Annotated in this window: 58 protein-coding genes and 1 pseudogene (2 of these 59 running past the window's edge); 16 read left to right on the plus strand and 43 right to left on the minus strand. The window is 25.9% G+C overall.

The features are described 5' to 3' along the window. The 8 genes from ACYUET_RS05000 to ACYUET_RS05035 all read right to left on the minus strand — a co-directional run. Positions 1-145: the beginning of a YdcF family protein gene (locus ACYUET_RS05000; protein WP_460278144.1), read on the minus strand. It extends 614 nt beyond the left edge of the window; the window shows 145 of its 759 coding nt (coding positions 1-145); the start codon lies at positions 143-145; the stop codon falls past the left edge of the window. Positions 146-281: 136 nt separating this feature from the next. After that, positions 282-1223 carry an endo alpha-1,4 polygalactosaminidase gene (locus ACYUET_RS05005; protein ID WP_460278145.1) on the minus strand — a complete coding sequence of 314 codons (942 nt, stop codon included), beginning with the start codon at positions 1221-1223 and terminating at the stop codon, positions 282-284. A gap of 208 nt (positions 1224-1431) precedes the next feature. Next, on the minus strand, positions 1432-1968 hold the full coding sequence (locus tag ACYUET_RS05010) for a DUF3267 domain-containing protein (RefSeq protein WP_460278146.1): 537 nt from the start codon (positions 1966-1968) through the stop codon (positions 1432-1434). 12 nt (positions 1969-1980) lie between these two features. Further along, positions 1981-3060, minus strand: coding sequence for a tetratricopeptide repeat protein (locus ACYUET_RS05015; protein WP_460278147.1), 1080 nt, complete (start codon positions 3058-3060; stop codon positions 1981-1983). Between the two features lie 522 nt (positions 3061-3582). Continuing rightward, on the minus strand, positions 3583-4806 hold the full coding sequence (gene fliB, locus ACYUET_RS05020) for a flagellin lysine-N-methylase (protein ID WP_460278148.1): 1224 nt from the start codon (positions 4804-4806) through the stop codon (positions 3583-3585). Positions 4807-4827: 21 nt separating this feature from the next. Continuing rightward, entirely contained in the window at positions 4828-5310 is a 483-nt protein-coding gene (locus ACYUET_RS05025) for a hypothetical protein (protein WP_460278149.1), read from the minus strand. Between the two features lie 183 nt (positions 5311-5493). Beyond that, positions 5494-5619 (minus strand): hypothetical protein, encoded by a 126-nt coding sequence (locus tag ACYUET_RS05030; protein WP_460278243.1) that lies wholly within the window; start codon positions 5617-5619, stop codon positions 5494-5496. Between the two features lie 195 nt (positions 5620-5814). Then, entirely contained in the window at positions 5815-6600 is a 786-nt protein-coding gene (locus tag ACYUET_RS05035; protein WP_460278150.1) for a polysaccharide deacetylase family protein, read from the minus strand. A 302-nt stretch (positions 6601-6902) separates the two neighbouring features. On the opposite strand from ACYUET_RS05035, the gene ACYUET_RS05040 reads away from it, so the two are divergent. After that, positions 6903-7220: a hypothetical protein gene (locus ACYUET_RS05040; protein ID WP_460278151.1), complete on the plus strand. Its 318-nt coding sequence runs from the start codon at positions 6903-6905 to the stop codon at positions 7218-7220. Between the two features lie 148 nt (positions 7221-7368). Here the strand turns inward: ACYUET_RS05040 and ACYUET_RS05045 are convergent, their stop codons facing one another. From ACYUET_RS05045 to ACYUET_RS05065, 5 genes and pseudogenes are all read right to left on the minus strand, one after another. Continuing rightward, on the minus strand, positions 7369-7728 hold the full coding sequence (locus ACYUET_RS05045; RefSeq protein WP_460278152.1) for a hypothetical protein: 360 nt from the start codon (positions 7726-7728) through the stop codon (positions 7369-7371). 87 nt (positions 7729-7815) lie between these two features. Further along, positions 7816-8631 carry an alpha/beta fold hydrolase gene (locus ACYUET_RS05050; RefSeq protein WP_460278153.1) on the minus strand — a complete coding sequence of 272 codons (816 nt, stop codon included), beginning with the start codon at positions 8629-8631 and terminating at the stop codon, positions 7816-7818. Positions 8632-8716: 85 nt separating this feature from the next. Beyond that, entirely contained in the window at positions 8717-9172 is a 456-nt protein-coding gene (locus ACYUET_RS05055; RefSeq protein WP_460278154.1) for a DUF441 domain-containing protein, read from the minus strand. Positions 9173-9517: 345 nt separating this feature from the next. Further along, entirely contained in the window at positions 9518-9916 is a 399-nt protein-coding gene (locus ACYUET_RS05060; protein ID WP_460278155.1) for a hypothetical protein, read from the minus strand. 133 nt (positions 9917-10049) lie between these two features. Further along, positions 10050-10742, minus strand: a pseudogene (locus ACYUET_RS05065) (L,D-transpeptidase family protein). A 333-nt stretch (positions 10743-11075) separates the two neighbouring features. Here ACYUET_RS05065 and ACYUET_RS05070 point away from each other — a divergent pair. Further along, a complete protein-coding gene (locus ACYUET_RS05070; RefSeq protein WP_460278156.1) occupies positions 11076-11402 on the plus strand; it encodes a hypothetical protein in 327 nt (108 codons plus the stop codon). Between the two features lie 90 nt (positions 11403-11492). Then, positions 11493-11897, plus strand: a complete 405-nt coding sequence (locus ACYUET_RS05075; protein ID WP_460278157.1) for a hypothetical protein — start codon at positions 11493-11495, stop codon at positions 11895-11897. A 38-nt stretch (positions 11898-11935) separates the two neighbouring features. Here the strand turns inward: ACYUET_RS05075 and ACYUET_RS05080 are convergent, their stop codons facing one another. The 10 genes from ACYUET_RS05080 to ACYUET_RS05125 form a co-directional block, all read right to left on the minus strand. Continuing rightward, the gene (locus tag ACYUET_RS05080) at positions 11936-12424 is read right to left on the minus strand and encodes a GNAT family N-acetyltransferase (RefSeq protein ID WP_460278158.1); all 489 of its coding nucleotides are present in this window, start codon (positions 12422-12424) and stop codon (positions 11936-11938) included. 225 nt (positions 12425-12649) lie between these two features. Then, a complete protein-coding gene (locus tag ACYUET_RS05085; protein WP_460278159.1) occupies positions 12650-13315 on the minus strand; it encodes a 3-oxoacid CoA-transferase subunit B in 666 nt (221 codons plus the stop codon). Continuing rightward, on the minus strand, positions 13316-13969 hold the full coding sequence (gene ctfA / locus ACYUET_RS05090) for a butyrate--acetoacetate CoA-transferase subunit A (protein ID WP_460278160.1): 654 nt from the start codon (positions 13967-13969) through the stop codon (positions 13316-13318). A gap of 84 nt (positions 13970-14053) precedes the next feature. Further along, on the minus strand, positions 14054-15457 hold the full coding sequence (locus tag ACYUET_RS05095) for an aldehyde dehydrogenase family protein (protein ID WP_460278161.1): 1404 nt from the start codon (positions 15455-15457) through the stop codon (positions 14054-14056). 757 nt (positions 15458-16214) lie between these two features. Continuing rightward, a complete protein-coding gene (gene adc / locus ACYUET_RS05100) occupies positions 16215-16955 on the minus strand; it encodes an acetoacetate decarboxylase (protein ID WP_460278162.1) in 741 nt (246 codons plus the stop codon). A gap of 502 nt (positions 16956-17457) precedes the next feature. After that, positions 17458-18624: an MFS transporter gene (locus ACYUET_RS05105; protein ID WP_460278163.1), complete on the minus strand. Its 1167-nt coding sequence runs from the start codon at positions 18622-18624 to the stop codon at positions 17458-17460. A 310-nt stretch (positions 18625-18934) separates the two neighbouring features. Beyond that, positions 18935-19357 (minus strand): MarR family winged helix-turn-helix transcriptional regulator, encoded by a 423-nt coding sequence (locus ACYUET_RS05110; protein WP_460278164.1) that lies wholly within the window; start codon positions 19355-19357, stop codon positions 18935-18937. 215 nt (positions 19358-19572) lie between these two features. After that, positions 19573-20163 carry a DUF4878 domain-containing protein gene (locus ACYUET_RS05115; protein ID WP_460278165.1) on the minus strand — a complete coding sequence of 197 codons (591 nt, stop codon included), beginning with the start codon at positions 20161-20163 and terminating at the stop codon, positions 19573-19575. 197 nt (positions 20164-20360) lie between these two features. Continuing rightward, entirely contained in the window at positions 20361-21662 is a 1302-nt protein-coding gene (locus tag ACYUET_RS05120) for a hypothetical protein (protein ID WP_460278166.1), read from the minus strand. Positions 21663-21891: 229 nt separating this feature from the next. Next, a complete protein-coding gene (locus ACYUET_RS05125; RefSeq protein WP_460278167.1) occupies positions 21892-22182 on the minus strand; it encodes a hypothetical protein in 291 nt (96 codons plus the stop codon). A gap of 711 nt (positions 22183-22893) precedes the next feature. Here ACYUET_RS05125 and ACYUET_RS05130 point away from each other — a divergent pair. Together ACYUET_RS05130 and ACYUET_RS05135 are read left to right on the plus strand one after the other, a co-directional pair. Further along, complete coding sequence (locus ACYUET_RS05130; RefSeq protein ID WP_460278168.1) at positions 22894-24894, plus strand: leucine-rich repeat protein; 2001 nt, start codon at positions 22894-22896, stop codon at positions 24892-24894. 306 nt (positions 24895-25200) lie between these two features. Then, the gene (locus ACYUET_RS05135; protein ID WP_460278169.1) at positions 25201-26706 is read left to right on the plus strand and encodes a leucine-rich repeat domain-containing protein; all 1506 of its coding nucleotides are present in this window, start codon (positions 25201-25203) and stop codon (positions 26704-26706) included. A 183-nt stretch (positions 26707-26889) separates the two neighbouring features. Here ACYUET_RS05135 and ACYUET_RS05140 read toward each other — a convergent pair whose 3' ends face one another. Together ACYUET_RS05140 and ACYUET_RS05145 are read right to left on the minus strand one after the other, a co-directional pair. After that, a complete protein-coding gene (locus tag ACYUET_RS05140) occupies positions 26890-27918 on the minus strand; it encodes a hypothetical protein (protein WP_460278170.1) in 1029 nt (342 codons plus the stop codon). 99 nt (positions 27919-28017) lie between these two features. After that, positions 28018-28572 carry a GNAT family N-acetyltransferase gene (locus ACYUET_RS05145; protein ID WP_460278171.1) on the minus strand — a complete coding sequence of 185 codons (555 nt, stop codon included), beginning with the start codon at positions 28570-28572 and terminating at the stop codon, positions 28018-28020. Positions 28573-28765: 193 nt separating this feature from the next. Between ACYUET_RS05145 and ACYUET_RS05150 the strand changes: the two genes are divergently transcribed. Together ACYUET_RS05150 and ACYUET_RS05155 are read left to right on the plus strand one after the other, a co-directional pair. Beyond that, positions 28766-29332 (plus strand): sigma-70 family RNA polymerase sigma factor, encoded by a 567-nt coding sequence (locus ACYUET_RS05150; RefSeq protein WP_460278172.1) that lies wholly within the window; start codon positions 28766-28768, stop codon positions 29330-29332. Next, on the plus strand, positions 29316-30371 hold the full coding sequence (locus tag ACYUET_RS05155) for a DUF4179 domain-containing protein (RefSeq protein ID WP_460278173.1): 1056 nt from the start codon (positions 29316-29318) through the stop codon (positions 30369-30371). Before ACYUET_RS05150 ends, ACYUET_RS05155 begins: the two co-directional genes overlap by 17 nt. A gap of 268 nt (positions 30372-30639) precedes the next feature. Here the strand turns inward: ACYUET_RS05155 and ACYUET_RS05160 are convergent, their stop codons facing one another. The 3 genes from ACYUET_RS05160 to ACYUET_RS05170 all read right to left on the minus strand — a co-directional run bounded on the left by ACYUET_RS05160 (position 30640) and on the right by ACYUET_RS05170 (position 32726). Beyond that, on the minus strand, positions 30640-31152 hold the full coding sequence (locus ACYUET_RS05160) for a GrpB family protein (RefSeq protein WP_460278174.1): 513 nt from the start codon (positions 31150-31152) through the stop codon (positions 30640-30642). Positions 31153-31203: 51 nt separating this feature from the next. Continuing rightward, entirely contained in the window at positions 31204-31812 is a 609-nt protein-coding gene (locus ACYUET_RS05165) for a hypothetical protein (protein ID WP_460278175.1), read from the minus strand. A 353-nt stretch (positions 31813-32165) separates the two neighbouring features. Then, a complete protein-coding gene (locus ACYUET_RS05170) occupies positions 32166-32726 on the minus strand; it encodes a helix-turn-helix domain-containing protein (protein ID WP_460278176.1) in 561 nt (186 codons plus the stop codon). Between the two features lie 160 nt (positions 32727-32886). Here ACYUET_RS05170 and ACYUET_RS05175 point away from each other — a divergent pair, with 160 nt between their 5' ends. Then, positions 32887-33765, plus strand: coding sequence for a DMT family transporter (locus tag ACYUET_RS05175; RefSeq protein WP_460278177.1), 879 nt, complete (start codon positions 32887-32889; stop codon positions 33763-33765). Positions 33766-33948: 183 nt separating this feature from the next. Here ACYUET_RS05175 and ACYUET_RS05180 read toward each other — a convergent pair whose 3' ends face one another. Further along, positions 33949-34503 carry a helix-turn-helix domain-containing protein gene (locus ACYUET_RS05180; RefSeq protein WP_460278178.1) on the minus strand — a complete coding sequence of 185 codons (555 nt, stop codon included), beginning with the start codon at positions 34501-34503 and terminating at the stop codon, positions 33949-33951. A 134-nt stretch (positions 34504-34637) separates the two neighbouring features. Here ACYUET_RS05180 and ACYUET_RS05185 point away from each other — a divergent pair, with 134 nt between their 5' ends. Beyond that, positions 34638-35570, plus strand: a complete 933-nt coding sequence (locus ACYUET_RS05185; protein WP_460278179.1) for a DMT family transporter — start codon at positions 34638-34640, stop codon at positions 35568-35570. 182 nt (positions 35571-35752) lie between these two features. On the opposite strand, the gene ACYUET_RS05190 is transcribed toward ACYUET_RS05185, so the two are convergent. Further along, positions 35753-36295, minus strand: coding sequence for a nitroreductase family protein (locus ACYUET_RS05190; protein ID WP_460278180.1), 543 nt, complete (start codon positions 36293-36295; stop codon positions 35753-35755). 231 nt (positions 36296-36526) lie between these two features. Between ACYUET_RS05190 and ACYUET_RS05195 the strand changes: the two genes are divergently transcribed. Next, positions 36527-36748 carry a hypothetical protein gene (locus ACYUET_RS05195; protein WP_460278181.1) on the plus strand — a complete coding sequence of 74 codons (222 nt, stop codon included), beginning with the start codon at positions 36527-36529 and terminating at the stop codon, positions 36746-36748. Further along, the gene (locus ACYUET_RS05200) at positions 36745-36936 is read left to right on the plus strand and encodes a helix-turn-helix transcriptional regulator (RefSeq protein ID WP_460278182.1); all 192 of its coding nucleotides are present in this window, start codon (positions 36745-36747) and stop codon (positions 36934-36936) included. The genes ACYUET_RS05195 and ACYUET_RS05200 overlap by 4 nt, the downstream gene beginning before the upstream one ends. 196 nt (positions 36937-37132) lie before the next feature. On the opposite strand, the gene ACYUET_RS05205 is transcribed toward ACYUET_RS05200, so the two are convergent. Then, positions 37133-39226: a serine hydrolase domain-containing protein gene (locus ACYUET_RS05205; protein ID WP_460278183.1), complete on the minus strand. Its 2094-nt coding sequence runs from the start codon at positions 39224-39226 to the stop codon at positions 37133-37135. A gap of 200 nt (positions 39227-39426) precedes the next feature. Between ACYUET_RS05205 and ACYUET_RS05210 the strand changes: the two genes are divergently transcribed. After that, complete coding sequence (locus ACYUET_RS05210) at positions 39427-39759, plus strand: hypothetical protein (RefSeq protein WP_460278184.1); 333 nt, start codon at positions 39427-39429, stop codon at positions 39757-39759. A 41-nt stretch (positions 39760-39800) separates the two neighbouring features. Here ACYUET_RS05210 and ACYUET_RS05215 read toward each other — a convergent pair whose 3' ends face one another. Beyond that, entirely contained in the window at positions 39801-40427 is a 627-nt protein-coding gene (locus tag ACYUET_RS05215) for a class I SAM-dependent methyltransferase (RefSeq protein WP_460278185.1), read from the minus strand. 318 nt (positions 40428-40745) lie between these two features. On the opposite strand from ACYUET_RS05215, the gene ACYUET_RS05220 reads away from it, so the two are divergent. After that, on the plus strand, positions 40746-41420 hold the full coding sequence (locus tag ACYUET_RS05220) for a YetF domain-containing protein (RefSeq protein WP_460278186.1): 675 nt from the start codon (positions 40746-40748) through the stop codon (positions 41418-41420). Positions 41421-41444: 24 nt separating this feature from the next. Here ACYUET_RS05220 and ACYUET_RS05225 read toward each other — a convergent pair whose 3' ends face one another. The 3 genes from ACYUET_RS05225 to ACYUET_RS05235 all read right to left on the minus strand — a co-directional run bounded on the left by ACYUET_RS05225 (position 41445) and on the right by ACYUET_RS05235 (position 43218). Further along, the gene (locus ACYUET_RS05225; RefSeq protein WP_460278187.1) at positions 41445-41867 is read right to left on the minus strand and encodes a GNAT family N-acetyltransferase; all 423 of its coding nucleotides are present in this window, start codon (positions 41865-41867) and stop codon (positions 41445-41447) included. A 71-nt stretch (positions 41868-41938) separates the two neighbouring features. Beyond that, entirely contained in the window at positions 41939-42337 is a 399-nt protein-coding gene (locus ACYUET_RS05230; RefSeq protein WP_460278188.1) for a bleomycin resistance protein, read from the minus strand. Positions 42338-42369: 32 nt separating this feature from the next. Continuing rightward, positions 42370-43218, minus strand: coding sequence for a GNAT family N-acetyltransferase (locus ACYUET_RS05235; RefSeq protein WP_460278189.1), 849 nt, complete (start codon positions 43216-43218; stop codon positions 42370-42372). Positions 43219-43596: 378 nt separating this feature from the next. Here ACYUET_RS05235 and ACYUET_RS05240 point away from each other — a divergent pair, with 378 nt between their 5' ends. The 3 genes from ACYUET_RS05240 (at position 43597) to ACYUET_RS05250 (ending at position 45972) form a co-directional block, all read left to right on the plus strand. Then, positions 43597-43893, plus strand: coding sequence for an autorepressor SdpR family transcription factor (locus tag ACYUET_RS05240; protein WP_460278190.1), 297 nt, complete (start codon positions 43597-43599; stop codon positions 43891-43893). Further along, positions 43883-44524 carry an SdpI family protein gene (locus ACYUET_RS05245; RefSeq protein ID WP_460278191.1) on the plus strand — a complete coding sequence of 214 codons (642 nt, stop codon included), beginning with the start codon at positions 43883-43885 and terminating at the stop codon, positions 44522-44524. The genes ACYUET_RS05240 and ACYUET_RS05245 overlap by 11 nt, the downstream gene beginning before the upstream one ends. A gap of 233 nt (positions 44525-44757) precedes the next feature. Further along, positions 44758-45972, plus strand: a complete 1215-nt coding sequence (locus tag ACYUET_RS05250) for a cation:proton antiporter (protein ID WP_460278192.1) — start codon at positions 44758-44760, stop codon at positions 45970-45972. Positions 45973-46163: 191 nt separating this feature from the next. Here the strand turns inward: ACYUET_RS05250 and ACYUET_RS05255 are convergent, their stop codons facing one another. The 8 genes from ACYUET_RS05255 to purF all read right to left on the minus strand — a co-directional run. After that, positions 46164-46820 carry a pentapeptide repeat-containing protein gene (locus ACYUET_RS05255; RefSeq protein ID WP_460278193.1) on the minus strand — a complete coding sequence of 219 codons (657 nt, stop codon included), beginning with the start codon at positions 46818-46820 and terminating at the stop codon, positions 46164-46166. Positions 46821-47113: 293 nt separating this feature from the next. Next, positions 47114-47854, minus strand: a complete 741-nt coding sequence (locus ACYUET_RS05260) for a tetratricopeptide repeat protein (protein ID WP_460278194.1) — start codon at positions 47852-47854, stop codon at positions 47114-47116. Between the two features lie 516 nt (positions 47855-48370). After that, on the minus strand, positions 48371-49858 hold the full coding sequence (locus tag ACYUET_RS05265; RefSeq protein WP_460278195.1) for a sensor histidine kinase: 1488 nt from the start codon (positions 49856-49858) through the stop codon (positions 48371-48373). Then, complete coding sequence (locus ACYUET_RS05270) at positions 49855-50565, minus strand: response regulator (RefSeq protein ID WP_460278196.1); 711 nt, start codon at positions 50563-50565, stop codon at positions 49855-49857. The genes ACYUET_RS05265 and ACYUET_RS05270 overlap by 4 nt, the downstream gene beginning before the upstream one ends. Before the next feature lie 337 nt (positions 50566-50902). Next, positions 50903-53164, minus strand: coding sequence for a glycosyltransferase family 39 protein (locus ACYUET_RS05275; RefSeq protein ID WP_460278197.1), 2262 nt, complete (start codon positions 53162-53164; stop codon positions 50903-50905). A gap of 114 nt (positions 53165-53278) precedes the next feature. Further along, a complete protein-coding gene (locus tag ACYUET_RS05280; protein ID WP_460278198.1) occupies positions 53279-54235 on the minus strand; it encodes a glycosyltransferase family 2 protein in 957 nt (318 codons plus the stop codon). A 288-nt stretch (positions 54236-54523) separates the two neighbouring features. After that, entirely contained in the window at positions 54524-57154 is a 2631-nt protein-coding gene (gene adhE, locus ACYUET_RS05285; protein WP_460278199.1) for a bifunctional acetaldehyde-CoA/alcohol dehydrogenase, read from the minus strand. A 360-nt stretch (positions 57155-57514) separates the two neighbouring features. Further along, positions 57515-57671: the final stretch of an amidophosphoribosyltransferase gene (purF, locus tag ACYUET_RS05290; RefSeq protein WP_460278200.1), read on the minus strand. Its footprint extends 1265 nt past the window's final position; the window shows 157 of its 1422 coding nt (coding positions 1266-1422); its start codon lies off the right edge, out of view; the stop codon is at positions 57515-57517.

A 57671-nucleotide genomic window follows, 5' to 3' on the forward strand; every position in this document is an offset into this window, starting at 1 on the left:
CTTTTATAAAATGAAATACTATAAATGCTACTCCAACAAATGCAATCGGAATGCTAAAAGCTATTTTAGTAGAACTTAATTTATTTATAAGCACTATATATATAACTAATATTATTCCTAAAATTAAATCACTGTTTTTCTTCAAGACTTTTTCCTCCTTATTTTATATATATAATTAAACTTCTTTTATCTCTACTATAATTTTACAATAAATTTCTAGATTATAATACAAAACAATAAATGCCTAGAGAAAGTCCTTAGGCATTTATTGTTTTATATAATTATTTATAATTTAAACCATCAATTATTAATGTATCTTCATAATTATTTGTTTGATAATATAACCATTTATTATCTTTTGCTATTTTCTTACTTTCTTCATAATACTTATTTTGATTAGGTAGCGCCATAACAATACCATTATTGTTTAAAGTATATCTATCAAGAATAGCTTTTGTATTAATATAAAAAGTTTCATCAGCACTTTTACAAATATCTTCATATAATACTGCATCAACAAATTTATTAGTTCCTTTATCTAACAATTGAAAACCTCTATTTTGGATAATGCTTAACTTAGGATTTGCATTCTTTAATTCTTTTATGAAATCAGCACCTGCTTGTTCCATTTCTTTCATATAGGTTTCTACATCAAATACTTTAACATTATTTTCTTCTAATATATAATCCATATTTTCTAAATCATCTAATGTATCTACAAATACTCCATCATAGCCTTTATTGTAAATGCGTTCAATAACTTTATTAATTATCTTAGTTCTATATGATTTTTGTTTTAAATCTCCAAGTTCATTTTTCTCCCAATGAGTAAGTATATTATTATTTACTTTTAATTTTTCATTATAATTAATTGAATTTATTAATTCTTTATCAGCTGATGGAATTTCAATCGAACTTGTATAAGCATACACCTTTACACCAGACATTTGTAATTTTTTACATGCGTCATTTGCTCCTTCTTCTAATGGATTTATTACTACTAAATCATAAGTTTTTAACTTTTCTATAGTTTTTTCATCAAAATTATATCCATAATAAATAATATAATTTTTACAATCTTTTATTGGATTCTTTAATTTTATATTCTCACTATTAATAATATTATTTGTTATAGATTCTGCTTTAACTTTAGTAAAGTTTAAGCTTCCTACTACAACTAATGCTAATGAAAATAGTATAACTTTTTTAATATGTTTATTCATACAAATCCCCCACATAATCAATATGGTTTTATCCTATTATGACATATTTTTCATAAATATATTGTTATTATATCATATTTTTAATAATATTATTAATTTTTATATTTGGATTATTAATAACAAAAACCGTATATTTATATGTATATTTCTTATACTTTTTAAACTTTCTTAATATCATATATTACATTTATCATTTTAATAACTTTATTTAAAATATATGAACTAATATCTTTGGTAATAGCGTTGCAATAGCAATAGCATAAAATAAATCAAGCCATACTACTGATCCCCAAGAACCAATATATATAATCCCAATTATAGGTAAAATTAAAATTTTTATTATAACAGAGACTTCAGAGTTTTTTAAAATTGAATTTATCATAACTTTAGCATCACCTGTGCTTGGAAATGCATGCATTAAAATAGAAATTCCAATCCATCCAAGAAATAAATCAACAAAACTTGTGCAATGATTAAATTCAAACAATTCAATTGATACTGGTAAAGTAATTATTCCCCCTAAAATGCTATTTACCAAAAAAGGTCCTATTGAAATTAAAAATACTTTCAAAGGTTTGTCACTAGGTTCATGTAATACATAACCACATGGATTATCTAATTGAAAATATTTAACCTTGTAAACAGGTACCCTCATTAGTCTACAAAATAGTTGATGTGAAATTTCATGTACAATTACTCCTGGAAAAGTTAAAACTGAAATTAAAAAGCCAGGTATTATCATCATTTTATATTCCCCCTATTCCCCTACATAATAATCATTTAAAGTTATTTTTCCATTTAAATACTCTAGTGTATCAGTATCAAGTTCATTTCCACTAGAAATATATTCTTCTTTAAATTTATTTGCCTCTTCAACTTGTCCATTTTCTGTAAGGGCTATTATTAGTGTTTCTGTAACATAAAGTTCATCTTTATTGATATCATATGCACTTTTAGCAAGATGTACAGCTTCTTTTTTATTTCCTTCTAACATCTCTACTATTGCTAATCCACGAATTGCACCAACACAATCTTTTTCTTTATACAGTACTTTATTATAAATATCTTTTGCACCCTCAAAATCTTTTTCATGACGTAAAATATTTGCTAATTTAATATATGCTTCTAAGAATTTGTCATCTTGTTCAATAGACTTTTTTATATATTCTTTTGCTTCTGTAGTATTAGATGAAACTCCACTTAAATAATAATTTATTAAAGCTTTATCTTGGTTTGGTGAATTTAATAATGATTTTAATTTATTTTTAACATACTCTGTTGCTTCATAGCTATTCATATTTTTATCTAAATTATTAATTATCTCTCCATAACTATCGCAGGTATTATAATATAATTCAATATACTTTGTGTAACCATTTATCTTGTCACAAGTAGATTTATCACTTTCCTTATTTGCTAAATAATTATTTATTATGTAACCAGCATAATCGTATCTACCACTTTCCATTGCAATATCTGATATAGTTACTGCTATTGATTTATTATCTGGATATTGTTTTAGTAAATCTTCTAATCCAAATAATGTATCAGTTACATAGCCTTTCTTTACATTTTCCTTTGCTGTTGCATAAACTTTATATGATTTAAATATTTTTGGAAATTTAAAAAGTGAACTTCCGACTAGTAGTAGAAGTATTATTGCAATTCCTATAAATATTTTTGGAATTGGATATCGTATTTGTTGTTCTCTACATTTAGTACATAAAACAGACTGTTTACTTTCAGATGTATCTATATATGCCTGTCCACAGTTTTTACATATATTATTTTCATAATATTGATTGTAATCCTGGTTTATATTTTTATTTTCTTGCATTAAAATCCCCCCATATATTAACTTGTGTTTTTTTGTTTGACAATTATAACTATATTTTTTGTTTTATATACATATTTTTACCAGATACATTGTTATATTCTATACTATTTATAAATAAATTGTCAATTAAATTAAAAAATAACTTTTAATCATAATGGTTTATTGGAATATTTAAATATTATATTGGGGAAAATTAATAGATTGAAGATACGAGGCATATTCAATCTATTTCTAAATTTTAGCTACAAAATTAGAAAGTACATTAACTGTATTGGTAATCTAACTACTATATTTCGGAATAAATTCCAATTCCAATTCCAATTTACTTTACCCTAGAATATCAACTTTATTTTAAAACCTATTCTAAAAGTTATGACAATCTAGTTAGCAGGTGGCTTTCTAAAAAGTAAAATATAATAAAATGAACCCTATATGATAGACATTTAAACTATCTATCATATAGGGTTCACTTTAATTACTACTAATTTAGTCTTTATTTAAAATTTAAATACAACACTATTATTATAAAATCTTCTTGCTAAATTTCATATTATCTAAATTATTTTCTTTTATGTATTCCAATACATCAACCAAATATGTTTTATGATGTTCTATTGTCTTAGAAAAAACTTGTATAAATCTAACAACACGTTCTGGAGAATAAGCCTCCTTATTAAATAAAAATATTCCTATTAAATAAAATCTAATAAATGAATATCTAATTAAAAGCATAATATACCCATCAAATACTGATTCTGTTTCTGAAAAAGGAAATAGATTTTTGTAGATAAAATTAACTAAATAATTCTCAAAAATATAACTATTATTCTCTATAAACTCTTTATAATAAAGATTAAAACCCTTTTTATATCTTTCTGAATATGTACTTATAGTATTTTCTTCACTAATATTAAATCCCTCTATAATCTCTTTAGTATATTCTTTAAAAGAATTACTATCAACCTCTTTAAATACGTTTAAATCATCAACCATTTTCTTGAAAAAAGATACTTCAAAGACATAATTTTTTTCATCTTTTTTATACGAATTGTTAATTAAACTGATTTTATATCCATTAATAAATTTAATTACTTCTTTATAATTACAACTAAGTTTTTCTTCTAATTTTTCTAAAAAATCACCTAATATAAAAAGTCGCTCACTTAAATCAAACTCTCTGCTTTTTATTATCTTAATACTTAAATCCCTAATTTCTTTTAAATATCTTACTGATGAATCTCTAAATTCTTTAGAATTAGTATCAATACAACTTGATAAAATATGTTTACCTAAAGTTTCTTCGCTTTCTTTAAATCCAATTCCCTCTTCCCTTAATAAAAGAATCCTAGCAGCTTCTGGACAAGCTACATCAAGAGACATTTCATAACATCCATTAATTTTGTTTGTTATTCTAGGAAAAGATGTACAAACATTTGAAAGATACTCTTCTCCTAACTTAGAATAAATTATACAATACTTATTTTCATCTAGAAAAGGACATACCTTTCCCTTCTTTAATTTCATTTTTCCATAGTCTACATCCTGACTATAATAATACTCATTATTATAAGCATTTTTTTGGAATAGCTTTTTCATTTCTTTATCTTGAACTTTATAATATTGTTTGAATGTGATTTTATCAATATCTACATCCCAACCAACACAGCATGTATCCTCACATTCTCCCCCTATGCACTTAAATTCTTTAAGATATATAGGATATCTCATCTTTATCTTTTTTCCCATTGTTTCATTCCTTATCTAAATTTATTGTTTAACTTTAATATTATATAATTTTATTAACATAGTTAATGTTTTATTAAGTTCCCTTATTTCCTCTAAAACTGGCTCTAAAGAATCATAAACATTATCTACAAATAAATCAATATGAAATCTTAATGTATTTCCAAGTTGTTTTCCATTAGGTATTTGTGGAGGTAAAGCAAATGGTGTTAATTGTATTTTTACTTTATCTCTTGAACAATCTCTAATAAACCACGATATAAATTCTAATGCTTCTAACCCTTCTTTTGATCGTTCAATTGTAAATCTAAATTGAGCAAGAAGTTCATTTTCCTTTCCACCATTTGTTCTCAAAAGAGTTGTAATTGGTAAATGTGCATAATCTACAGTTAATAATAATTCAGAATCTACATCTTGCAAATCACAAACTCCACTTTCAACTGAAGTAATACCCGCAATATTGTAGATAGTATCTTGAAATTTTTTCACATCTATTGGATATTTCATAAAACCCAAGCACTCCTAACATAAATTATATTTATAAGTTAAGTATAGCATAAATATGCAAAAATCATTTTAAATACTTAAAAATATCATTAAATTTATCCTATTTAAATTTTGCACAAATATATTAGGTTATATAAATATAAAAATAACATTAATATTTATAATTAATGCTATTTTTATAATCTACGAATTCTTATTAATATAAATTTTTAATGCTTTAATTAATAAAATAAGTGCATAAATTCCTAATCCACTTAAAATCAACGGAATCAATAAAAAAACTTGTCCTAAATACATCATTCCTCCCATAAAAACATTTCCTCCTATTTTTTATAAACTATATATTTTTTAATATGTTTATAATTTATATATATTAAGTTAGTTTAAATTTAATATATATTTTGTCTTTTAAAAATATATATTACAAAAAATACCGAATATTTATAAAAATGTATTTTTATAAATATTCGGTATTTTAATTAAATCTATATTATAACTTTTATATTAAAAAAAATTAAAAGTTCGTTTAGTTATTCTAAAATACATTTCTGGTGTATCCTCGGTAATAGTTTTAAATTCATATCCTTGTGATTTATAGTAATTTATTACTTCTGGCAAAGCTATGCAAGTATTTTTTTGCATATCAGTACAATGCATAAGTAATATTATATTAGGTAAATCATCACTTCCCTTTATGGCTCTTCTATATAATTTGTATGTAGATAATTTAGGATTTAACCCATCTGTATTATCCATATTCCAATCATACACTTTAAAATTATTATCATGCAACTTTTCTAAAAAGTTTTCATTTAAATGCTTATAACTACCTCCTGGAAACCTAATTATATTTGGAGAAATTCCAATTACTTTACTTATCTCATTACGACAATCATCCATTTCTTTTATGAATCTATCTTCACTAGAATAAATTTTTTTAAACTTATGCGTATAAGTATGAAGACCTATACTATGTCCTTCATTATAAATCCTTTTTACTACATCCTCATTGCCTTCGATTTGACTTCCAATCAAAAAAAAAGTTGCTTTTACTTCATTTTCCTTTAGTATATCTAGAACTTTATCTGTTACTTTACAACTAGGACCATCATCAAAAGTTAAATAAACTACTTTTTCGCTACAGTTATTATTTTTTTCATTTGAATCGAGTTCATTAATAGTTAATATCTTAGATCCTACTGAAGCATTACTAACACGTCCTCCAAATATAGAAATAATAAGAAGTAAATTTACAACAAGCATTAAAAAATATTTTAATCTATTTTTCAATTTCTTTCCCTCCTATTGTAAATTATTTTTGTTAATTATATAATTCATTACCCATTATCATTTACTTTTTTTTAATTTTTATTTGTGGTAATTTTTTGAGGTATATAGATAATTAACTTTATATAATTCTTTTACTTATACATAAACAATAGAAACTCTTATATACTTAAATAATTTATATAGGTTAATTTAAGTATATAAATTTCAAAAATACTATTATTAATTATTGCTTATTCTACGTAATAAATATATGTATATTATTATATTTATTACGTAGAATAAAATTGAAAGGTGGGTATATAATGAAAAAATTCACTGTTTTATTATTTTTTTTAATATTTTTATCATTTAATATAATAACAATAACACCAGCGTCTACAACTAATGTCTTTAAAGAAGGTGTTTATAAAGTAAGTGACTTCAATTTTTCTCCAGATAACCTCTATACTGTTCAAAATATCTCCTCTGAAAAAGGTGTCTACTTGCTTATATTTGATGAGAATCAAGTTGGTTTGCAATATATACGTTTAAAACCTAAATCAATAAAATATAATTTAGTACCTCTTAAACCTGATTACAGACTAGTAATTCTTGGTGATGGTGAAGCATTCATTTCTTAAAAACATTTAATATTAAACTATCAAAATAAAAGAACCCTATATAGGGTTCTGATTAATTTTAACACTCTATTTTACTAATTAATTTTATTTAATAATGTACTAAATACTATAATTTATTACTATTCCTATTGCTTATATATAAATATAACTAATAAGGATAATATGGATAATATGGATATGGTGGTTGAACAATGTATGGATAAGGTAGTAATGACAATGCTGCTAAATTAGCAATCGGGAATGATCGTCGTCTAAAGCGTCTAAATCTTCTTGGACGATTATAGCCATGGTATTGCCTTTGCTCATTATTTTCGTCTTCTCTTTCTATTACATCTTCGCCAACTAACATATCAACATTATTAGGATCTACATTTTCAATGATCCCATCAAATGTGTTTCCATCTGTCATTGTTAAAGTAACATGATAATATAAGTACTTTTTACATTTATCTTCCATCACTCGGAATGCTTGAAAGTCTCTGTAACAATCTTCCACTTCTAAGTTCATTTTTAAACATCTCCTTTCAGATACTATCATATTCATATATAAGAAAAATTGTGTCATTTTAATATTAGAACATTTATAAAGAAAACTTTATTCCTCAATGAATTTTGTTAACTCTTTATTAAATCTATCACGTTCATCATAGAACAATCCATGTCCACTTTCTTCAAATGCTACAAGCTTAGAATTTTTAATTCCTCTTCTTTGTGATTCAGCTAATTCAAATAAACAAACTTTATCATGAATACCATGAAGAATTAAAGTTGGAACGCTTATTTTTTTTAAATCAGAAAATAAACTTTCTTCATCTAACCAGGTATTCGCAATTGATGCAGTAGCCCATCCTGCTGCCTCTAATCCTAATTGAAAAAACCAATCTGAAAAAGGCTTAGTTATATACTTGAAGAAAAACATATCTCCAAATCCTTGTAACATTTTAGGACGATCATTATAAGTTTCTTTAATAATTTCATTTACAACTTCTTTTTCTAAACCATATGGAAAATATGGACGTTTTATAAGACTAGGTGCCGCTGCTGCAAAAAGCGCAAGTTTAGATACTTCATATTCATTATGCCTAGACATATATCGAATAGCTATTGCGCCTCCTGTAGAATGTCCTGATAGCACAAATTTTTCTAGTTTAAGTACATCAACTACACATTTAACATCATCTGCTAATCTATCATAATCATATCCTGTAAAAGGTTTATCTGATTTACCAAATCCTCTCTGATCTATTCCAATGCATCGATATCCCATTTTAGGTAATTGATTAAATTGATATTCAAATAGTTTATGACTTCCAGGCCACCCGTGTAAAAATACAATTGTCTTTTTTCCCTGAGGATTAAGATCCTCTACATAAAGTTTTACATCTGATTCTACTCTAATATAATATCCCATATAAGTAAATTACCTCTAACAATAAAATTATTTATTATTAACTTATTCTTATGATAATAAATAAGTGAATGTCATGTTAAAATTATTATTTATGAAATAACTTAATACCAAATGCAAGCATTCCAGAAGTAATTAAAGGTCCTACTGGAACTCCACCTAAAAATGCAGCAGCTATTACTGCACCTAATATTAACGCTGGCATTATATCACCATGCCCTTGAATCGTAAGATATTGTAAGCCTAGTCCACTTAAATAAGTAGTAAAAATAGAGACTAAAAATGCGGCTATTCCAATCCATGAAGTAAATATATTTTTAATATTTGTAAACGTAACTTTTCCGTCTGCAATTGGAATTAAAATAGCAGCAATAAGTAGTGTTAGCCCTAAAAACATTCCATGCTTTTCTATGGACGGAAAAATATATTGATCCATATTTAAAAGCTTAATAATTAAAATTACACAAGTTGCAATTGATACAGAATTAGCCTTTCCTAATATTGAAGCAGCTAATATTACTAGCAATATAATGTTAGTTTCCAACTTAAATCACCTCATTTTAAGAATTATTCTAAACAAAATCTACTCTATTATATATTTAATGAATTAAATATATAGTACTTAAGTTTTTCAATGTAAAATAAAAATATGTTCTTAAATCATTAATTAAAAACGAGTGGCTTTTAATTACACTTACTTTTTATTTAATCTATAATTCAAATTATTATCATATTGTAAATTTTTTTTAACAATATTCAAACTATTTATACTATATTCTGCAAAATACTAAAAACGTATTATATTAAACTAAATTACAAACTTTCACTATGAATATATAAAAAAATACCGTAAATTCACTTTGAATAATACGGTATTCTAATTAGTTATTTAATTTTTTATATTCTCTGATATTAACTTAGACATCTCTAAAGCCAGATTATTATTATTTTCATTGTTTCTAATAAAAGTTAGTTTTTTATTCTTTATTGTCGTTATTGTAATAAACTCCTCAGCTCCATCACTTTTTACTTCAAAAGACTTTATATCTTTTCTATTAATTTTGTCTGTATATCTTTCTTCAGGTAATCCACCCCAAGTAGCATATCCTTTAGCTTCTATATATAAATTTTCTGAAGTAAGAATTAAATTAAAATTGTTTGTTACCATACCTGCAAGTCCCATTGTAACTAAATTTGCAAAAAAGTTTGCTATTATAGTAGAAGTTTTAATATCTTTATGAGATTTAATAGCACATAAAACTTTTTCCCCATTTAAAACCTTTGACATAATTTTATCTCCCCTAATAATAAATTTAAATCCTATCTTTTTCTTTCAGCTTAATAAATTAAATTCTGCCATTATTATACCATAGTTTCCCAATATGATATTATTTAAATTTCTAATAATTATTAACAATTCTTTAATCCACCAAAATTATTTCAAGTTTTTTATAAAATTTATAATCTACATTGTGACTAATTGTAAGATTGTTATCTTTTCTAAATTTTATTACATACTGTTTCATGCCCTCTCCATATATGCCATCTAAATTTCCTGGATAATATCCTTTTTCTTTCATTTTCCTTTGTGTTTCTAAAACAGCTGATCCTCTGCCACCAGGCTTTAATGTTTTAAATCCGTTTTCAAAAGGTCCATTTGGTCCTGCATATATAGTTACTATCATTCCATATTCTACATACTCATATAATGCTTCAATATCTTTATTAAACATTCTAATACAACCATGAGAAGCTTCAGAACCAATTGTTCCTGGTTTATTCGTACCATGAATTCCAAATTTTCCCCAAGGTACATTTAATCCAATCCATCTTGTACCAAATCCTCCACTCCATTTACCCATATTAATAACTTTCCATGTGCCTATCGGAGAGGGAGTTTCTGATTTACCACTAGCTATACTGTATTTTTTTTAAATTATATTTTTCTTTTCATCTACTAAATAAATCCTTTTTTCGTTAATATCTACTAATATAACAAGATTGTTATTAAAATCACCTTGTGAAATTGATTTTACAGTATTTTCACTTACATTAAATATAAAAATAATTATAAATCCTAAGATAATACTTCTTAGAAATCTTTTTCTTTTCAATTCTTCCCCCCTCTTCATACCATACTATTTCCAATATGTTATTTATTTATTTTTATATTTAAAAAAGTTTTTATACATTTTGTATTCATATAATAATATTTCAATACTATTTCTATGACCTACTCTAACTTCTTTTAAATCCAAGATTATATATATTTCTGTCTTAACAGTAAATCAAATGCAATGTCCAAAATATTATTTCTTTAACTTGTTCTTTTTATATAACTGTTATACAGTTTCATAATCCTTATTAATTTTCATTCCAAATAATTCCTTAATAATATATATTTTTTTTAACAAACTATTAGTATAACTAAGAGAGGGGTATATATTATGAGATTAAAAAAAATTGCAATATTAACTATGTTATTTATGTTTATATTTTTCAATAATGTTAAAGCTATTGATATTGGACCAACATCCGCTTCTTATAAAGAAGGTGTTTATAAAATCACTAACGCTAATAAATTTACTCTTATTGCTAAACTAATAACTCCTGATACTAATACAAGTTTCGCAATAGTTGATTCTAAAGGAAATCAAAAAATTTTTAGAAGATTCAATAAACCCTATGTTCCTACCTCGGAAATAATACTTGAGGAAAATGATTTTATAGTTATTATAGGTAGTGGAGAAATATCACTTGTTTTTTCTAAATAAAATGTATATTTTTCCATTATAGGTTAAGTTTCTCATATTATCTACGAATATTAAATTATATGATAAAAATTATGGTATTGAGGTGAGAAAATGAGTTTTTCTATAAATAACGTTTGTAGTAAAAAATCCTATATTAATAATATAACATCAGAAGATAGAGATAAAAATGCACAAGAATTGCAAAAAAAGAAACAAATTATATCAGAACAAGATGGAAAATATTGTTCTACATATGTAGTAGATGAAGAAGGACATAAAGTTTTATTAAGTAAAATTCCTATTGCTGAAATGAAAAAACAAAACAGTTTACAAAACTCAAATAAATATGATAACACAAATTCTTGTAATTATAATATGTCAAAAAATTTCAAGTGCAAACAACAGTTAAACATGGAAGCTACTCACAGAAAAAATTTACAAGAAATTATGGATATTTTAAAAGGTAACATAGATATTAAAAATAATTTAAATAAATGTTTGGACTTAACGAAATAAAAATGGATTGCATTTTGCAATCCATTTTTATTTATTATTTAAAATTCTAAAATCATATCATACCATTCAGCACCACCATGTACTGAATTAGATATACCTTTGTTTTTATATCCAAATTTTTTATAATAATTAATAAGTTTTTCTTTGCAAGTTAAAATAACACCCTTTTTTCCTGCTAATCTTGATACCTCTATCATATGTTTCATCAATTTAGCTGCAATTCCTTGATTACGATATTCTGGTATAACATCAAGTCCAAAAACTGTCTGATAGTCTCCCTCTGCAATATGTAGACTAGAATCTTCAAAGAGTTCATCATATATAACAGTTCCATTTATAACACACCCGTTAATAAAACCAATTATTCTTCTATCTATTTCTGCTACAAAAAAACTTTCAGGAAATATTTTTATACGCTCTTTAAAAGATTCTTTATTAGCCGCTTCCGCATCTGGAAAACATATTGCTTCTACTTGTGTTACTGCATCTAAATCATTTATAGATACTTGTCTAATTTCAATATCCATTAATGTTCTTCCTCTCATTTATATATGTTTTATAAAAAGCGAAGGCAGGCCTTTTATTGACCTACCTTCTTGTGTGTAATTTAGTTCATAATATTAGTTTTAAATATTATACCATAAAAATCTAAAATAGTTTTATTAAATATAAATTTAAACTAAACAGTAGACAATTTTGTTTCTACACAAAATTATCTAAATTCTTACTAAAAAGTTATCATACTATAAATTTTATACAGCCATACGTCTTATATTATCTGGTATAATTAAATCTGCTTCTGTTAAAGATTTGATTTCATCAATTGTTGTATAATCATTAATTTCCTTTAAAAGTAACCCATTATCTATTACTTCAATTACACATAGTTCTGTAATTATTAAGTCTACTTGTGATTTTGCAGTTAGTGGTAATCTACATTTTTTAAGAATCTTAGGTTTTCCTTTTCCAGTATGCTGCATTGCTACAATTACTTTCTTAGCACCTGTTACTAAGTCCATAGCACCACCCATGCCCGGAACCATTTTACCTGGAATAATCCAATTAGCTAAACTGCCTTCCTCATCTACCTCTAAAGCTCCAAGCACAGTAACATCAACATGTCCACCTCTAATTAATGCAAAAGACATAGAGCTATCAAAAAATGATGCCTCTGGTAATGCTGTTACACATTGTCCACCTGCATTTATTATATGTGCATCTTCATGTCCTAATGTTGGAATTTTACCCATACCAACCATTCCATTTTCAGATTGAAAAACTATATGCTTTTCTTTTGATACATAATTTGCTACTAAAGTAGGAAGTCCTATACCAAGATTTACAAGTTGTCCTTCCTTCAATTCTTTTGCAACTCTTTTTGCAATTATTTGTCTTGCTAATTTACTATCTGTGATCACTTAGATCTCCTCCTTTACTATATAATCTACTAATACACCGGGAGTCATTATATCTTCCCTATTTAAATCTTCACATTTAACTAAATTTTCTGCTTCCATTATTACAGTGTCTGCTGCCATTGCAATATAAGGATTAAAGTTTTTTGTAGTACCTTTATAACAAGTGTTTCCGAATTCATCTACTATACTACCCTTTACTAGTGAAATATCTGCTTTTAATGGAAGTTCTAATAAATATTCTTTATCATCAATTGAAATCTTACGTTTTCCCTTTTCTACAATTGTCCCTATCCCTGTTGGTGTTAGTACACCACCTAAACCAGAACCTGCCGCACGTATTCTTTCAATTAATGTTCCTTGTGGAGAAAGTTCTACTTCCATTTCTCCATTATTCATTTTTCTTCCAGTTTCAGGATTTGTACCAATATGAGAAGCTATTACTTTTTTTGCCTGACCATTTACAACTAACTTACCTATGCCTTTATCTGGATATCCGGTATCGTTCCCGATAATAGTTAGATCTTTTACATTTAAATTTACTAGCATATCAATTATAGCTTCAGGGGTACCACAATCTAAAAAACCACCAATCATAATTGTCATTCCATCTTTAAAAATAGATTTTAGATCATCTAGCTTAACTATTTTATTCATTTTAATATCTCCTTCTTTTTTAGAATATATATTGCTTCATATAAAAACTGCTAAACAAATTAAAAAATTGTATTGATCTATCATCTAACCAGCAAGTACACATCTTCTTTGTCTTGTAAAATTCCTTGCAGAAGTTATACCTTCACCTGTAGGTCCCGCAATGGTAAAAGTCGTAAATCCTTCTGCTTCAAACCCTACTCCAGCAAAAGACTTAGCATTCTTTACAAAAATAGTTGTATCTATTTCTTTTTCAAATCTATTTAAATTATCTATATTTTTTGAATACATATATGCACTGTGTCTTTTTCTTTGTTCTGCCATTTTAGCACATTCTATTGCTCTATCTATATCTTTAACTCTTACAATAGGAAGTATTGGCATCATAAGCTCTGTCATTACAAAAGGATGATTTGCATCTACCTCACATATGATACATCTAATATCATCAGATACTTGTTTACCTATTTTATCCAAAAATAACTTAGCATCTTTTCCTACCCATTTTTTGTTTATAGCATATCCTAAAGTTTCATCTTTTTTCTCTATCAATACTAAATCTAATAACTTTGATATCTCATTCTCATTTATTAGTACAGCATTATTCTTAAGCATATTTTGTATTAAATTATCTGCTACATTTTCCAAAACAAATACTTCTTTTTCTGCAATACATGGTAAATTATTATCAAAAGAACAACCTTCTATAATATTTTTAGCAGCATTTTCTATATCTGCACTATCATCTACAATTACAGGTGGATTTCCTGCTCCTGCACCAATGGCCTTTTTACCTGAATTTAAAAGTGTTTTTATTAATCCAGGTCCTCCAGTTCCACATAAAAGTTTTATATATGGATGATTCATAATTACACTTAATGAGTCCATAGTTGGATTTTCCACTGTAGTTACTAGATTTTCTGGCCCTCCTGATTTTACAATTGCCCTATTTATCATATCTACAGCAAAAGCAACACATTTTTTTGCTCCTGGATGACCATTAAATACTATAGAATTTCCTGCTGCTATCATACCTATACTGTTACATATAACAGTTTCAGTTGGATTAGTTGAAGGTGTTATTGCTCCTATAACACCATATGGAGACATCTCTACTAATGTAAGTCCTTGATCTCCAGACCAGGCTGTAGTAATTAAATCTTCTGTTCCTGGGGTATATTTAGCTACTAATTCATGCTTTAATATTTTATCTTCATATCTTCCCATGTGTGTTTCATCTACAATCATTTTAGCTAATATCTCTTTATTGTCTAATGTAGCTTTTCTTATTCCTTTTATAATTCTTTCCCTATCCTCTTTAGTATAATAAAGACTTAATTTCTTTTGTGCATAAATTGCCTTTGTGATAGCATTTTCAACTTTTTCAAATACTCCTAAATATGATTCGTTATTATTAGATTTTTCATCTCCAATCTTTTTTGTAGTTTTTAAACTGTTTTCTTGTAATAATACTGATAAGTTCCTTTCCATATTGCTCCTCCTTATAGTTATAAAATTTTCATACAAAAACCCCTAAAAGTTTTTGCTTTATATCTTTTATTAATTAAAATATCTTTTAAGCAGTGTGATATTGTATTATAATAGCGACTTGAGATTTAAATTTATTAAAATGTATCATTAATTAAAGCTTTTACTTATTTTTACTATATTATAGGTTGCTTTAATAATGTTTATATAAGATTAATAAAATTTAAGTTGTTTTGATATAATGCTAGTTGCAAATGATGAGATATTTAGAAAAAGTTTTTAAACTTTAAAAATAAGACAGTAATTTTGTTTAACTATCAATTTGTAAATTTATTGAATTACTTGTATAAATAGTATATTATCACTAAATTATCCAAAATCAACATTTAATCTTCATAAATTTATTTATAGCTAGATAAAACGTTAACAAAATAAGAGCTAGTTGTATATTTTCTTATAATAACTTCTAAAGAATAGTTATACAGGAATTAAAAATAATATCGAATTTTTCTTTTTTTCTGAAAACCTTTTAATAAAAATCAATATTTTTTTAGAATTTATAGTATAAATTGTAGTTCTACAATCATTTTTTAATAACTATAAGAGTGACTATATTTTTAATAAACATTAATACCATAAACTTAAAAACTTATTTAATTTTCTAAAAACTAAAAAAAGAATATGATCCCTATATAAAAATAAAGATCATATCCTTTTTAATTAATTTGTAATAATTGGTTATTTATTTATTAATATTGAGCTATTCTTTAAAATAATCATATATAACCTTAGGAGATGGAAGAGTTAAGTCTGTAAGAATATGAGAACTAGAAACTATTTCTTTTACAGGCAAATCATTAAATGGTGCCATCGCATGATCAAATAATTGTAATCTTGCAGAACCAGTCCATGCCTCATGTACAGTAATATCTTTAATTTCTGCAGATATTAACTCACATATTCTTGGAGTCCCATCATAATTAGGTATAATTTTTAACATAAAATTAGGACGACAAATTTGCTTCTTTGCCTCATTTAGATCTAAAGGCTTATGCTTATATCCCATAGTAGCTATTGCTACCCTTAATTTTCCATAGTCTAATGTACCAACTAGTGTATCTGAATCAACAAATAGTTTTGGATAACCTAGTTTTTTAGGATATGCACTAAGTTCTCTTCCGACAGCAATAGCTGGATGATTATCTAAATACATCATATGCAAATAGTCACCCTCTATACCATTAAAGCTTACTGGTATAGCCTGTCCGCATTCTGTATAAGATCCTAATCCACTTGTATCAGGCATTGCCATCATTTCAAATCTTACTAAAGGATCATCCCCTAATTCTAAAGGTTCTGGTACAACCTTACGTAAAGCATCAGCATCAGTACGATATATAATATTAAAATATTCACGATTATGGAACCTATAAGGTCCTCTTGGAAATGCTGGAGCTGATAATGGTGTTGTAATTTGTTTAGATACTTCACTTTTTAACATAACTATTCATCTTCTTACCTTAAATATATTTGACATTCTCATTCTAACTTAGCTGTGTTTTAAAATTATATTATTATAGTATAACTGTTATAAACAAAGACAAAACCTTAATACTACAATTTTATATTAATTTAAAACACAGCTTATAATTAAAATTGAGATTTAAGATTTATTAAATGCAAATTAATCTTTGGATATGTCATTATCCTTTTATAAGATTAATACTTAATATAAAATTAATTAGATTGTACAGTTTTTAATAAACTTAATAATTTTATATCATAAATAATCTCTTTTTAAAATATACCATATTACCCATTTAAAGTAAAATAAATAATAAATTTACAATGAATAAGTTGCACACTATTAATCGCTAATTATAATCATAATATGTAATTATTACAGTTTAAATATAACGTATTTCTTTTAATATCATAAATATAAAATAAAAAAACTTACTATAATAAAATAAATAATTTGTTATTTAAAATATTATATATTATTACACAACTTCTTCTAACTCTATTTCATCACTTGTTTTAATTATTATTAAAACAACTCCAAATAAAGTAACAAAAGCGGCTACTTCAAAAGGAAATTGTGGTGAAATTGCATGTGATAAAGCTCCAGATAAAACAGGCGCTATAGCTGCTCCAAGCCAACGAACAAAATTATATGCTCCAGAAGTAACACCCCTTTCATATGGAGATACTTCCATAACATAACTAGTAAACAATGTATTATTTAATCCTGAAACTAAACCCGATAAAATTATTAAAATAATTCTTATCCATATTATATTAAAAAAGAATAAACACCCTAAAATAATAACGAATAAAAATAAACTCCATGGCAATACAGCTTTAGGTGAAAAGTTTTTTTCTAATCTATGAGCAAGAACAGCTGAACCAATAGCTAGCATCAAGCCCCATCCAAAGAATACACCACCTAATTGGATAGGCGTTAACTTTATAACAAGTGGTGAGTAAGCTAATATTACAAAGAAGCTATAATAGTAGAACATAGCTGATATCGCTACACTAAGAAATGGTCTAAACTTAATTAGTTTTATTAATTCTTTTAGTCCTACAGGCTTACGTTCAGTTTTCTTTTCGGGTTCATAAACAAAAACAGAAACCAAGATAACAGCTATTAAAACAAGAAAACCAGTTGCTAAAAATGGATAACGCCAAGAATAATCTCCTAAAAAGCCACCAACTAAAGGACCTACTGACATTCCAAGTCCCATTGCACCCTCATATAGCCCTATTCCACTATTAGCATCAGCAGAAAATGAAATTAATAGAATAAGTCCTGTAGCTAGAAACAGTGAATTTCCAAACCCCCATCCTGCACGAAAAATAGAAAGTTGGAAAATACCATTTGAAACTCCACATAATAAAGAAAATATTGTAACTATTATTAAACCTAATACCATCATCTTCTTATTTCCTAATCGATTAGATATAATTCCCGATGGAATCATCATAATTGCCATTGTTAAAATATAAGCTGTAAATAACATTTCAATTTGCCAAGAACTTGCACCTATACGTGCTGCAATTATAGGTAACAATGGATCAACAACACCAATACCCATAAATGCTAAAAATGTAGCAAATACAGTAATATATCTAGCACGAATCTGTTTATTTGACTTAGTATTCATCTAAAGACCTCCAATAATATAATATTTTTTATAATCTACGTTTTTAATTAAATTTATCTTTTGATTGTTCCCTCCTCTATTAAAATAGATGTCATTTTATAAGTAATCTAAAATTATAAAAATAAAACATACCAAAAACCAATTTTTTAACCATCAATATTAAATGTTGAGTAAATAATATTAATTAGAATTATCTGGTACTATAATTAAATACTTGGTGAAAAAATTTAGTGCAAATTTTAAAGTTCAACAATACATCAATATTTGATTTATCAATAATTGATATATCAATTATTAGCTAAAAAAATTATTATAAATTTGAAACTAATTTTTTTAATAATTTTTTTAGTTGTTCTAACTCATCTTCGCTAAATATAGCGTTAATCTCTTGTGAATTTTTATCTACTACTTTTAATGCTTCATTATATAAAGCCCGACCATTATCTGTGATATATACTAGAAATTCTCTTCTATCATTAGGTGAATGTTTCCTTTTAACAATATCCTTCTTTTCAAGTATATCTAAACTTCGTGTAAGAGCTGCTCTATCTTTAAGTAAACTTTCAGCTAATTCTTTTTGATTGCATCCTTCCTTTAAGTATATCATGCTTAGTATACTCCACTGTTCTGTTGAAATATCATAATCCTTTAGTTTTCTTTGAAGTCTATTCTTTGTTAAATATCTTGCTTTATAAACTAACCATCCAATAGTTTCATTAAAAATATATTTCATATTCTTCACCTTTACATAACATCTAATTTTAAAAATTACTTTAACAAGTATATCAATTAATAATTGATATGTCAAAGATTTATAAATGCCTATAATTTCATAATCATATGAACAAATCATAGCTAAAAAGTTAGAAGTTATAAAAAAATATCTAGAATTACTGTTGGATCAGTTAACTCTAGATATTTTTTATATAATTTTAATTTATTTATATACTACTTTTGAGCATTAAACATCTTAGGATCTATATTAACTAATAATTTTGCTAATTCATCATTATCTTTTATCTTCCATTCACCATCTACTTTTTCTAAATGTATATCTTGGGTTCTTTCTGTTAATTTAACATTATCTAAACATTCACTTAACATACTGTCATACATTTTTTCATTTTCTTCATCTGATGCATTGTTTCCTGAAAATGCACTTGAAAATGCAACAGAAATTGCTTTTTGGAAGAACTCACCTATAACTGCTGCTAAATCTGGAGCTGTTGCAGTTACATTTACTACTGCTGAATCTCCATCTAAATTTTCAGAATTTATTTTATAAGTTAATTTTTTCATAGAATCAAGCATTTTCTTTTCTGATTCATCAAATTTAGCTTTATCTTGTCCTGTTTTTTCATCCTTCTTTTCTATATTTTCATTTAATAATTTAGAAAAATCAGCATTCTCACCTTTTTTTACTTGTTCTAAATAATTTTTTACAGTATTAGTTGGTGTCTTTTTTCCTGCACAACCGCAAACTCCAACTAATAATATAAATACTAGAGCAAGAGAAAGTACCTTTTTTAAATTCCTCACTATTATTTCCCCCTTAAATAAGTTATATAAATATTTTAGTAAAATAATTACATAATATGATATTATTTTACTTTATTCCCTAATAATTATATCATATTAAATAAAAATAGATAGTTAAAATTATATTTTATTGTATAGTTTTACTATAAAATAATTTTTATATAATTATTAAAACTAACACAATTTTAATAATTACTCTAATCATTCTCTATGTATACAATATCCAATATTCTTTCAGCATTAGGTAAATATTTAGCTATTACCTTATCGTCTATATAATATTTATCTACTTGGCTATTCTTATCATTAACAGGTATATAATATTTATCTTCAAATCCATCTAATTCAATTTTATAAAAGCCATCTTCTTTTTCTATATTATTGATCAAAGTAACCTCTTCAGCATAGTTATTTGATATTACATATGAAAAATCATAGATATTGTTGATCAAATTATATCCTTCAAACCCTCCCTGTCCAATTAGCATCAGAATTATAAATAATATAAACTTAATATTTTTACATTTATTCCTTAATATATATCTTAAACATAATATTGCAGCACACAAAATCACATATAACATAAATATTTCACAACATAACTCTGTCCAATATGAATTATATAAACTTTTTTTAGATAATATTCCTACAACTTTACATCCAAAAAAACATATTCCAAATGGTGCTGCAAAATATATAAACCATTTTTCCTTTATACTATTCTTAAAATTAGTTATAGTATTAAGTATTAAAACAAAAACTAAATGAATAATAGGAATACAACTTAATTTTTTTAATATATTTATAATTGGTTTATCATTTTTTTCTTCATTTGATTTATTATAATAATCTTCAATAAAAACTCCATTCTCAATACATTTTTCTGATAAGCATTTTATAGTTTCAATTATAATTGGTGAAGTTATTTCATCATACTTTATTATTTGATTTATAATATTTGCTGCTTCATAATAATTTTTAATATAAACATAATATTCTGCCTGTAATAAATTATAATATACCCTTTCCCCTTCTGATAATTTTTCTCTATCTATTTCTAGTAATAACTTTTTACTTTCTTCATATAATCCTTTATAGTTATAATAATTTATATAAAATATATTGTACGTACTATTAGCTTTTTCTTTTATACTATCAATATCTTTTTTTCCTTCTGTAATAACATAATTTATAGTCTCTTCATCTTTAATCTTAGTACTGTAAAGTAATAAATTATAATAATAACTTATTTTTTCTCTTTTATTTAAGTCATCTATATCTAAACTTTTTAAAGTATCTAAAGCTTTATGTATTTCATTATTAAAATAGTAAGCAATTGATAAATTAATTGTAGCTAATTTTCTAACGCTCTTATTTTTAGTAGTATTTTTTACTTTAGTTTCAACTTCTATATATTTATCATAATCATTGCACAAATAATTAATGTTCGATCTTGCTTGATCAATAAAAATACTATATAGATTTTCTCTAATACTCATTTTCTTATTAACTCCTTACTTCATTTGTTTATATTTAAACTCATTATTAAATTTTAAATATAAGTTCCTCACTATTAAGATTTATATTAATAGTGAGGAACTTATATATACTAAAATTAATAGTGCTTTTTTAATTTCCTTATACTTTAAAACAATGTTCAATCCTAATTAAAAAATAAGTTTCACTTTAGACTAATAATTTTATTTATATTATTATATTAACCTTAACTTAAAAGATTTTAATTATATGAGTTAAAGATCTAAATATAAAAAATATAATAACAATAAATATTGACCAAACAAATATAAGATCAGCACTCCTTGGTTTTTTTTCTTTCCATATTCCCCACATTATAATACCAAAAAAAGGTATTATAGTTGCCATAAGAAAAGTACCAAATCCCGGAACATCTTTGGTACTTGATCTTTTTTTTATATATTCTAATTTAATAGCTGTATCCTCTTGAGTACACCTAAATTTATCAGTCTCTAGTTGTTGTCCACCTTTTTTACAAATCATAATATATCCCCTTACTAGATTTAGTTTTCTATAATTTTATTCTTTGAAATAGTTTATAAATTTAATTATTTCTTACTAAATTCAATCATGCTCTTGCCACTTACTTTTGTGAAATATCAAAAATAACATTTAAATACATTTATTAAATTCACCTTTCTACTAATTTTTTATAAAATATAATTATTTTTCCACTATTATAACACATTTCACAATTACAATATTATCTGATTTTAAAAAACACTTTAGTTAATAATTTTAGTATTGAAAACTAAAAATACCGTATATTTCTTTTAAATAATACGGTATTTCCATTTATTTAATATTAAGTTTTATTTATTAATTTACTTATATAATTTTTTATAATTAGCTGTATTCATAATATACTCATACAAACTTATTAGTTTAATATCTACTATATCAATAATATCCAAAATAATTTTTGATATTTCGTTTAAGCATATCATATTTAAATTTGCTATAAAGATCCTAAACATTATTTTCTATCCAATAGTTATCTTGTTTATTGGGATAATATATTACTTGTGATTTTACTTTATTCTATATAAAAACCTTTAAAATTCTTAATAAAATATTAAAAATATGAAAATATAGTTGAATTAAGAATTTTAAATGATATTATACTTTTATGTATTATATTACTATATATAATAATATGTACTAAATAACTACTAATTAAAAGGGGATAAAATAATGTTAAGAAATAATAAATTTATTTTAGGAATGCTTGCACTTGCAATAAGTACAAGTATTATAAGCTATAAAACAACAATAACAGCAAGTGCTGAGCCAATCCAGTTACAATTAGGTGCTTACAATACAGAAAAAGATAAAGATTTACCGTTAAGGGAAGCTACTGATGAAAACGGAATTACATGGAGTTATAAACTTCTTAATGATGGTACTATTTATCTTCAATATGCAAAAAATATTCAAGCTAACATGGAAGTTCCTGAAAAATTAGGTGGGAGAATTGTTTCTGTTATTGGAGATATAGTAGAATATAAAAGTCCACATCACAACGCTGCGCCTCTTCCTGATTCTATAATACAAAGTGTTAAAATACCATCAAGCGTAAGATTTATAGGTCCTGATTCTTTCCGTTGTAAAAATCTAACTGATGTACAACTTCCAAATACTACATGGGTGTCAGAGCGTGCCTTTATAGATACACCATGGCTTAACTCTCAAAAAAATTCTAAAGGATTAATAATTATAAATAATAGATTATTAAGTGCAAAAAATCAGTCTGGAGATATTAGAATCCCTTCAAATGTAAAAGAAATAGCAAATGATGCATTTGCTGATGAACACAATATAACTAGTGTTGCTATTCCAAATAGTGTTCTAAAAATAGGATCTAAAGCCTTTAGTCATTGTGATAATATGAAAAAAATCACACTTCCTAATGGTATTACAGAAATAAAATATAGTACTTTTGAGTATTGCAGTAATCTGGAAAGTATTGAATTACCTAATGATATTACAGAAATAGGTAACCGTGCTTTTGAGGGTTGTAGTAAACTTAAAAATGTTATCATTCCTGATAGCGTTACCCAAATAGGTAGTTGCGCTTTTGCAGCATGTAGCAATCTAAAAAATATTAAAATTTCTAATAATAAAATACACTTAGAAAATGGTGCTTTTAGTAGTTGTGAGCAATTAACTGATGTTGATTTACCATCTAGTGCATCAATAGAAGAAGGGGCTTTTAGTAATACACCATGGCTTGGAGATCAAAGAGATTCTAATGGCTTATTGATTGTAAATAATGTTTTAATAAATGCTGGTGATCAAAAAGAGGATTTTAAAATTCCTGATAATGTTACAGCTATAGGAAGCTGTGCTTTTAAAAACTGGACTGATTTAAGTAAAATTCAAATTCCTGATAGTGTTACAGAAATAAGAGATAAAGCTTTTAGTGGATGTATTAATCTTAATAATATTATAATTCCTGATAGTGTTACAAAAATAGGAGAATCTGCTTTTGAAGAATGTACTAAGCTGCAAAAGATTGAAATTCCAGGTAGTGTAAAGGAAATAGGATCATATGCTTTTATAAGTTGTTCAAACTTAAAAAATGTCATATTAAATGAAGGTACAAAAACAATAGGAACTGGAGCATTTAATCTATGTAAAAACATAAAGGTTTTAGAAATACCTTCTAGTGTAATAAATACTTATCAGGATACTGCTTTTGATGAAGGAGTAACTATTATAAAAAATGGTACTTCATATGTTAATAAAGATCCGTATAATAACTCTTCAAATAAAAAAGATACCACATCTCAAACACTTACAGTAGAATCAGGATGGCATAAGGAAGGTGATTATTGGTACTGGCTTTGGAGCGATGGAACTAAGCGTAATGGATGGTATGAAGAAAATGGTAACTGGTTTTATTTTTATGGAAATGGTCAAATGGCAACAGGTTTTATAAATCTTAATGGAGCTATTTATTATTTAAATCCTAATAGTGATGGATACCAAGGTGCAATGAAAACAGGATGGAATAAAATTAATGGATATTGGTATTATTTTAATCCTCTATCTGATGGTTACAAAGGATTAATGGCAAGGGGCTGGCTTCAAGAAGGAGGAAATTGGTATTATTTCTATTATGACGGAACAATGGCCGCAAATACAACAATAAATGGATACTATGTAAATTCAAGCGGTGCTTGGGTAAGATAAGAATATTTTAGATACTAATTTAAAAAGAAAATATAAGTAGAAAAACCGTTTTAAGATGCCTTATTTCTACTTGGTACTAAAAAATTTAGCACAATATCAGTTATGTATAAATATAATCTACAGAAAAATAAGAAGTTCCTAAAGTGGTACTTCTTATTTTTTTAGTTAATGATTTAAAAATCTAGATAAAATATTAAAATATAGTTGAATTAGTAATTTAAAGTGGTAATATACTTTTATGGATTATATTAACTTTATATAAATAATATGTACTAAAATAAATACTAATTAAAAGGGGAGAAAATAATGTTAAGACATAATAAATTTATTTTAGGAATGCTTTCACTTGCAATAAGTACAAGTATTATAAGCTATAAGACAACAATAAAAACAAACGCTGAATCAATACAATTAGGAGCTTATGATTCAGAAGAAGATAAAGATTTACCAACCAGAGAAACCACTGATGAAAACGGAATTACATGGAATTATAAACTTCTTAATGATGGTACTCTTTATCTTCAATATGCAAAAAATGTTCAAGCTAACATGGAAGTTCCAGAAAAATTAGATGGGAGGATCGTGTCAGTTATTGGTGATATAGTACAATATGAACCATATCGTGATTATATTCCACGTGGTGATACTATAATAAAAAGTGTTAAAATACCATCGACAGTAAGATTTATAGGTCCACATTCTTTTAATTGTAGAAATTTAATAAATGTAGAATTACCAAATACTACATGGGTATCAGAATATGCTTTTACAGATGCACCGTGGCTTGAAAATCAAAGAAATTCTAAAGGATTAATAATAATAAATGGTAGGCTATTAAGTGCAAAGAATCAATCTGGAGATATTAAAATTCCTTCAAATGTAAAAGAAATAGCAAATGGTGCATTTACTGGTGGGCACAATATAACTAGTGTTACTATTCCAAATAGTGTTACAGAAATAGGAAATAATGCCTTCATTGATTGCAGAAATATGGAAAGTATTAAACTTCCTGATAATATTAAAGAAATAAAAAGTTGTACTTTTGCCTATTGTCATGAACTTAAAAATATTAAAATACCTGATAGTGTCACAAAAATAGGCGATAATGCTTTTTCTGAATGTAATAAATTAGAAAATATTATAATTCCTGATAGTGTTGTAGAAATAGATAATGATGCTTTTTTTGAATGTACTAGTTTGAAAAAACTTAAAATTTATAATGATAATATACACTTAAGACGTGGCTCATTTAGTAATTGCGATCAATTAAATAATGTTGAATTACCCTCTAATGCATCTATAGAAGAAGGCGCTTTTGATGAAGGAGTAACTATTATAAAAAATGGAACTTCATATGTTAATAAAGCACCAAAGAATACATCTTCAAATACAGGAAATAGTGTACCTCAAACATCTATTGTTCAACAAGGTTGGCATAAAGATGGTGATTATTGGTACTGGCTTTGGAGTGATGGAACTAAGCGTAATGGATGGTATGAGGAAAATGGTAACTGGTTTTACTTTTATGGAAATGGTCAAATGGCAACAGGATTTATAAATCTTAACGGAGCTATTTATTATTTAAATCCTAATAGTGATGGATACCAAGGTGCAATGAAAACAGGATGGAATAAAATTAATGGATATTGGTATTATTTTAATCCTCTATCTGATGGTTACAAAGGATTAATGGCAAGAGGCTGGCTTCAAGAAGGAGGAAATTGGTATTATTTCTATTATGATGGGACTATGGCTGCAAATACAACAATAAATGGATACTATGTAAATTCAAGTGGTGCTTGGGTAAGATAAGAATACTCCAGATAATAGTTTTAAAAAATCAAGGAAAAAATCATTTCAAGATACCTTATTTTCTACTTAATAATATAAAATTTTAATTTAGATTTTAAGTAAATTTAAAATAACTATGGTTATATATAATTATAGTTCATAAAAATAAGAAGTACCTAAGATGGGCACTTCTTATTTTTTAATTTAATAAGCAATTGTTAAGTCGGTAATTATAGTAGGTTTTCCATTTTCATACACTTTTTCTATTTTATTAGTTTTAAGATTATAACTGTATACATTCTGTGGCATAGAAGTTATATCTTGAAATAATATATTTCCTCCCCCTTTAGGTGCACCAGAAAAATAAAGTACGTTTCCGTTCTTAGACATAACAGCATAACTATTATTAATGGCTGAAATAATATAATTCTTATTATTAAAAATCATATCATCTGTTAAAAGTTTTGTAACTTGTCCATTTTCAGTAGAAACTTCATAAATACCATAGCAATTTTCATTATCAATATTTTCACCACTAATAATAGCTTTTTTACAGTCATAATTATATGAAATATTATCAATTTTAGTTGCATTAATTGATGCAATTTTTTTCATATTTGAGTTATCTGAATTGATTTCATAGATAGAATATTCTATAGGTTTAATTGGAGTTTGAGTTTTATTTGCTTCAGTTCGTCTTTTTTCTTCTTCAGAGTTAGAATTCATAACAGCTATTATTTTATTATCTCTAATATCATATACTTCAGTAACTCTATCTTTATCTAACTCATCAAATATTATAGAAGAATTATCTTTTATATTATATTTTACAATTTTTGAAAGTGCCGATGAAGGGTCTATAACCTCAAAATAAATTGTATCATTATCGCCAGCTTTTCCACCGAATTTTCCAAGTTTATTAGTCGTAAGTTTCTTTATTTGTTTCGTTTTTAAATCTAATGAAAATACTTGCCAAGTTTCTTTTCCAAGAGCATTCATATAAACCAAAGAACTTTTATCATCCGATAAATTCCCACTTAACCAAACATCTTGATTTGAAATTAATATACTTTGTTCTTTAGTTTCTGGATTTACTTTAGTAATGCTACTTTTACCATCTGTGTCATATGTAGAAAAAATAAGTTCTTCATTGCTGTTATTTGATGAAATATTTTTAGTAACTTTTACATTAATATTACTAATACATATTAAACTTATAAAAATAATACCCAAAATAAATATTTTTAAATTATTATTTAACTTATGTTTAATATCTATCCCCTCCACTCTCAATAATTTATTAAATTTATCTACTACTTAAATAAAGAATTATTAAACAATATATTCTGATTTTAGAATACTATAGTAAAAAGTAATAACTTCCTTATTATCTAAAAGTTTTAACTTTTCATTTTTTCTAAATCTATATTTGAATCCACATTTTTCAATTACTCTTTTTGAATTTTTATTAAAATCAAAATGCCCACACCAAATTAAATCTAGCTTTAATTTATCAAAACCGTACTTAATTAAACACTCTACAGCCTCTGGAACAATTCCTTTTCCCCAATACTTAGGATTTAAAACATACCCTATTTCCTTTTGTTTTAATTGAGTGAGATTAATATCTGGTTTTCTATCATGAAGTCCTATTCCACCAATAACTTTATTTTCTGATTTCAAAACAATAGCATATGTATCATTATTTTTAATAAACATTTTTATTATTTCTTTACTTTCATCTTCACTTTTATGTGGTGACCACCCAGCATTAGGACCTACTAATCCACTTTTAGCATATTCATATAAATCCTTGCTATCAGTTTCCTTCCATCCTCTTAATATTAATCTTTCAGTTATTAATCTTTCAGTTATTAATCTCTCCATATATCTTCTCCTTTTTTATTTGTAATAAATTAATATTATTGATTTATTATAACATAATTTGTAAATACAACATTATCCAATCTTCAAAAAACATTATTTAAATTAATATTTTTTATTTATAAAATGATAGAATATAGAATGTTATTTCGTATATATAGGTGTGTTAATAAAAAACGACTTGAAAGGAGACGGCATGGAGGACAAACTGATAATTAAATATATAAAAAAGAGCAACGAAAAAGGTCTAGAACTTTTAGTTGAAAAATATGGTGGACTTATTAAAGGAGTTATTAATAGATATTTATTTAAATTGCAAAGTTATGAAGAAGAATGTTTTGATGATATATTACTTTCTATTTGGAATAACATAGATAAGTTTGATGAAGATAAAAACAGCATTAGAAATTGGATAATATCAATTTCTAGATATAAATCAATTGATTATAAACGTAAATACTTATCCAAACTTATTAATCAAAAAGTAGATATTAATTTAATTAAGGATAATAAAGCTATTGATGAAGATCTTTTAGAAGAAGAAATTAATAATGAAATTAATGAACTATTAAGCAATTTAAATGATATGGATAGACAGATTTTTAGTAAAATTTGCTTTAAAGAAATGGATGTAAGTGAAATATCAAAGGAAATGAATTTAAAAAATTCCTACATATACAATAGAATTTCTAGAGGAAGAAACAAGCTTAGAAAAATTTTTCTATTAAATAGAGAGGGTGTAAAAGATGAAAAATCAGTTTGAGATTTTAAATAAAATTCAAAATAAAGATAATTATAATGAAGAAAACTTAACTGAACAAGAAAAACAAGCTATAGTTAATAGAATATCTAAAAAAATTAAAAATAATAAAAATAAAAAGTATTATAAAAAAGCAACGGCTGCTGTTTTATGCTGTATACTGCTTGGAAGTAGCTTAATGACAAATGAAGAAGTGTTGGCAGCGATTAACGATAAAATAGAAAAGACAATAGAAAGCTTCTTTGAAAAAGATGAAGAAGTAGTTAAAGATTATAAACAAAATGTGTTAAAGGAAGTTGAAGATAAAGGAATAAACTTTATAGTACATGAGGCAGTTATAGATGGAAATGAACTTTTAGTATCTGTATCTATAGATTATAGTAAGTTTAATACTAGAAAATTTAATACAAAAAGTAATGAAGTTTTTAAAATAACACCAAATTGGTCAAATTTTAATATTAATATTATTCAAAATGGAGAAAAGAAAATATTAAATGAAAGTGGTATAACATATAACAATAATGAACATGATAAAGATAAAATTCTTAATATGTTATTAACAGCAAAGATTGAAAATCCTAATTTAAAAGATAATTATACGGTAGATTTAAATATAAACAAGATGAATTCTAATACAGACAATGACATTTTGATTGAAGGAGATTGGAATCTAACATTTGAAGTTAATAACAATGATAATGGAAAAACTTATACTATTGATAAAAAAATTGATCTTATATCTCAAGATGAAAATATAGATGTAACTTTGGAAGAAATAAGAGTGTCACCTTTATTATTAAAAACACGATATAAGTTTAATGGCTCAAATGGTGAAAAATTTGTGAAATTTAAAATAGTGGACGAATATGGAAAAGAAGTTTGTGCATATGGTGGTGGCGGTGCTCCAGAAGGTGTTGAATACACATATATTCCTAATAAAGATATGAAATCCATAAAACTAATACCAGGAATAGAGAATACATTTGAAATTGATAATATAAAATATTTTGAAGATAAAGCAATAAATATAAAGCTTGATTAAATTAATATTACCAAGCTCTATATTACACATATATCCATATTTTCTCCCAAGGCATATAGTAATTAGTTTTACTTAGTAAAAATACCGTATATTCTCTTTTGAATAATACGGTATTTCTTTTAATCTATTGTTTTATTTGTGTAAATATTTTTAATATTATATTATTTAAATAAAAAAATATCTACTTTTGCTTCTAGTCAATCTGAACTTTATTTTTACTTGTACATAATATAAAGATATTACATATAAATTAAATGAATATTTAATCCTATAATCCAATTTTCTTATAAATTTCAGCAATAAAAGGACTTTTAAATTCTATATAACTATTAATATCCGTTGGATATTTTTTTGATGCTTGTAGTTTGATTTCACTATATTTTTCTCTATATTCCTTATGCGTTTTCAAATAATCTCGAAAAGCAATATGCCTTTCTAATTCTTTAGAATTCTGTGGACAAACATATAATTGGTGTGTCATAAACTCATGCTTTTCTATATATCCAAAAGCTTCTCTATCCTTTATACCTAAATCTCCTTCATGGTAATATCTTAATTTCTCCAAGTTAGATTTAACCTCGTGAAAATTATCATAATTTTTAATAACAACATCTATATCTATAATTGGTTTAGCATATAAACCTTCTATAGAAGTGCTTCCAACATGTTCAATTGCAACAATACTATTTTTAAGTGCCTTTTCTAAATACGATTTTATTTTTTGAAATTCATCATTCCATTTATAATCATACTGAACAACAATAACTCTTTTTGTTCTCATTTATTTATCTCCGATATTAATTAACATTATTTTAGTATTATGCAACAAAAATTACTTCTTTATATAATCAGACGCTTTTTTATGTTCAGATGAATTCATATGCTTTGAATTATATATTTCTACAGCTTTTTCAATACCATCAGTACTCATATGTGGTAGGTATGTTTCAATATATCCCCAATTTCCTGTCTTTTGTATAATTTCTATAGCTTCTGCGTCAGCTTGATTTTTTGAAATATCAGATGCAACTTCTATATTTTTAGGATTATTCTGACCATTCATAGTTAAATTCACAGAATTATCTTTACTATTCCATTCAACTTTAAAATTCATATATTCTAGCAATTCACTCATGGGCATATATAATTCTGCTTCAGAATCTTTTTCTTTTACAATTGAAATTAATGGGTCTTTTAAATTTATCTCATTTCCATTAAAATAAACCTTATCCTTAGTAATAGATGCTGATTTTATACCTTCTCCTGAAGAAATAGTAGCACCTTCAGCGTTAGTAATAGTTTCTGATTTTTTTTCTTCTACTACAGGAACAGCGGCAACCTTAGTGTTTAATTTTGTTTTTTCTATTGTAAAAACAACTGAAGCTCCTATTATACCAATTATTAAGCCTACAACTATACTTTTTACATCAAATTTTTTCATCATTCTCTCCTCTTTGTTTTATAGCAATTTATTGTATAAATAGTACATAAAATTAAAAATAAATTTTCTATTATAATCTAATAAATTACTTTTATTACTTAATTTATAAAGTTATTTTTTATTATACCATATTTCCCCAACATATCATTATTCAATTTTCAAAGAACATCATTACCATTTATTATTCTAGATTCTACATAATATAAAAAATAAATTTCCTATAATTATGAGTATATAGGAATACAGACTTTTATAATAAATTTCTACTCATTAATATATATTAACTTTAATATGACATAAATTTAAATTGAACTTACTTTTATGCATATATTTTCCAATAACTATCAAAATACCTAAATAAGTGATGGTGTAAGTACAAATAATATATTATTTGTTTTGCTGCTTTTATTTAAAAATTTATGTTTTACATTAGGAGGAATACGTACAACATCTCCTTCTTCTAAAAAATACTCTATGCGTTCCAATTCTACGTATACCTGACCTTTCATAACAACAGCAATTTCTTCTTTATCAATATGTGAATAATAATTTTCAGTTGTACTTGAATTAGGATTTAAATCCATCATTAATAGTTCAATGTGTGCTTTCATAAAATCTGGTGTTAATACATCATAAACAATATGATCATTATTTTCACGATAAATCTTTTTACGATCTTTTTTCTTTGAAATTAATGAATCAGTATCAATATCATTAATAAAAAGTGTAAAAAGTGGTACATTTAATGATTTTGCAATTAGTTCCAATACATTTAGTGATGGATTTCCCTGTCCTCGTTCAATTTGGCTAATAAGTGATGTGCTAATACCTGAATAGTCTGCAAATTCTCTAATAGTCATACCATTCTTCTTACGATAATTAAGTACAGTTTGACCTAATCGTTGATGATTCATAGTATAATCTCCTTTTCATAATAATGTGTTTTTTATCTGTTTTGTGCTAACATATTAAACATCTAAAATAAAGCTATTTTTCATAACACAAATATAATATAATCATCTTGTACATTATATTATACATATTTTTTTATAATAAACAAAAGGAGATAAATTAATGAAATCACAAGTTAGTAGATATTTAGCTTTATTTTTGGGAGTATTTGCACTATCAACTTCAGCCATTTTTGTAAAATTGGCAAATGCTCCTTCATCAGTTATAGCATTTTATAGGTTATTTTTTTCAACATTAATACTTTTACCATTTTTATTATTTAATAATAAAAACCGACAAGAATTAATTGCACTGTCAAAAAAACAATGGGGGTTTGGTCTATTATCAGGCTTATTTTTAGCAATTCATTATGTTTTGTGGTTTGAATCACTAAATTACACGTCCGTTGCAAGTTCAACAGTTATAGTTACATTACAACCTCTCTTTTCTATATCTGGTGGGTATTTTCTATTTAAAGAACGTTTCAGCAAAGGAGCCTTAACTGGTTGTTTTATAGCAATTGTTGGTTGTTTCATTATAGGATGGGGAGATTTTCAAATAAGTAATCAAGCTTTATTTGGTGATTTACTTGCCTTTATAGCAGCAGGTATGATTACTTGTTATTTTTTCGTTGGTCATCATGTTAGAAAAAATTTATCACTGGTTCCTTATTCAATAATTGGATATTCTAGTAGTTCACTTTTTTTAGCTCTTTATGCTTATAATCAGCAAGTATCTTTTATTCATTATTCTTTACATACATGGTATTCCTTTATTGGTTTAGCATTTATTGCAACTATTTTAGGACAAACTATTTTAAATTGGTTATTGAAATGGTTAAGTACATCAGTTGTATCAATGAGTATTTTAGGAGAAACAATAGGAACTTGCATTCTTGCTTATTTCATTTTAGATGAGATTATTTCTTTGCAGCAAGGTATAGGTATACTACTGATTTTATTGGGCCTTGCCTTGTTTTTATTCCAGAAAAATAATAGTTAGATAATTAATGAAAATGTATTGGTAAATTTTAGCTAAAAAACTTGCCTCAAAGGTATTTTATCATCTGAACTATATACTATAATTAAAATACCGTATTATTCAATTTTGAATAATACGGTATTTTAAGGAATTATGTGTCTTTCTCAATTAAGTTATTAGATAAGAATTTTTGTATTAATTATATTATTTAAAATAAAGTATTATATTTTGAAATACTGACTTACCTTGGTTTACATTCTTATATACATGTGGTTTATTTGCCATAAATCTAATAGAATCACCCTTTTTTAATATAAACTTTTTATCATCTATGTTTATTTCAAGTTGTCCTTCAGTAACTATAATGTATTCCTCAACACCATCATTATGAGGAGTAGATATATGATTACAACCTAGTTCTAATTCTATAGTAAATATTTCGAAGCCCTTATTTACATCAAACGGAAATATAGGATAGAGTCTCATTCTATTATCATCTTCTAATATTGGACTAATATCATTTTGATGTATTACCTTTAAATCATCTTGATCTTCATTAATAAATAATGAAAATGATACTTTCAATCCAGTTGCAATTTTCCATAGTGTAGAAACTGTTGGATTTGACTGTCCCCTTTCTATTTGACCTAACATCGCTTTACTAACACCAGTTAATTTAGCCACTTCATCTAAACTTAAACTTCTTTTATTTCGTATATCTTTTAATTTATTACCTATAATTAAGTTCAAATCTTTCATTGCTTAACTCCTTTTATTTATAGCATTTTATATGTTATAACATATATCATTTTATAATATATTATTGATTATGTAAATTGTACATTGTATAATATAACATATATATTATTAATATAACATACAGGAGGTTTCAAATGACAAAAGCACTTATATTAGGAATATCATCCTCATTCTTTTTTTCTCTTACATTTATACTTAATCAACAAATGAACATTTCTGGCGGTAGTTGGCTCTGGAGCTCATCTTTACGATATATTTTTATGTTGCCAATTCTATTTGCTATTATGATTATAAAAAATCAATTAATTGACGTATTGGAAGATATAAGAAAAAAACCTATTCAATGGGTTGCTTGGAGTACAATAGGTTTTGGAATATTTTATGCACCATTAAGTTTTGCTTCAGCATATGGTGCTTCATGGTTAGTTGCTGGAACTTGGCAGATAACTATAATTGCTGGTGCTCTTATGTCTCCACTATTTTCCAGAAGTATAGAAACAGAAAATGGGCTCTGTAAAATAAGAAATAAAATTCCAAAAAAATCTTTACTAATGTCTTCAATAATTTTATTAGGTATATTTTTAATGCAGTTTGAAGAAGCAAAATCTATATCTGGTTTAAAAACAATTTGTGGTATTGCGCCTGTTATTTTAGCTGCATTTGCTTATCCTCTTGGTAATCGTAAAATGATAGAGGTTTGTAATAATAAGTTTAATACATTTCAAAGAGTATTTGGTATGACACTATGTAGTATGCCATTTTGGATAATTATATCAATCTCAGGCTTATTATCTGTTGGGCTACCAAGTAAAAATCAAATATTTCAGTCCTTAATAGTTGCTATTTTCTCAGGTGTTGTTGCTACAATACTATTTTTTAAAGCAACTGATATAGTAAGTAGTAATATACATAAATTAGCAGTTATAGAATCAACACAATCTTGTGAAGTGCTATTTACATTGATTGGAGGAGTATTTATATTTCATGACAAAATTCCAACACATATTGGCTTAATGGGAATAGTACTTGTAGTTATTGGAATGATTTTAAATAGTCTTATTAAATGATAGAATTTGTTTAAGAAAACAAATTCTATCATTTACTTCTGCATATTTTATAATTTTATTAATTCATTATTAAATTTTAAAAAGTAATGTGTATGTTTTTTCAATATATTCGTTATGTAGATTTATCTAAATATAAGTTCCCTATACTCTAAACATATAAGGAACTCTAAAAATAAATATTTTTACCAAGTTTCATAGTGTATTATTTCTTCAAGATTTTTTCGTGGACGAGGCTTGGGTTCTTCATCTGCATAACCAAGAGTAATAATGCCAACTACATATTTATCATTTGGTATATTTAAAATTGGTCTAATTTCTTCTTGAGTAAACCATGCAACCCAACAAGTACCTAATCCTAAGTTGTTTGCTTCAAGAAGAATATGTTCCATCGAAATTGATGTATCTCTAATTATTTGTTTAAGTTCTTCCTGTGGACTGTTTTCATTTAATGACAAATTACCAGCATCTTCTGACATTCTACATCTTATATCTCCAACACACACAATAAAAACTGGAGCTGAAAGCATCCATTTTTGATTATGTGCTACTTTAGCTAGTTTTTGTTTATTTGATTCAGACTTTACTATAATAAAATGCCAAGGTTGTGTATTGCTCCCAGATGGAGCAAGTCTTGCACTCTCAAGTAACTTAATTATTTTTTCATCTTCAACTAATTTATCAATATATTTTCGTATGCTTCTACGCATTTCAATCTCTTTAATCATATCATTACATTCCTTTCTTTAATCTATAATATTAAATTTATATATTCTTTTAGTCATAATATACATCTTTTAAATTTTAATTTCCATAGTTTTCTACTGAATGATATATCTTTCTATAAATCCCTATTTATTTATAATATAGATAAAATGTAAAAAACTATTGACATTTTTTATTAAGATCCTTATTATTAAAATGTAAAAAGAATTATACATTTTAAGGAGATGTTATTTATGAAAGCTTTAAAAAAAATGGATGAAATGCAATTAAACATCAGTTTAACTTCAATTAAATTTGCATGGTTTTATACAGTAATTTTTTTATTTATGTGGTCAACTTATGATTTTATTAAAACTGGTTCGTTTAATAGTAGTCTAGCATTCTTTCTTTTAATTACTCAAAATCTTATATATTTATGTGTACATTTTATAATAAATAAAAGGATGAACAAATGAGAAATAAAATTAAAGAATTAAGAAAAGCTTTAAAATTTCGTCAAGAAGACCTTGCAAGTGAACTTGGTGTTACAAGACAAACTATTAATGCTATTGAAAATGAGAAGTATAATCCTACTTTAGAACTAGCTATGAAACTAGCTAAACTGCTTAATACAACTGTTGAGGATTTATTTTCACTTGATTGATAACAAATTTAATTATTTGACATTATAAGTTGATTATGGTGTATTTACAAATATAATACCAATATCAAGTTTAAAATATTCATAAAATGAAATACCTAGAATTTACTTTAATAATTTCCATAAGAATTCTACTTAATTTTACTAAAAAATATCACATATAATGTTGCCATTATATGTGATATTAAATTTATCTGATCTACTCTATTGTAACGTTAATTTTGCTACCTTTTTCACCGCCAAACATTATATAACCGCCACCTGATAATGTTGCAGTATTATTTTTAGTTAATGCACTTTGATTTGTACATACACCGTCTTTTGTATATACTAAAAATCCACTATTTTCAGGTAATTCTACTGTAAGTTTTTTTCCTTCTAAATTATCATTGACCTTATACCATACATTGTATCCATTATTTTCTATAGTACAAACGCCGTTACCTTCTGGGATTTCTTTTAGACCATCTTGACTAATTAATATATTTTCAGCTGCTTTCATATATTCAATATTATTTTCTTTAAAGAAATTACAATCAAATGTATCCCTTCCTGCCATTACAGGAACTTCAATAACACTAATAGAATTATTTGCATCTATGATTTTGTTAGACATTTGATAACCATTATTAAAATTAACAGTTATAAAAGCTGGCAAAACACTAAATATTTCAGAATTATACTTATCTGTTAGATTAAAATATTTCTTATTATTTCTATCTTCCCAGGCTTTACTTACTTCTACGGCCAACTTATTTTCCTCTAATTTTTGTCCCATATATTGTGCTATTGCTGTTTGTCCAACTCCTGGCAACTTTACATACGAATCAGATCTTAAATAAATCTTACCATCCTTACTTTCAAAAGTAACTTTTTCACTACCATCTTGTTTCAAAAACACTCCATTACCATTGTAGATATATTCTGTATCCTGTGCTTTCGCTAAAAGTGATATATTTGAAACTGCCATTGTACCATTTTCATTCATCTTGACATTGATAATTTGTCCTGATGCACCATATGTTCCTTCATATTTTTTAATATCATCATCTATTAAGGTTTTAGTTGGATTATTAAAAGATTTATCACTTTTTATTTCTTGAATAATACCTTTTTCTTTTAAAGCATCAAGTAACATATTGCAAGCTAAGACCTCATTATATAAGCTACTTCCACCTGTTGAGGATACTGCTGCAACCATATTATACTCTGGTAATATAACAGTAGCATTGTGATAAAGTAATGTATCTCCACCTTTTGCAATAGCTTTTATACCATATTGGCTAAATGGAAATATATTTGTTCCATCAAAGCCAAGTCCATAGTTAAAAATATTTTCAGTATTATCTATGTTATCTAACCACAAACCGTTTTGGTATTCACCACTTATCATCTGATTAACAGAATTTGCTGAAAGCAATGTACCATTCTTTGTGAATATATTCCCAAATTTACACAAGTCCTGTGTTGTTGAATATATCCCACCTGCACCAATTATGTTTGTACTATCTGGTGGTGTATCTACTGTAGGTGCAATTGTACTATACGTTTTTGCAAGCTTATCTCTATTAAATCCATCTTGTGTAGTTTTTGTATTATCCATTTTTAATGGTACTGTTATATTTTCATGAATGAAATCTGTAAAGCTTTGTTCAGTTACTTTTTCAACCAATATTTCTGCAAGTGTAAATCCATCATTACAATATACAGAAAATTTACCTGGTTCAGCTTTTAATCTTTGAGTTTTTAATTGCTCTAATAATTTATCATGGGCAATTGTATCATTATCATCCCATAAGCTTGTTCTTGAATATGCACTCCCCATAATTCCTGATGAATGATTAAGCAACATTCTAGTCGTTATTTTTTTATATCTTTCATCTTTCATTACAAACTCTGGAATATAATTTACAATAGGCTTGTCTAAATCAACTTTTTTCATATCTACTAATTTCATTATAGCAGCTGCTGTAAAAGTCTTAGATGTTGAACCAATCCCATACATGGTATCACTGGTTATACTCCTATTGCTATTTTTACTATATACTCCACTACTTCCTGATGATATTATATTACCAGCATCCATCATTGTATATTGCACACTTGTTACACCATACTTTTCAACAAGTGTATTTGCCTTTTCTTTAATTGTTTCATTTACATTAATAGAATAATTGGAATTAATCTTTTCTAATGGGTTTATTGCAGCATTAACAGGTTTACTTCTATTTCCACATACTAAAGTAAGTTGCGTTGCTAAAAGTAATGCTAAAATTTTTGAAAATTTTTTCATTTATTTGCCTCCGAACTTTCTGTATATTTAATATATTATTTAAAAGCGAAGTGATATTTAACAATATTATACTACCATAACAAGTTTTTGTATATTGAATAAATATACTTATCTTTATTGCTTAATTTTCTTTTGATTGCACTTTAAAAGTATATTTTTATAAATACTAAGCAAAATATACTAAAGCGAGGTGAATATAAATGAAAATTAAAAAGTTTTTAATATTTCTTTTAATTTCAACAATTACATTTACAGAAGTTCCAAAAGCAATTCCTCCTGTATCAAATACCTATAAGCAAGGAATATATGATATTACAGATATTAAGGAAGTTAAAGCTACTGCAGAATTTTTAACACCTAATAATGCTACTAATTTAATAATATTTAATTCCAATGGCTATCAAACTTTTTATAAGAGATTTGATACCGTAAATGAAGTTGTACATTTAGGTACTATTAAAGATGATGATATTGTTGTAATAATTGGTAAAGGTGAAATTGCTATTACTATTTCTTATGTAGATGTTCATTAATTTTACGTATTTTTTATATTTTAAGTTTTAAACAACATATTTTATAAATTAATTTTCAACTTTTTTGCTTTCATTAAAAATAGAGAATATTTATTTTTTTCACCATCTATAACCTTTATACCATTGAAGAATGTACTTGATTTGATATCATTAAATCCGGCACTACTGAAAACACTTTTTAATTCCTCTTGATTAAAACCATTATGTCCATCAAAATTAGGATATCCTTTATGAAAACTTCCATCATCTTTATCTAAATCTACAATACATAAATATCCACTTTCATTAAGCAATTCATAAAACCTCTTTATTATTTTTTCAGTATTACAAATATGATGTAATGCCATAGAACTATAAATAACATCAAATTTCATATCTAATGAATTTTCATCAAATATATCTAAATGCCTAGCAATCATATTATTAACTTTATACTTATTAATTTTAGAATCTAGTATATCTATCATTCCTCTTGATGAATCAATTAAAGTGATTTCTTTAAATTTATTATAAAGATTGAAACTTATCAGACCCGTCCCACATCCAAACTCCATTGCAGAAAAATTCTTATCAATATTAATTGAATTGTTTATTTCATTTGCTATTACTTTTGCTCTATTAATTCTTCTTTCAGTGTCCCAAAATTTAGCCTCATTATCAAAACTCATTTTTAAATCTCCTTCCTAATTTCATTTTATTTATTAATCATATATTTTTAAATTCATTACATTTTCTTTGATTCAGTGTACAGAATAGATTTTTAGGGTTTACTAAATTAATGATTCTTTTTTATATTCTTCTAAATCAAACTTTATTTTTACATTTTTTCATAATATTTATTATCTCTCTAACTATGTGTATAAATCAATTTAATTTGAATAAAATATGTTTATGAATCATTATAATTTTAAATGTTATTAGTTATTATTAATTAGCTATTTTCATTTTTAATATTATAGATATTTTATATTTTAGGAGACATTATTATGAATTTAGAGGATGGAAATATATATCATTCATTATTTAAAACAACTTTAATATTTATGGTATTGTTATTTTTAACAAGAATTCTTGGAAAGAAACAAATGAGTCACTTGACATTTTTTAATTACGTTACTGGAATTACAATTGGTTCTATAGCTGCTAATATGATTAATGACTCTAATACAAATTTTTTTAATGATTTTTTAAGTTTAATTTGGTGGTGTATATTAACTATTTTTTTTGGATATATCGGTTTAAAATCAGGAACTTTAAGAAGTATACTTGATGGGCAACCAACTATTTTGATAAAAAAATCATTAAAATCAAATCAGATTAATATGGATGATTTGTCAATGTTGCTTAGAAAAGAAGGGATATTTTCTATTCTAGAAGTAGATTATGCCATTTTAGAACCCAATGGTAACTTAAGTGTATTAAAAAAACAACCACAGCAGCAAATAACAAAGAAGGATATGAAAATTTCCACATCTAATATAAACTATATTCCATCCGAAATAATTGTTGATGGTAAAATAATAAAACATAATTTACTAGAAATAAATTTAACTGAAGAAGAATTAAAAAAACAACTTAGACATTATAATATTAATTCTGTAAAAGATGTTTTTTATGCTGAAATTCAAACTGATGGTACCTTCTTTATAGATAAGAAATAATTCTTATCTATAAAGATTTTGCCCTTATTCAATAAAACCTTTTGCCTGCATTCTTTCTGCATTATAAAATAATGCCATTCCAGTCTTCATCTTTTTAAAATTCATTTTCTCATAAAAAACTTCTTTGCCAGGTGATGCATATAATATAAAATTACATTGAGGAATACATTTTTTAATACTCTCAACAACCTTTCTTCCAACACCTTTTCCTTGATATTCAGGTAATACTGCTACGTCATAGATTGCTGCTTGATAAATTCCATCTGAAATTGCACGACCAAAACCAATAAGTTTATCATCATCAAATACAAATACAACAGTATGACTGTTTTCAAATGCTCTTTTGTGCATCTCACCTTCAAAATATGCCATTCCAACTCTTTTTAATATATTAGACACATAATCCCAATTAATATTTGAACAATTGTATTGAATTTTTAGTTTCATATATACTCTCCTTTAAATACTATTATAAGATAAGTATAAATCCTTACCTTAGGTAAGATGCAAGTGAAATTTTATTTAATAATTTGTGAAAAGCGTAATAGATATCCATCAGGATCTTGAACAAGTATTTCTTTTTCAATAATTACCTCTCCATCACATTCATAATGACTTTCAAAAACGTCTCTAAATAAAGTAATATTATTTTCTTTAAGTTTGTTACAGATTTTCGTCACATCTTTAACATTTATTTGAAAATTTATTCCTCTTCCAAATGGATATTTTAAATCCCCAGTATTCCAATAACCATTAATCTCTTCAAGCATAATTTGTGCTTGTCCTAGAGAAATAAACATAAATTTATCCTCTTCTCTTTCATATTCTAAATTAAATCCCAAAATATCTAAATAAAATTGTTTAGATATTTTTATATCTGAAACTGACAATTCAGGTACAATCCCATTAAATTTCATCTTATTCTCCTCCTTATTTTATCCATATATTTTTATAAAACATAATTAAAATAGTCCACTTGAAAACACACCTTAAATCCACTGTTTAAATATAGATTATATGCTATAGGATTATTGGAATCTACATCAAGAATTGCTTTGTTTGTCTTTGTATAAGCTATATTAAGTGCTTGTCCGAGTAATTGTTTTCCATACCCATTATGTTGATATGATGGCATGATACCTACCCCATAAATAAATGTAGTATTATCTTGATAGTTAAGATTAAAAATACCGATAGGTATTCCATTATAATAAGCTATATAACCCTCCCTATCTTCTGATTCAATTGCATTATCAGTAAAATTATTATCTTCTGATATTTTAAAAATAACTTCTGATAACTCCTGAAATATCAATTTATTTTCTTCAGTTAATAAATGATATTGCAAGTCTATACTTTTAGGTATTTCTGGCCTATTTGTATGCAACATTCTATATTCTGAACGTTTCCATTTTGCAGTTGAAAATTTATTTAATACTGCTTTACCTGATTGACTATTGGATTCTATTGCAAAAAGTAAATTTGAAATTTTAGTACTTTTTATGATTTCTAACATTCTTTGAAACACTTCTGAGAAACATCCCTTTTGACAATACTTTGGATGAGTAAAAGCAATAATCTCAACTTCATGTACTTCTGGCATAAAAGTAGTTAAAAATGAAACAAGTTTATCACCTTGATAATAAAGATAGAAACATGGTATAGTTTTATCAAAATTTATTTCATTTGATAAAAAAGCTCTATTTTCTAACTTCCATGTGTCATTACACACTTTCTGCAATTGTTCTATTTCTTTTATTTTCTCTTCACTTAATTTACTAGTTACTTCTATTCTCAATTTGAACCTCCTAATTAGATTAGATTGTTTTTAATTCAAATGATAAATATTTTTTAGACATTTTAATCATATTAGACTTATACAAAGCTAAAGATCATAACTCAATAATTCACCATCACAATAAAATTCATAATCTTCATTAAGTTTAATTTAAAACATAATTAATGTTTTTCTTTTTATAAGTAAATTATTTTCTTAAACCTTTAAATTTATTTTCCATTTTATCATAATTAGTATACATATTGATATTTATATTTTCAGTTATACCCACTTATTACAAAATATACTTATTGAAAATTTTATATATTTAATATATATTTGATATATATATTTAGACGTTTATCTAAATATCTAATTAATAGAAAGGAGCGTGATTATTTGTCATTCAATGATGCTTTTAAAGCTCTTTCAGATAATACACGAAGAGAAATTTTAGATTTACTAAGAGATCAGGACATGACTGCAGGCGATATTGCAGATTATTTTCAAATTACAAAACCTAGTATATCTCATCATCTAAATATACTTAAACAAGCTGGATTAGTAAGTGATGAAAGAAAAGGTCAATTTATATATTACTCACTTAATACATCAGTTTTTGAAGATGTAATAAAATGGTTCGTATCATTTTTAAATAATTCTAAAGAGGGGGATAATCAAAATTATGAAAAATAAAAGTACTTTTTATAATATTATCTTAATAATATTAGCATTTTCAGTTAGCATTATTTTATATAATAAGTTACCTAACCAAATGCCTATGCATTGGAACATCGCTGGAGAAATTAATAGATATGGTTCTAAATCATTTGCAGCATTTTTACCGCCAGTACTTATGCTACTAGTATGGCTTGGTATGTTGTTAACTCCAAAGATAGATCCAAAGAAGGACAATTACTCTAAATTTGATAAAAGTTATAATATTATCATAAATGTTACTCTAACATTTTTATTTATTTTACATATTTCTGTTATAGCAGTATCTCTTGGTTACAATGTTCAAATAAATAGAGTTATCCCATTTATGTTAGGTATATTGTTCGTATTCATAGGAAATTATCTTCCAAAATCTAGACCTAATTTTTTCTATGGAATTAAAACTCCATGGACATTAACAAATGAAGATACTTGGAAAAAAACTCATAGATTAGGTGGAAAATTATTTGTATTATCAGGAGCGATTATAATTATAAGTTCACTATTCTTTAATAAAAACTTACAATTTATAGTTGTAATTATTTCAATTTTTATTGCTGCAATAATTCCCGTAATAGCAAGTTACTTTTATTCTAAAAATAACATATAAATTAAAAAGAGATGAAATTTAAATTCTAAAAAATTTCATCTCTTTTTATGTATTTTTATATAATAATTAATATTTATAATATTTTTTATTATATAAAAATATAAATAATTGATATTTATATTTCTTAGACTATTTTTATTTTTATACTCATTGGTATTATATTTAACAATATGTTATAGTATATATAAACATTTTTGTATAATATTTCTATAAAAGGAAAGGGGGATATTATTTTGAATTCTCATCGTTTTATATTTGATTTAGCATTAATCTTATTAAGCACAAAAGTTTTAGGTTTAGCAAACAAGCGTTTTCAACTTCCTCAGGTTGTTGGTGCTTTAATGGCAGGGGTATTATTTGGACCTACCGTCTTTAATCTTTTAAATGAAACAGAATTTATAACTCAACTTTCTCAAATTGGAGTAATAGTTTTAATGTTTTGTGCTGGCCTTGAGACAGATGTAAATGAATTAAAGAAAAGTAGTAAATCATCATTTATTATTGCTTTGATAGGTGTACTTGTACCTCTTGTAGGTGGATTTATAGTTAGCTGTTTTTTTAATAATGATTCTTCTATTTCAGATGCATCTTCAAGCCTACTCTTACAAAATATATTTATTGGAGTTATATTAACAGCAACTTCAGTCAGCATAACAGTTGAAACTTTAAAAGAATTGGGCAAGCTTAGCACAAACGTTGGAAGTGCGATTTTAGGTGCTGCAATTATAGATGATGTATTAGGCATAATTGCTCTTACTATAGTTACTAGTTTTGCAGATTCTAATGTCAATGTTTGGGTGGTATTATTTAAGATTTTTGCATTCTTTATCTTTGCAGCAATTTGTTGTTTTATATTTTATAAATTCTTTTCAAAGGTTCAATTAAGGCATGATAAAGGTATGCGTAGATTTGTAATACTTTCTTTTGTATATTGCTTAATACTTTCTTATTGTGCAGAGGTATTCTTTGGAGTAGCAGATATAACCGGTGCATTTATAGCTGGGCTTATAATTTCAAAAACTACGTATTCTAAATATATAACATCACGTTTTGAAACACTTTCATATATACTACTTTCTCCAGTTTTCTTTGCTAGTATTGGAATAAAATTCAAATTGCCCGCAATGACTGTATCAATGGTTATCTTCTCTATAGCACTTGTATTAGTTGCTATTATAACTAAAGTTATAGGTTGCGGAATTGCGGCTAAATTATGTAAATTTTCTTCTTTAGAATCGCTTCAAATAGGTACTGGAATGATATCTAGAGGAGAGGTAGCTTTAATAGTTGCAAATAAAGGTGCTGCTTTAGGTCTAATGTCTTCTATATTTTTTGGACCTATTATAATAATGATAATCATAACGACTATTGTTACACCACTATTATTAAAAATAGTATTTTCAGACCGTATTACTAAAAACAATACAAAAATCCAATCCAGTGTTTAAAATATAAAATAAGGACTTAAAAGTAATACAATAACTATTACAATTAAGTCCTTTTATATTATACGAATTTATATTTTATTTCCTGAACTCATCTTAAAAAATGTATATCTCTAAATTTACTATTTAAATCTATCTTTTATCTTTATCCAATAGCTAGTATATGTACTTTCAACTCAATTAGTAAATAATAATTATAATATACCTTCTTTTTGATATGTTTGTATAGATTTAACTATATAACTTAATGTACAAAAATCCCTATCAATTCTATCTGCAAGAATTTTTAATCCGGATATTAAATTCTTCTCGCTAAACTTTTCTAAAAGAATTATTATACTTAAAGTATTAATTTCACCATCTTTATTATCTAGTAATCTTGAATTCCTTACCTTTTCATTTGTTAATGCTAAGTTTATAGCATTTTTTAAATTTTCACTTATATTGATAATTGGTGCTTCCTCAAATATTCTAACTGATGATTCATCGAATTCCAAATTTTTTGCAACACTTATATCAGTAGATACAAATATTACATTCTTAAATTCTGCCTCTTTAAAGTCTACATCAGTTAAATTTACCCCTTCAAATACAGCATCTTCAAACTTTGCTTTTTTAAATTTACTTTTCTTTAAATTACTACCAATGAATTCAGCTGATTTAAATGTGCATCCAAAAAAGTTACATCCTTTAAAATGTGCTCCCCTAAAACTTGTAAAGTTAAAATTTGAACCTGTAAAATCACATCCGTAACAGTTACTTCTTTTTAAATCATTGTACATGAAATTTTTGTTTTGTTTTAATTCCTTATTATAATTCAAACCAGTTCTTTGTCTTTTATTGTTATCCATTCACTCATCCATCTCTTCTATTTTATTTAGTTATGTTTTAAAACATAGTTTTTAGACACATGAAAATAAATAACAAGTCCTAAGTTGCAATTTATATTTTTCATCAGGCAAGGAGATGAATTAAACTAATAGCGTGCCTATTAGTTTAATTTGACAATGCAGCATGATGGAAAATAGGCTGGCAAAAGACTTGTTATTTTTTGATTGTGCCTTATTTCAATATATGATATCACAGTTTTAAGTATAATTATAGTAAAACTCTCTATTTAAACATCGTTAAATAATCTTTTTTACTAAAAATCCACCTTTTCTGATATTGCACCCATTTCTTTCATTTCTTCAATTGCTTCTAAATAAGCAGCATTTTCTGGTGAAATTTTTGCAGCCTCTTCAAAACAATATAATGCTTTATTAATATCTTCAAAATGATAATAACAAACTGCTAATTTATTAAGTAAAATATGATTTTCTTCATTAATTCTTAGAGACAGCTTAAAATACTTTATTGCTAATTTATAACTAAGTTTAAATTTATCATCTTCATAAAATTCTAAAATATTTTCCTTATTTATATATATGTTTCCCATACATTCATATACTGTTGACATTAAAGCACTATATTGATTTTTATCTTCTTCTGAAAATTCTTTTTCACATTTTCTAAAATAATCTAATGCACTTTCTCCATCGTTTAATTCTGCATAACAAAATCCTATATAGATATAGCTTAATTTATCATTAGTGTAAGTATTATACTCTTTAAAAACTTCTATAGCTTCATTATATTTTTGAGTATATCTATAAATAAGTCCCTTTATAAACAATGTATAATAATTTTTAGAATTAAATTCCATTGCCTTATTTGCAAAATATAATGCTTTATCTACTTTACCTTTTTGCAAATCACTCATAGCAACATTATTTAGAACTTCTGATAATTCTTCTTCATTTGATATTGTTCCACCTGTTATATTTATTCTATTTTCCTTTAAAAAATTGTCGATTTTATCCTGTATATCCTTATTCTTATCCATTTTTTAATACACCTACTTTTTATTTTTGTGATATATTTTAAAATATCAATCTTTACTTAAAACACAACATTATATTATCTCTACTTATAAATAATCTAATACATTAACTCTTATGATTGCTAGTTATACTATAAACTGCTTTTTTAATCCATAATAAGTATTATCATATCTTAATATTTAAAATACTTTATCTTCATTATATATTATAGACATATCTACTACAATTAATATTTAATTTTTATTACTAAATTTGCCAATAAAACAATAAACTTAATCCAAAAGTAAATACTTTTTTAGCCATGCACTCTTTCCAAATGTAGTACAGAAATAATGATAGATATATGATTACTTTTTATTCTTTAGTACTATTCATTTTCTCTTTAAAATACACTATTCTAAAAGTTATACACAGATTATCTAACAATATAATTTCCTAAAAAATAAAAGTAAGAGCCTAAATATTATAGGCTCTTATAATATAAACATTATCTAATTTTAAATAAATCAACTATCATACTAATTAACATCCACCTTATCTACTTTAAACCAAAAGCTTACTCCACCTTCAACATTTTTCACTCCATAAGCATTATTATGAAGATTTTGAATAGCCTTAACTATAGAAAGTCCTAATCCATATCCTCCATAAGCTCTTGTTCTAGCTTTATCAACTTTATAAAAACTCTCCCATACCTTTTCTTTAGATACTTCTGGTATATGCTTTCCTGTATTAAACACACTTATTTTTACTTTATCATCATCAATTATTTCACTTATATTAATAATTTTATTATTATCTATATGATTAATAGCATTATTAATATAATTTGTAAGTATTTGCTCAATCCTTACCATATCTCCACAAACAATGTAACTTTCATTTGGTTCAAACTGTACTTGAATGTTTTTTTCTGCAAAAATAGATTTATATTTATTAATTACATATTCTATTAATGATGTTATATTAAATTCAGTTTTTTCAATTTGAAAATAACCTGATTCAATTTGAGAAAGATTTAATAAATCCTTTACTAATTTATTCATTTTATAAGTTTCATTAATGATAACATCACAGTAAAATCTTCTATCTTCTTCACTTTCAGTAACGTTGCTAATAAGACCTTCTGCATATCCTTGTATTACTGCTAATGGAGTCCTTAATTCATGTGAAACACTTGAAATAAATTCTTTTCTCATTTCATCTATTTTTCTTTCTTTTTCTATATCTTCCTCAAGTCTTTTATTCTTTGTGTTTAATTCTGTAATTGCTCTATTAAGTTCTCCAGACAAGTGATTTATACTTCTTCCTAACTGTCCTATTTCATCTTTCTCTCTTATTTCGCATTTTTCACTAAAATTAAACTTAGCCATTTTTCGTGCAATATTATTCAGCTCTAATATTGGTTTAGTAAATTTTTTTGAAAATACATAAGCCCATGCACTTCCTAAGAGTACAATTACAATACCTGTTATAAGAATAAAATTATCTGCAATATTCACACTTTCACTTATTGAAAGTAATGGCACTCTTATAGCTAATATATCTCCATTATTTAATTTTGTTACAAGAGTAAGAAAGTCTATCTTAAGTTGTTCATCTCTTCTAGTTTCAAAAGTATAATCTCCCTCTATATACTTAACCTTGTTACTAACATCAACCTGATCTGGCGGAGGTGGAGCATTAGGATTAAAATTATTATCCTTTATATTTTTTTCATTTAATAATCTATGAAATGAGCTATATACTTGTTTGCCATTTTTATCTATAATATCAATATTACTTCCCGTTATATTTGCTGTTCTATCTAATTCATTTTGTATATCATTTGCATCCCCAGTATATATCTCTGATAAGTCTTTTGCATTTTGTATAAGTATATTTTTCTTTTTATTTAAATAATACTTTTCTAGATATAATGTATTTAATATACGTAAAACAAAAATAAAAAATATTAGTAAAAAAGTTATGGAAATAAAAAGCTTTGATCTTATAGACTTATTCATTTTTCTTCCTCAAATCTATATCCATATCCACGTACAGTATGTATATAATTGCTTTTAGAATCTAATTTTATTCTTAATCTATTTATATGAGTATCTACTGTTCTTAAATCTCCATAATAGTCATATCCCCATACTTTATCTAGTATCTGTTCTCTACTTAATGCTGTACCATAATTTTTTGTAAGATATATTAATAAATCATATTCTTTAGGACTTAAATCAACTAAACTCCCTTCTAAAATAACTTGACGAGCATTATCATCTATGCTTAGTCCATTAAATTCTTTAAACTTAGTATCCATAGACATTGTCCTTCTTAGTACAGCATTTACTCTAGCTGTTAATATATTAGGACTAAATGGTTTTGAAATATACTCATCTGCTCCAATTTCTAAACCAAAAACCTCATCAAATTCTTCTCCTCTTGCTGTTAACATTATAATTGGGACATTCGATTTTTTTCTTATTTCTCTACATACAGTAAATCCATCATATTCTGGTAACATAACATCAAGAATTATTAAATCGATTCCCTCTTCATTTGAAAATAAATCAAGAGCTTTTCTTCCATCCTCTGCTTCAATAATGTTATATCCTCCTTTTTTAAGAAAATCTGTTACAAGCTTTCTTATCAACGGTTCGTCATCAACTACTAATATCTTTTTTCCAAGTCCAGCTGCTGGAATTATTGCTTTCTTAACATTCATAATAAAATATTCTCCTTTTTATGGGATTTGAACTTTTTTAAATACATTATCAAATAGAAGTATTAACTTGCTGCATTTTTGCTCTCCTTTATTAAATTTTAATCTAACAGCATCCTGTAATTAACAAAATAGAAAAATGTCTAATTTATTGAATGTAATATAAAAATTGTTAATCATATGTATTAAATATTATTATTGTAGGATTTGTCTGATAGAATATGCCAGACAAATCCTTAGTACTTTTAATACATACATATATTTATTTTGATTTTATATATTCACTATGTTTTAAGTGAATGTTGCTATTTTAAAACATAACTTATGTTAAGTATAATTTTTACTTTAATGTATCAACTACATCTTTTAAATCATATAATTGTTCAGAATTTTTTCCTCCCATATCACCAAAATTTTGTCCCCTTGAATCTGTATTTTGCTTAGTATCTTCATTTAAATTCTTATCTTGTAAATTTTCAATATTTTTTTCATTCCCTTGTGATTGATTATTTGATGTAGTAGTATCTTTCCAGTCACTTTCTGAAACAGCTTTACCATTTTGAGTAACCCAATTCATGATTTCACTATTTTGATTTCCTCCCATACCTCCAGTAAGTACATATCTTACTTCTCCATTTTTAACTAATTCTTTAAATTGATCTAGCGTAAGTATATTGTCAGAACCTGAAAAACCACCAATGGCCATTACTGATTCACCAGTCTGAATTATTATATCTTGAGCACTTCTAGCTGATGAAACAGTAAGTAAGTATTTTTCATTTGTTGTATTATTTTTTAGAAATTCAATTAACTTAGTGTTTAAAGTACTACTATTTTGAAAACTTCCTCCACCAAACTCATCTTTCTGTGTACTCGAAAGAAGTTCTAAACCTGCACATGGAATTGTATCATTTACTTTATGAGTTATTGTTGCACTTGCACCAATAAAAGGAGTTATTAAAATGCTTATTAAACCAGTTACTACTAAAACATTCTTTAATTTTGTCTCTTTATTTTCTTTTAATTTATCGTTATTTTTATCTTTTATTGCATTTAAAATATTTAATATTCCAAGTATAACTGAAGATGCAAAACATAATATTAAAGATGCTATAATTGTATTTTTTATTCCAGTTGATATACTATTATAAAAATAAGACAGCATTAACATATGAGTTAAACCTTCTAGTACAAAAGCTATTGGTAAAAACCAAGCTTTCCATCCACCTTCTTTATAAAACTGCCACATTGTTGAAATTCCAATTCCAGCTAAAGCTGCAGCTGGTGGAGCCATCATTGTTAAATAATATGGATGGAATAACCCTGTTGTATAACTAAAATATATAAATTCAGGAACTAACCATACTATCCATAAGCTTAATGATAATTTCCTTTTGTTATCTAGCTTAAATCCTAATTTTTCTTTTATTGCGCCTGCTATAAATCCCAATAATGCAATTGGTAAAAACCAAACTATTTGATCTGATAAACTGTTTTTAGAGAATAATCTTGTAATACCAGCTGGCGTTTGTCCTCCAAAAGATCCTTGAAGCCCTACACCTTGACCTCCTGGTCCATTTCCATCAGGTTGTTGCATATTTCTATTACCTTTGCCATCTTCATTAGAAACTCCTGATGGTATTTGTTGAGCATTTCCATCTGGTGTTCCCCCAGGTACTCCTTGAATATTTCCGTTTTGTGCTCCTAGTGGCATTTGTTGTCCTTGGTTATTATTATCAGAAATCTCAGTATTGTTAGGCATATTATTAGCATTTTGAAATTGTTTTTGTCCATACCCTTTATCTGATTTACTGCTAAGACCAAGTCTCTCTAATCCATTATGACCAATTATAAGTTCTAAAACACTATTATTGGTACTACTTCCTACATAAGGTCTATTTTGTGCTGGTACTAAATCTACAATCATAGCCCAAGATAATGATACTGCAAAAAGAATAACTGTACCAAAAACAAGGTGCACTATCTTCTTCTTAAAAGATATAGTTGAAGAAAGAAGATATGTTATGTAAAAAGCTGGTCCAATCATATATGCTTCTAACATTTTTATATTAAATCCAATACCAACAAGTACTAAACCTATTGTAAGATACTTAACTTTTCCTTTTTCTGCTGCTATAGAAAGAGTAATGCAAGCAGTTAGTAGTATAACAACAAGTAAGTTATCTATTGTATTATTTCTGCTTGCAGCTACAAAAACTGGAGTTACTGCAAGGCATAATGCTGCTATAAGTCCTGCTACAGTTCCAAAAGATCTTTTAACAAGATAATAAATAAGCCAAGCTGAAATTACTCCTGCAAGTGCTTGTGGTAAAAGTATACTCCATCCACTAAATCCAAAAATTTTAGCAGATATTGCTTGTATCCAAAATCCTAGTGGTGGTTTATCAATTGTTACAAACCCTGCTGGATCAAAAGATACAAAAAAGAAATTTTTTAAGTTCATAATCATGCTTTTCACACCAGCAGCATAATATCCATTTCCATATCCCTCTATACCTATATTTGCAAAATTTAATATTGCAGACAATATTAAAATTAACGATAATCCAAAAGTCTCTTTTGTGAATTTAATTTTTCTCATTTTTGCCTCCTTATAGAAAATTATTTTCATTTGTTTTATCTAAATTTCTCATAATTTTACATTTAAATCTAATACCTAGTTGAACAGACATAATTTATTAATCTAATTATTAATTTAATACTTTTTATCAGTTCTTTTGTAATTTACTGTATTATCAATTATATAAATAGGTCTCCCCTTACTCTCATCAGAAATTCTTCCAATATATTGCCCCATTATACCAATACAACTTAAAGTTATCCCAAACATCATCAAATTAATCGCTATAATAATATCTAGATTTATTAATCCAGTTTTATTAAATATATCTTTTGCAAAATCAAAAACAATTAAACTTAATCCTATAAAAAAAGCCAATCCTCCAAAATATCCAGCAATAATAAGTGGTTTATATGATAAAGAGGTTATACCATCAAAAGCTAGTTTAATCATTTTTTTAAGAGGATACTTAGTTTCTCCTGCAAATCTTTCCTCTCTTGAAAATTCTACATATGTTTGTTTATATCCAACCCAACTTACAAGCCCTCTCACATACCTATTTTTTTCTGGAAGTGCTATTAATGCATCACATACCTTTCTATCTATAAGTCTAAAATCTCCTGTATCTACCGGAACATCAACACTAGTCATGCTTTTTAGCAATCTATAATATATCTTGGCAGTAAATTTTTTAAAGAACGTTTCGCCTTCTCTTTTTATTCTCTTACCATAAACAACTTCATAACCTTCTTTCCACTTTTCAATCATTTTTAAAATAACTTCTGGAGGATCTTGAAGATCTGCATCTATTACAATAACAGCTTCCCCCAATGCTAAGTCCATTCCTGCTGTTATCGCTGCCTGATGACCAAAGTTTCTTGAAAAATTGATAAGCTTTATTTTTCCATCCTTCTTACATATTTTCTCAGTTTTCTCTCTTGTTTTATCTTTGCTACCATCATTTACAAAGACAATTTCATACTCTTCATTAGTACAATCCATGACTTTTTTTAATCTCTTATAACTTTCATCTATAACAATTTCTTCATTATATAAAGGTACTATGACAGAATAAATTACATTATTACTCATTTTTTTCACCTCAAGTATTTATATATTTTTTAAATTTATAAAATATTTTTTCTTATTTGTTAATCTATATCTGAATTTTAATCTTAAATTGTCACAGTTTTGTTACAGTATAATCACAACTTATATACAATTAATACTTCATCTATATATTTATTTCTGATTAGCTATATAATTAAAGTCTAGTTTTCTATTTTAAATTTGCATTATTAAAAAGTTCTATTTTAAAAGCATATTCTTTATAAAAAAAGACTAGTTACTTAAATTTGTAACTAGTCTTTAAACTATATATTATTTCTTTTTAGTTTGTTTTTTTACTGTGTCTTGTTTTTTAGCTTTAACATCATATGCATTAATATACATTTCTCTCATTTCACTCATTAATGGATATCTTGGATTTGCTCCAGTACATTGATCATCAAATGCTTGCTCAACCATTTCATCAAGTGAATCATAGAATTTATCTTCACTTACACCAGCATCTTTAATTGTCATTGGCATTTCTACTTTTCTTTGAAGGTCTTCTACCGCTTTAATTAACAATTCAACCTTTTCAGAATCAGTGTTTCCACCTAATTGAAGATAATCAGCAATCTTTGCATATCTATTTTCTGCATTTGGATACTTATATTGGGCAAATGCAGCCTGCTTTGTTGGAGCATCAGTTGCATTAAATTTAATAACTTGATTTATTAATAATGAATTAGCCATACCATGTGGTAAGTGATGGAATGCACCTAACTTATGTGCCATTGAGTGGCATATACCTAAGAATGCATTTGAGAATGCCATCCCTGCCATACATGAAGCATGAGCCATCTTTTCTCTTGCTTTGATATTAGTTGTTCCTTCACTATATGCTTGTGGTAAATATTTAAATACTAATCTTATAGCCTCTAAAGCTAATCCATTAGTAAATTCTGACGCCATTATTGAAACATATGATTCCATTGCATGAACCAATACATCTATACCTGCACAAGCAGTTAATCCTTTAGGTGAAGTCATCATAAGTTCTGCATCAACTATAGCCATATCTGGAGTTAATTCATAATCAGCTAATGGATATTTTACACCTGTTTGTTCATCAGTTATAACAGCAAAAGGTGTTACTTCTGATCCTGTACCAGCTGAAGTTGCTATTGCAACCATTGTTGCTTTTTCACCTAAGCTTGGGAATCTATAAACTCTTTTTCTTATATCCATAAATCTCATAGCTAAATCTTCAAATTTAACTTCTGGATGTTCATACATAACCCACATAATTTTAGCTGCATCCATAGCTGATCCACCACCAAGTGAAATTATAACGTCTGGATTAAAGCTTAACATTTCTTTTGCACCTGCTTTAGCACACCTTAATGTTGGGTCTGGTTCAACATCAAAGAATATTTTATATTGTATTCTATTTCTATCTAATACTTCAGTAACCTTATCAGTATATCCTAATTGAAATAATACTTTATCTGTTACAATAAAGGCTTTTTTCTTACCCATATCATGTAATTCTTCTAAAGCTATTGGTAAACATCCATATTTAAAGTAAATTTTTTCAGGAACTCTAAACCAAAGCATATTTTCTCTCCTTTTAGCTACACTCTTAACATTGATTAAATGTTTAGGACCAACATTTTCTGAAACTGAGTTTCCACCCCATGATCCACATCCTAAAGTCAGAGATGGTGATAATTTAAAGTTATACAAATCACCTATAGCTCCCTGAGATGCTGGCATATTTATTAATGTTCTAGCAGTTTTCATTTTAGCTCCAAATTTAGCTATCCTGTCTTTTGATTTTATTTCATCAGTATAAAGAATTGATGTATGACCCATACCACCTAAAACGATTAATCTATCAGCTTTTTCTAATGCTTCTTCATAAGTTTTAGCTCTATACATTGCAAGTACTGGAGATAATTTTTCATGTGAGAAAGGTTCTTCTAACTCTACTGAAGCGACTTCTCCAACTAATACTTTAGCATTTTCTTTTACTGTAACTCCAGCCATTTCAGCTATTTTATAAGCTGATTGACCAACTATATTAGAATTTAAACCACCGTTTTCATTTAAAATGATTTTTCTAACCTTATCTACTTCATCAGATTTAAGAATATAAGCTCCTCTTTCTGCTAATTCTTTTTTAACCTCATCATAAACTTCATCTAAAGCAATTATTGATTGTTCTGATGCACATATAACTCCATTATCAAATGTTTTTGATAAAAGAATTGAATTAACAGCCATTTTAATATGTGCTGTTTCATCTATAATTGCTGGAGTGTTCCCTGCTCCAACACCCAAAGCTGGTTTTCCTGATGAATAAGCGGCCTTAACCATTGCTGGACCACCTGTTGCAAGAATCATATCACTTTCTCTCATAACATTTTGAGATAATTCAACTGATGGTTCATCTATCCAACCAATTATTCCTTCTGGAGCACCGGCTTTAACTGCTGCATCCAAAACTATTTTTGCAGCAGCTATTGTAGAATTTTTTGCTCTTGGATGAGGGGAAATTATTATTGCATTCCTAGTTTTTAATGCTATTAATGTTTTAAATATAGCTGTTGAAGTTGGATTAGTTGTTGGAACAATAGCTGCTATAACTCCTATTGGTTCTGCAACTTTTGTAATTCCATATGTAAAATCTTCTTCTAAAACTCCACAAGTTTTCATATCCTTATATTGATTATATATGTATTCAGCAGCAAAATGGTTTTTTACAACTTTATCTTCTACAATTCCCATTCCTGTTTCTTCTACAGCCATTTTAGCCAATTTAATTCTATTATTATTAGCTGCCATAGCTGCTTGTCTGAAAATCTCATCTACTTGCTCCTGAGTAAATTGAGCAAACTTTTTTTGCGCCTCTCTTAACTGATTAATTTTTTGTGTTAGTTCTTCAGGGTTTGTTACTTTCATTACATATTCCTCCTAAAGTAAATATAATTTTAAAAATTAACTAAAAAATAATAAAATACATTAATATGTTTTCTTATTATTTTTTTTATATTCTTAATTTCTAAATATTGTTGTTATATTATTGTTTTTAACTCTGCTCCCATTCCAAACTTAACTTAGGAATAATGGTGTACCCTATGATTACTTTTTATTCTTTAGGAGTATTGATTATATCTTTAAAGTACAACATTTTAGAAATTATCAATAGATTGTATAACAATATATTTTTTCTTATTGGAATATAAAAATACAAGCTTTAAAGATTTAGTTAAAAATTTTATTAACTAATCTTTTAAAGCTTGTTATAAATTAATATATATTTTACATATTAACTAAATTTTTCATTAAAGTTATTGAATCATTTTTCAATTTAGGATATTCTCCATTAAAACACGCTGTACAAAATCCATTATTATTTTCTTTTCTAACAGATTTTAATAATGCCTCTATAGTTATAAAGTTTAAAGAATCTGCACAT

This window comes from Clostridium sp. CTA-5, assembly GCF_054768135.1.

Coding starts and splice junctions, on each gene's coding strand:
- ACYUET_RS05005 (WP_460278145.1), bottom strand. CDS start 1,223: ATGAATAAACATATTAAAAAAGTTATACTATTTTCATTAGCATTAGTT.
- ACYUET_RS05010 (WP_460278146.1), bottom strand. CDS start 1,968: ATGATGATAATACCTGGCTTTTTAATTTCAGTTTTAACTTTTCCAGGA.
- ACYUET_RS05015 (WP_460278147.1), bottom strand. CDS start 3,060: ATGCAAGAAAATAAAAATATAAACCAGGATTACAATCAATATTATGAA.
- fliB (WP_460278148.1), bottom strand. CDS start 4,806: ATGGGAAAAAAGATAAAGATGAGATATCCTATATATCTTAAAGAATTT.
- ACYUET_RS05025 (WP_460278149.1), bottom strand. CDS start 5,310: ATGAAATATCCAATAGATGTGAAAAAATTTCAAGATACTATCTACAAT.
- ACYUET_RS05030 (WP_460278243.1), bottom strand. CDS start 5,619: ATGGGAGGAATGATGTATTTAGGACAAGTTTTTTTATTGATTCCGTTG.
- ACYUET_RS05040 (WP_460278151.1), top strand. CDS start 6,903: ATGAAAAAATTCACTGTTTTATTATTTTTTTTAATATTTTTATCATTT.
- ACYUET_RS05045 (WP_460278152.1), bottom strand. CDS start 7,728: ATGAACTTAGAAGTGGAAGATTGTTACAGAGACTTTCAAGCATTCCGA.
- ACYUET_RS05050 (WP_460278153.1), bottom strand. CDS start 8,631: ATGGGATATTATATTAGAGTAGAATCAGATGTAAAACTTTATGTAGAG.
- ACYUET_RS05060 (WP_460278155.1), bottom strand. CDS start 9,916: ATGTCAAAGGTTTTAAATGGGGAAAAAGTTTTATGTGCTATTAAATCT.
- ACYUET_RS05070 (WP_460278156.1), top strand. CDS start 11,076: ATGAGATTAAAAAAAATTGCAATATTAACTATGTTATTTATGTTTATA.
- ACYUET_RS05075 (WP_460278157.1), top strand. CDS start 11,493: ATGAGTTTTTCTATAAATAACGTTTGTAGTAAAAAATCCTATATTAAT.
- ACYUET_RS05080 (WP_460278158.1), bottom strand. CDS start 12,424: ATGGATATTGAAATTAGACAAGTATCTATAAATGATTTAGATGCAGTA.
- ctfA (WP_460278160.1), bottom strand. CDS start 13,969: ATGAATAAAATAGTTAAGCTAGATGATCTAAAATCTATTTTTAAAGAT.
- ACYUET_RS05095 (WP_460278161.1), bottom strand. CDS start 15,457: ATGGAAAGGAACTTATCAGTATTATTACAAGAAAACAGTTTAAAAACT.
- adc (WP_460278162.1), bottom strand. CDS start 16,955: ATGTTAAAAAGTGAAGTATCTAAACAAATTACAACACCATTATCAGCT.
- ACYUET_RS05105 (WP_460278163.1), bottom strand. CDS start 18,624: ATGAATACTAAGTCAAATAAACAGATTCGTGCTAGATATATTACTGTA.
- ACYUET_RS05110 (WP_460278164.1), bottom strand. CDS start 19,357: ATGAAATATATTTTTAATGAAACTATTGGATGGTTAGTTTATAAAGCA.
- ACYUET_RS05120 (WP_460278166.1), bottom strand. CDS start 21,662: ATGAGTATTAGAGAAAATCTATATAGTATTTTTATTGATCAAGCAAGA.
- ACYUET_RS05125 (WP_460278167.1), bottom strand. CDS start 22,182: ATGATTTGTAAAAAAGGTGGACAACAACTAGAGACTGATAAATTTAGG.
- ACYUET_RS05130 (WP_460278168.1), top strand. CDS start 22,894: ATGTTAAGAAATAATAAATTTATTTTAGGAATGCTTGCACTTGCAATA.
- ACYUET_RS05135 (WP_460278169.1), top strand. CDS start 25,201: ATGTTAAGACATAATAAATTTATTTTAGGAATGCTTTCACTTGCAATA.
- ACYUET_RS05145 (WP_460278171.1), bottom strand. CDS start 28,572: ATGGAGAGATTAATAACTGAAAGATTAATAACTGAAAGATTAATATTA.
- ACYUET_RS05150 (WP_460278172.1), top strand. CDS start 28,766: ATGGAGGACAAACTGATAATTAAATATATAAAAAAGAGCAACGAAAAA.
- ACYUET_RS05155 (WP_460278173.1), top strand. CDS start 29,316: ATGAAAAATCAGTTTGAGATTTTAAATAAAATTCAAAATAAAGATAAT.
- ACYUET_RS05160 (WP_460278174.1), bottom strand. CDS start 31,152: ATGAGAACAAAAAGAGTTATTGTTGTTCAGTATGATTATAAATGGAAT.
- ACYUET_RS05165 (WP_460278175.1), bottom strand. CDS start 31,812: ATGAAAAAATTTGATGTAAAAAGTATAGTTGTAGGCTTAATAATTGGT.
- ACYUET_RS05170 (WP_460278176.1), bottom strand. CDS start 32,726: ATGAATCATCAACGATTAGGTCAAACTGTACTTAATTATCGTAAGAAG.
- ACYUET_RS05175 (WP_460278177.1), top strand. CDS start 32,887: ATGAAATCACAAGTTAGTAGATATTTAGCTTTATTTTTGGGAGTATTT.
- ACYUET_RS05180 (WP_460278178.1), bottom strand. CDS start 34,503: ATGAAAGATTTGAACTTAATTATAGGTAATAAATTAAAAGATATACGA.
- ACYUET_RS05185 (WP_460278179.1), top strand. CDS start 34,638: ATGACAAAAGCACTTATATTAGGAATATCATCCTCATTCTTTTTTTCT.
- ACYUET_RS05190 (WP_460278180.1), bottom strand. CDS start 36,295: ATGATTAAAGAGATTGAAATGCGTAGAAGCATACGAAAATATATTGAT.
- ACYUET_RS05195 (WP_460278181.1), top strand. CDS start 36,527: ATGAAAGCTTTAAAAAAAATGGATGAAATGCAATTAAACATCAGTTTA.
- ACYUET_RS05200 (WP_460278182.1), top strand. CDS start 36,745: ATGAGAAATAAAATTAAAGAATTAAGAAAAGCTTTAAAATTTCGTCAA.
- ACYUET_RS05205 (WP_460278183.1), bottom strand. CDS start 39,226: ATGAAAAAATTTTCAAAAATTTTAGCATTACTTTTAGCAACGCAACTT.
- ACYUET_RS05210 (WP_460278184.1), top strand. CDS start 39,427: ATGAAAATTAAAAAGTTTTTAATATTTCTTTTAATTTCAACAATTACA.
- ACYUET_RS05215 (WP_460278185.1), bottom strand. CDS start 40,427: ATGAGTTTTGATAATGAGGCTAAATTTTGGGACACTGAAAGAAGAATT.
- ACYUET_RS05220 (WP_460278186.1), top strand. CDS start 40,746: ATGAATTTAGAGGATGGAAATATATATCATTCATTATTTAAAACAACT.
- ACYUET_RS05225 (WP_460278187.1), bottom strand. CDS start 41,867: ATGAAACTAAAAATTCAATACAATTGTTCAAATATTAATTGGGATTAT.
- ACYUET_RS05230 (WP_460278188.1), bottom strand. CDS start 42,337: ATGAAATTTAATGGGATTGTACCTGAATTGTCAGTTTCAGATATAAAA.
- ACYUET_RS05245 (WP_460278191.1), top strand. CDS start 43,883: ATGAAAAATAAAAGTACTTTTTATAATATTATCTTAATAATATTAGCA.
- ACYUET_RS05255 (WP_460278193.1), bottom strand. CDS start 46,820: ATGGATAACAATAAAAGACAAAGAACTGGTTTGAATTATAATAAGGAA.
- ACYUET_RS05260 (WP_460278194.1), bottom strand. CDS start 47,854: ATGGATAAGAATAAGGATATACAGGATAAAATCGACAATTTTTTAAAG.
- ACYUET_RS05265 (WP_460278195.1), bottom strand. CDS start 49,858: ATGAATAAGTCTATAAGATCAAAGCTTTTTATTTCCATAACTTTTTTA.
- ACYUET_RS05270 (WP_460278196.1), bottom strand. CDS start 50,565: ATGAATGTTAAGAAAGCAATAATTCCAGCAGCTGGACTTGGAAAAAAG.
- ACYUET_RS05275 (WP_460278197.1), bottom strand. CDS start 53,164: ATGAGAAAAATTAAATTCACAAAAGAGACTTTTGGATTATCGTTAATT.
- ACYUET_RS05280 (WP_460278198.1), bottom strand. CDS start 54,235: ATGAGTAATAATGTAATTTATTCTGTCATAGTACCTTTATATAATGAA.
- adhE (WP_460278199.1), bottom strand. CDS start 57,154: ATGAAAGTAACAAACCCTGAAGAACTAACACAAAAAATTAATCAGTTA.